This window comes from uncultured Microbacterium sp. (assembly GCF_945952435.1).
Lineage (GTDB): Bacteria > Actinomycetota > Actinomycetes > Actinomycetales > Microbacteriaceae > Microbacterium.
In genome coordinates this window covers 1-55892 of record NZ_CAMFHZ010000001.1, presented here as the reverse complement: position 1 = coordinate 55892, position 55892 = coordinate 1, and the positions used below count along the sequence as shown (strand labels likewise).

Genomic DNA, 55892 nt, shown 5'->3' with positions numbered 1-55892 from the left:
GCGCCGCTCATGATCGCGAGCACGTACAGCGCGAGCGACTGCAGGGGGCTGAAGCTGGACGCGAAAGGCAGCTGCACCTGCCCGGCGAGCAGGCCGCCGGAGATGCCGCCGAGCGCCGCGGAGACGGCGAAGGCCGTCAGCTTCGCGGTCTGCACGCTCTGCCCCGCGGCGGCGGTGCCGCGTTCGGAGAAGGCGACCGACTTCCAGCTCGCCCCCCAGCGGCCGCGCTGCAGGAAGAACACGATCAGGCAGCACACCACGAGCACGACCACCGAGAGGAGGAAGAACTGCTTGTCGCTCGTGAACCCGGCGGGGCGATCCACCGAGATGCCCGTAGCGGATCCCGGGAACTGGATCTGCACGAGCGTGACGTCCGCGGCGGCGGCGAAGCCGAGCGTGACGACGGCGAGGTTGACCCCGCGCAGACGCAGCGCGGGCAGGCCGACGAGGATGCCGACGAGGCCGGCGGCGATGCCTCCGGCGACGAGCCACACGAGGAACCCGCCCGGGACGTGCCAGACGTTGAAGAGCGACACGATCCACGCGCCGATCGCGCCGAAGGTGAGCTGGCGCAGCGCGATCATGCCGGCGGATCCGGTCACGATCCCGAGGCCGAGGATCGCGATCGCGGCGGTGATCGCGCTGATGGCGAGGAAGACGAAGTATCCGGAGAGCGCGTTCGAGAGCACGAGGCCCACGAGCACGGCCACCACGCCGACCGCGAACGGCCAGACGGTGCGGAAGACCGGGTTCTGCGTGAGGGGGCGCTGTGCGACAGCGCGGTCAGCGTGCGGCATCCCACACCTCCTTGCGCTGCGTCCAGAGCAGCAGGATGACGATGAACAGGAACGGGAGGAAGTTGCGCACGAGCGCCACCTCGTCGATCTGCGCGACGAGGCCGCCGAGGACCCCGAGCGCCAGGCCGCCGATCACGGCGAGATCGAGGCGCTTGAAGCCGCCGAGCAGCGCGGCCGCCGCGGCGGGGATGATGAGCATCGCCAGGCTGGTCGCATCGTTGGACTGCGAGGGCGCGACGATCACGATCGCGATCGCGCTGATCACCCCCGTCACGAACCAGACCGCGATCGACAGCGGGCGGGAGCGGATCCCCAGCAGCTCGGCCGTCGTGGGCCGTTCCGAGAGCGCCCGCAGCTGCACGCCGACGCGGGTGCGGCTGAGCAGGAGCCTGACGAGAAGGGCCACGACGATCGCCAGCACCACGGTCGCGACCGTCACCTGGCTGATCACGACGCCGCCGACGGAGAACGCGGGGCCCGCGATGATCGGCGCGAACGGCTGGGGCTTGTTGCCGAAGAGGATGAAGGACAGCGAGATGAGCAGAAGGAGCGGTCCGACGGTCATGGCGGAGCGCGTCGTCGTGGAGGCCTCGGACAACCAGGTCGCGGCGATCCAGCCGATCGCGGCGGCGAGCAGGCCCGCGATCAGCACGCCGAGGAGCGATCCCAGCCAGACGGGCAGCCCCGCCTGGCGCACGAGCCAGACGGCGGTGAACGCCCCGAACATGCCCGTCGCGGCCTGGGCGAAGTTGACCACCCGCACGAGCCGTGACATCAGGGTGAGGCACACGCCCAGCACCGCGTAGAGGCCGCCGGCGGCGAGACCGGCGATGGCGCCCTGCAACATGGCGTCGTCCTTTCTTGTCGAGTCGGGCCGTCGGCGGGTGCCAGGAGGGGCCCCGCCGACGGCCGTCGGGAACTACTTCGTCGGGATGCGGAACCAGTCGTCCGCGACCTTCTCCCAGGCGTTCGTGCCGCTCTTCAGGGTGATCGGCCATCCGGCGGTCGGGATCGTCCCGAACTTGTACGGATCGCCGACCATCTTGTTCGACACCGGCTGCATGTCCTTGATCGCCGCCGACACCGACTCCCGGGTGACGTCGCCCTTGACCGACTTCAGCGCCTCGATGAAGTACGTCGCGGCCAGGAACCCGCCCTGGCTGAACGAGGTCAGCGGGATGTTGTTCTTGGTCATGAGGTCGCGCCAGTCCCTGTTGATGTCGTTGTCCTCCGTGAACGGGTAGAACTCGGCCGGCACGTAGATGCCCGCCCCGGCGTTGCTGACCGCCTTCGCGAAGTTCTCGCTGTAGACGCTCGTGAGGTACAGCCAGGTCACGTCGTTCCAGCCCTGGGCGTTGGCCGCCTTGACCTGGCCGATCGCGTCGGGCTCGACCGGGTTGATCGCGAGGGCCTTGCAGCCGGCCTGCTTCGCCTTGACGATGTACGGCGTGTAGTCGCTCGCGCCGTACGGCACGGTGTCGTCGACGTAGAGCGGCTTCTTGCCGGTCAGCTCGGTCCACTTGTCGATCGCGGCCTGGTAGGTCGGGCGGGTGGAGCCGGCGATCTCGAGCAGGACGCAGATGTTGTCGAGCTTGAGCTGCTCGGAGCCGTAGAGCAGCGTCAGCGTCATGTCGTTGTACGGTCCGACGTTCGCGGGGGAGATGTTCTTGCTGTCGAAGCAGCCCGTGTCGACGCCGATCCCGGGAATCGAGAGGATGCCCTCCTGCTCGTAGTACTTCTTGTTCAGGTCGCACTCGATGAGGCTGGCCGACCCCACCATCGCGACGGCGTTGTCGGATCCGACGATCTCGCGGGCGTTGGCGGTCGCGGTGGCGGGGTCGCCCTTGTCGTCGGTGACCTTGTACTCGATCTTGCGGCCGTTCAGCCCGCCGTCGGCGTTGAACTTGTCGAAGACGGCCTTCGCGGCCTGCGACGCCTCGGGGAAGGTCGCCGCCCCCGAGATCGTGTTGACGGATCCGACGACGATCGGGTCGGACGATCCCGATCCGCCGGATCCGGAGCAGCCGGCCAGGGCCAGCACGCCCGCGGCGAGCAGCGCTGCTGCGGCGGTGATGCGCTTGTTCATGTGATTTCCTGTCTCTCGGGGTGCGGGCGGGCCCGCAGGATGGTGCCGGTGGTGCAGGTCGGGAGGGGGTGCGGTCGGGGCGTCGCGGGTCAGTCCCGGATCGCTCTGCTGACCATCTCGGTGTCGGTGAACTGCTCGAAGGCGACGACCTCGCCGCCCTCGAGCCGCCAGACGTGGGCGACGCGGGCGGCGAAGAAGCGGCCCGTGCCCTTGTGCGTGCCGGAGTACGTGCCGATCCCGACCACGGTGTCGCCGCCGTCGACGACCTCGTCGACGGCGAGGGTGTAGTCGTCCCAATCGGCGGCGATCCGTGCGAACACGTTCTCGGCGACGGCCGCGGGGCCGACATAGGTGCCCGCGTAGGGGAAGCCGGCGGCCTCGGTCCAGCGCACGTCCGCGGCGAGCGGCGCGAGCATCCCCTCGATGTCGCCGCGGTCGCTCGCGGCGTAGTGCGCCCGGATGATGTCGGCGTTCGTCATGGCGGTGTCCTCCGGATCAGACGGGCTGGGCGTCGGGGTACGACACCGAGCCGAGGGGGTAGATGTGCCCGCCCGCGCGGGAGTGCTCCGAGGCGCCCTCGCCGTTGAGGCCGAGGAAGATGCCGGTGGTCCTGAGCTGGTAGCCGAGGTCGTGCAGCCAGACGCTCGCGACCGCGATGCGGAACTCCCGGAAGCAGAACAGGTAGAGGCCGTCGGCGAACTTCCAGACGGTCGAGAGGTCCATGTCGCCGTGGCCGCGCTGCACGCCCTCGAGGCACTGCCAGGCGTAGCGCTGGCTCGACACGTACACGTGCTCGTAGAGGTGGTGCGGGCTGTAGCGGTACACGTTGCGCTTGCCGATGAGATCCCTGCTCGGCCCGGGGACCTCTCCGGTCGCATCCCCGCCGTCGGTCGTCGCGGCCCAGAACTCCTGACCGACCTGCGGGGTGCCCTCCACCGCCTCCGCGGCGATGCGGGAGCGGATCACGGTCGCGCGGTGGGAGGAGGTCGAGAAGACGATCGTGAGCGCCTCGCGCTCGCGGCTCTCCAGCGGCAGGTTGACGAAGACGACGTCCTCGCGCACGGCGACCGCGTCGTACGGGTCCGTCCCCGAGGCGCCGAGGCCCGACCACTCGACCGACGAGGGTCCGAACCGGAGCGAGAGCGTCTCGCCGCCGTCCAGCGACAGGGTCAGATCCGTGCCGTCGAGCTCGACGTTCGGGAGCCGGTAGGTGTCGATCCCGGCCGCGAACTCGTCGTAGGTGCGCCATTCGTCGAGCGCGGGATCGGCGGCGGGGGTGGTCACAGCGTCGGGCACAGCGGGACTCCTTCGACCCAGGCCCCGCCGGGGTGCGGGGGTGTGAGCCAATGCTGTGCCGCGCCTGCCGCGACCCTCAACCGTCCTGGTTCGATCGCGCACCGAGAGTCAACCGGCGTGCCCGGACGGGCAAGTCCCCTGCGCGCCCGCCGCGGCGCACGATCGGCGCCCGGCGGAAGCGGTCAGTGCCCCGCGCGGTACTCGCTGGGCGAGACGCCGTAGGCGGTCTTGAAGGCGCGGCTGAAGTGCGCGGCGTCGACGAAGCCCCAGCGGGCGGCGATCGCGGCGACGGGACGGTCGGCGAGGATCGGATCCAGCAGGTCGCGCCGGCACTGCTCGAGGCGACGGGTGCGGATCCAGGTCGACACGGTCGTCCCCTGCTCCTGGAACAATCCGTGCAGGTGGCGCGTCGAGATGAAGTGCGCCGCGGCGATCGAGGCCGGCCCCAGATCGGTCGAAGCGAGGTGGCGGTCGATGTGACCGCGGATCCGCTGCACGAGCGCGCGATGCGGATCCGTCGACGCCTCGTCGAGCCCCAGCTCGCGGGTGAAGACCGTGGACACGAGGTCGAGGGCGCTGTGCGCGAGCCGCGCGCCCGTCGCTCCCGCGAGCTGGTCGAGGTTGGTCGCGAGCTGGCGCAGGTACGGCACGACCATGGAGCCGAGCCCCTCCTGGCCCGAGATCCGCACCGCTGTGAGCTGCCCGACCATCTCGGGCGGAAGGCTCAGCAGATGCTTCGGGAACATGACCACCATCGTGCGGAAGTCCTCGTCGAAGACGAGCGAGTACGGCCGGTCGGTGTCGTAGACGGCGAGGTCGCCGGGGGCGAGCACGGCCTCACGGTCGTCCTGGATGAGCAGCCCGGTGCCGGCCAGCATGAGGCTCACCTTGAAGTAGGAGCGATCGCCGCGGGCGATGAGCTCGGGCGTGCGCTCGACGACGTGCCGGCTTGCGCGCAGGTCGGTCACGTGGACCTCGTCGACCGCGGCCGCACGGATCAGACCGCGGAACGGTTCCGCCCCCTCTCCGCTGACCTGCAACGGGACGAAGGAGTCGGAGACCGCCGAACGGAACTCGCTGATGTTGCGCGTGACGACGGTCGACACGGACTCTGCGGGGGCGATGGGAGCACCGGGCACGGCTGATCACCTCGGGAAGGTCGGGGATCGACGACTTTGTATACGATCCGTTTCCGAATGTTATCACCGGCCCTGCGGAGCGGGCCGATCCGTCGCCGAACCGTTGTCCGCCTCCGTCGGGCGCCGCTCGCGGACGTCGCTCGAGGCCCACGTCCTCCCGGCGGCCCGGCGCGGCGGACGGGCCGCCGGCCCGCGACGACCGGACCCGGCGCGGTCATGATCGCCCTCCTGCATGATCCGGGCGAAGTGAATGCGCCTACGCTATGCGCATGAACCTCGAGCAGCTCCGCGGATTCGTCGAGATCGCCCGCCTCGGCAACTTCACGCGCGCCGCCGAGGAGCTGCATCTCGCGCAGCCGTCGCTGAGCCGGCAGATCTCGACCCTCGAGCGCGAGCTCGGATCGGACCTGTTCCATCGCGCCCGCGGGCACATCTCGCTCACCGCGGCGGGGGAGGTCCTGCTGCCCTACGCCCGGCGCATGCTCGCCGACGCCTCCTCCGTGCGCCGGGAGATGGCGGAGATCGCGGGACTGCGCCGAGGACGGGTCCGCCTGGGCGCCCCGCCCTCGCTGTGCGCGAGCATCGTGCCGGACGTGGTCGGCACGTTCCGCGCGGCGCACCCCGGCGTGGAGCTGGCGATCACCGAGCGCGGCTCGCGGCGGCTCGTCGCGGCGCTCGCCGAAGGGGCGCTCGACCTCGCTCTGCTGGCCTCCTCCGACGTCGGGGCGGAAGCAGCGGTGAGTCTGACCCGCACGCCGCTGCTCGCGGAGGACCTCGTGGTGGTCTCCGCGGCGGACGGCCCCGAGATCTGCGCGGGCGCTGCGATCTCGCTGCACGCGGTCGCGGAGCTGCCGCTCATCGCCTTTCCCCGCAGTTACGTGCTGCGCGGCGCGACGGATGCCGCGTTCGCCGCGGCCGGCCTCGTGCCGGAGGTCGTCGTGGAGGGCCCCGAGATGGACACCGTGCTGCGCTTCGTGGAGCGCGGGGTCGGGGTGGCGATCGTCCCGGCGATGGTCGCCCTCGGCCGGCCGGGGCTGCGTGCCGTGCCGCTCGCGGAGCGGCTCAGTCGGACGATCTCGCTCGCGCACCGGGCCGACATGGCGCCGACCCGTGCGGCGGCCGCCCTGCGCGGCACGATCCTCGCGGTCGCCGATGCCTTCGCCGCCGAGGCGGACTTCGTCGCCCGCGTGGCCTGAACGCGCCCTCCGGAGGGAGGGCGCGTTCAGGCCGGGCGCGGGTCTGCGCTCAGTGGCCGCAGGTGCAGCCCTCCCCGCCCCCGCAGCAGGAGGATCCGGTCGCGCCGTCGCCGACGGCGTGGGCCTGCGAGGACTCCGGCACGTCCATGCCCGGGTTCTGATCCAGGAACCCGTACGGGCGGAACGCGAACCCCGCCATGTCGACGGGCATGATCGGCCAGTCCTCCGGGCGCGGGAAGTGCGTGAGACCGAACGTGTGCCACAGCACGAGGTCGGCGCCGTCCGGACCGTCCAGCGGTGCATCCGTCGCGGCGTACTCGGGCAGCCCTGATCCGCCCTGGTGCGCGTTGGGGTAGCGGCCGGCGGGCCACAGCTCGCCCTCGCGGAACGCGGTGCCCCAGAGGTGCTTGGTCGCGAACGCCGCGCGGGCGGCGACCGAGGAGGCCGGATCCGCGAGGAGGAGGGCGGTCGGCCGGGGGACGAGCTGGTACGCGGTGGCGCGCCCGACCGCGTTCGTCCGCGAGGCGCTCTGCACCTCCCATACCCGCGCCACCGACGTGTCGGCCTCGCGCTGCGCCTCCGCCTCGCTCCCGAGGACCGTCTCGGACCAGGTGAACGCGTTGCCGAAGGGGTTCTCCGGGCCCATCGGCACGCGTTCGGCGTCCACCTCGACGAGCCGGTTGTCCGATCCGTCCACGGCGACGTCGAGCCGGGCGCAGAAGAGGTGCTGGTGGACGGGGGCGAAGACGCCGGGGGCGAGCTCGGTCGCGTGACGCTGGGGGATCCCCGGCTCGCCCGCGCCGACGAACACGATCCCCGTCGCCTTCGCGACGACCTCGATCGTGCCGTCCAGGCCGAAGTTCCAATAGAACCCGTAGTCGTAGTTGCCGATCGTCGAGAAGTACGAGACGACGAAGCGGCGGGCGCGGCGCACGTCGGACCGGCCCTCGAGGTTCGTGTGCTTCCAGAGGATCCCGGTGTCCTCCTCGTGCATGCAGATCACGTTCGGGATGCGCACGGGGTTGCCCCGGTCGTCGGCGACGTAGCCGTCGAGGTAGCGGATCACGCCCAGGCAGTCGCAGCCGAGCGCGAGGTGGTTGGCGTTCTTGCCGAGCAGGTACTCTCCCGCGTCGAAGTAGCTGATCCAGAAGCGGCCCGGGGCGGTGTCGCCGTAGGGCACGACCATCTCTGGCACGCTCGCGCGGTTCAGCACGGGACGCCCGTCGAAGCGCACGTTGTGCAGGACGAGCCCCTCGCGGGCGTTGAAGGACACCCGCATCGACCAGTTCTCCCACTCGACGAGCGAGCCGGTGACGTGGAAGCTCGGTCCCTCTGGCTGGACGATCTCGATCGGCTTGAGCGTCGTGCGTGCCTCGCCCTGCACCTCGGGGTAGTAGTTGCCGTGTCCGGCGGGCACCGGCACGTCGCCGACGTCCTCGACGCGGATCACGCTGTTCGTGGTGAGGTCGATGTGCACGACGAGGCCCTCGACGGGATGCGCCCATGGGGAGTCGAGCTCGTCGTAGCGCAGGAACGTGAGCGAGCGGATCACGCGGCGCCCGACCTCGTCGGCGCGGCCGGTGTAGCCCGGGGCGAGGGGCGAGCAGAACGCCCGGTCGATGTGCGCGGCAAGGCCTCGGCGCTCCATCGCGGTACGCCACTGCGGCGAGGCCTTGGCGATCGTCTCGGCGCGCTCGTACTCCTCGAAGAGGTACTGCGGCTGGCCGTACGGCGGCGCGTCGTTGGGCACCCGCTCGGAGCGGACGACCTCGCCGCGGGTGATCGAGACCACGACGTCGGTGGCGACGCCCGTCGCCGTGTCGAGGAGGGTCGCATCGACGCGGCGGTCGATCGGTGCGCCGGGACGCCAGGCGGCGAGCTCCTGCCGGGTGGGCTCGTCGGGCAGCAGCGACGGCACGCGCACCGTCTCGCCGAGCAGCCCCGCGCACTCCAGGATGGCGCGGGCGGCGGCGATCTCTGGTCCGGTGAGCGGATCCAGCGGGTGCGGCGCGGGGGCGGTCTCGATCGTGATCGGCTGCGGGGCGTGGGGGGACATCGTCGACCTCTACGGTTTAGTTGAGCATATGCTCAAGAAACGGGTTGCGTCGATGGTATGCCTCGGGACCGGCTCGCGCAACGGGTGAACGGTCGGGACGATCCGCCCGGGGCGCGACGATGTGCACAGGGCGCACGAACGGCACACGGATTCGGGCGATTCCGGTGCGGATCGTCCGAGCGCGTGCGGATCGTCCGGGCGGGCGATGCCGCTACGGGCGCCAGGGGTCCAGGATCGCGGCGAGCACGCGGAGGTGCGACGCGGCTCCGGCCGGCTCGGCGACCTCGACCACCTGCTGGCCGTAGGTGATCGCGCGCAGCAGGGCCAGGACGTCCTCGCGCGGCGTGTCCGGGCGCAGCTCGCCGCCGGCGACCGCTTCGTCGAGCGCTTCCGAGGTCTCGCTCCGCCAGAGCGGCAGGGTGGGGATCGCGGAGTCCTCGGCGGGGGCGAGGGAGGCGAGGCGGCCCCAGAAGCCGACCACCACATGGGCCTCGGTCCGGGTGGTCGCGTCGATCGGGAGGACCTCGCGCATGATCGCCTCGATCCGGGCGAGGCCGTGCAGTCCTCGGGTCGCCCGACGGATCCGCTCCTCGGTGCGCCGGGTGACCTCGGTCGCCGCGGCGCGGATCACGTCGTCGAACCCGTCGAAGTAGTGCCAGAGCGAGCCGACCGCGACGCCGAGCTCTCGGGCGACGGCGCGCGAGCTCACGCCGTCGTGGCCGTCCCTGGCGGCGACGACGAGCAGCGCGTCGGCGATGTCGCGACGGCGCTCATCGTGATCGACGACCCGGGGCATGCGTCCATCCTGGCGCATCTCGCGGGTCGGGACGGGCGCCGCTCTTGTTTTTGAGCGAGTGATCAATAAAACTGGGCTCGTGGCGATGCTGCACGCGACGGCGATGGTGCTGATGATCGGATCCGCGATCACGGCGCTGCTGTGCTGCCTCGGCGCAGCGCTGCGCACGCATGGCCGCGCGGTGCCGTGGCAAGGGTGCCAGAGCGCGTGCGTCATGGCGCTCGGCATGATCGCCCTCTGCGCGGGTGAGGGCGACGCGCGGGTCACGCTGCTGGTCGCGGCCTCGGGGCTCGGATCCGCGATGCTCGGCGTGGCCGGCACGCGGGGGAGTGTGCACGCGAGGGCGTGCTTCCACCGCGCCCTCGGCTGCGTCGCGATGGCGGCATGCGCCCTGGCCGCGCTCTCCGGCGGATCCGCGCTCGCCCGGGCCGACGCGTCCGGGGTCAGCGCGTCCGTGGTCGACGCGTCCGTGGTCGGCGCGGCGGGGGTCGGCGGGGGATCCGCGCACGTCGGACACGGCGCGCTCGTGCCGTTCGCCGCGCTCGCCCTCGGCATGGTCGGCGTCGCGCTCGTCGCGATGGCCGTCGATCGCGCACGGCACCGTGCATCCGCCGCGCAGGGGCGGAGCCTTCGTCGTGCGGAGGGTGCCTCGATGGCGGTGTCGCTCGCCGCGATGGGGGCGATGATGCTGCTCGGCGCGGGGGTGGGTTAAAAGTTCCCATCGAGCGCCGGAAAACGTGTAAATTGCTTTCATGACTTCATCGGGGACGGTCTCCGTCGATCTCGGCAAGTCCCTGTGCCGCGTGCGAGCGTCCGTCCCGGGTCGAAACGTCCGCCGCGAGGGCCCGGGAGCGCCGGGACTGGCCGGACGCGACGGAGTGTCCCTCGCGCTCGCGGCGATCCGACCGCTCCTCGCCGACCTGGACGCCACGGCACCCGCGCGGATCGGCGTCGGCGCGGCGGGCGCGATGTTCGCCCCCGTGGAATCCGCTGTTCTCGCCGAGGAGCTGGCGCGGATCGTCGGCGCGCCCGCGGCCGTCGCCTCGGACGTCGTGACGGCCCACGCGGGCGCGCTCCAGGGCGAGGCCGGGGTGCTCCTGATCGCCGGAACCGGGGCCGTCGCCCTCGGCGTCGACGCCGAGGGTTACCGCCTCGTCGACGGCTGGGGTCCGGAACTGGGCGACCTCGGCAGCGGATCCTGGATCGGCCGCGAGGGTCTGCGGGCCGTGCTCCGCGCCCGCGACGGCCTCGCGGGCAGGACGACGCTCACCGACGCCTTCGGGCACCTCACGGCGGCCGAGGCGCAGGGCGATGCCGCGCGCGTCGCGGATCCGACCCCGATCACCTGGGTCGGCGGGTCCGACGCCCCGGCCCGTCAGATCGCGCGTTTCGCGCCCGCGGTGCTGGACGCCGCGGACGCCGGGGATCCGGCCGCCGTCGCGATCCGCGACGAGGCGGCTCGGCTCCTCGCGGAGACCGCCCGCGCCGCGTCCGCGCGTGAGGGAGCGGGCGTGGTGCTGCACGGCGGGCTCACCGCCCATGCCGGATTCCGCGCCCGGATCGTCGCGGCGCTCGCCGCTCGGGGGCAGCACGTCCGCGACGCACGGGGCGACGCTCTCGACGGCGCGGCCATGATCGCCGAGCAACGCGCCCCCCTCCACGAAAGGTTCGTGCACCGTGCCCTTTGATCCCTCCTCCGATGAGGCCTCCCGACTCGCGGCGCTGATCGCCGAGCTCGGCACGCTCTCCACCGAGCAGCTCGACGCCGACCGCGGCGACCTCGATCTCCTCCCCACCCGCGCGCTCGTCGAGGCCATGAACGCGGAGGACCGACGCGTACCCGCCGCCGTCGCCGCGCAGGCGGTCGCGATCGCCGAGGCCGTCGACGGGATCACCGAACGCTTCCGACGCGGGGGACGCCTCGTGTACCTCGGTGCGGGGACCGCCGGCCGCGTCGGCGTGCTCGACGCCTCGGAGTGCCCGCCGACGTTCGGCACCGACCCGCGCATGGTGGTGGGGCTGATCGCGGGCGGCGAGGGCGCGATCCGCTCCGCCGTCGAGGACGCGGAGGACGACGCAGACGCGGCGGCGCGCGCGCTCGACGACCTCGGCATCGGGCCCGACGACACCGTGGTCGGCATCTCGGCCTCCGGCCGCACGCCCTACGTGATCGGCGGGCTCACGGCGGCGAAGCGAGCAGGGGCGCTCACCGTCGCCCTCGCGAACAACGCCGGCTCGGCGATCGGGGCGGCGGCGGACATCGCGATCGAGGTCGTCGTCGGGCCCGAGTTCGTGACCGGATCCACGCGGCTGAAGGCCGGCACCGCGCAGAAGCTCGTCGTGAACATGCTCTCGACACTGTCGATGATCCGCCTCGGCAAGACCTACCGCGGCGTCATGGTCGACCTGCGGGCGACGAACGAGAAGCTGCGTGCGCGGTCCGTGCGCACGCTCGTCCAGCTCACCGGGGCGTCGCTCGCCGACGCGGTCCGTGCGCTCGCCGAGGCGGGCGGATCCGTGAAGCTCGCCCTGCTGATCCTGTTCACCGGGGCCTCGGCCGAGGTCGCGGCGACCGCCCTGGCGGCGTCCGACGGCGTGCTGCGGGACGCGATCGTCGCCCTGCGCTGACGCGTCGTCGGATCGAGCCTCCTCCGTTCCGGTCGCGAATTCTGCCGCTCTGGGACGGGGAAAGCGGCTTCTTTCGCGACGGGAGCGGGGAGGAGCGGCGGGTTTCGCGACGGGAGCGGGGAGGAGCGGCGGGACGGGTCGTGGGGGCGGGGGCAGGGCGCGAGCGCGGGGCGCGGGGGCTCAGCGAGCGGCCGGGCGGACGGCGAACCAGGCCATGAGCGCCGCCACGAGCGCGGCGCCGGCCATCGTCACGCCCATCGTGATCGCGTTGGCGCCGCCGATCCCCACGGCGAGCGGTGACAGCAGCGGTCCGACGAGGAACGTCGACATTCCCAGCAGCGCCGACGCGGTGCCCGCCCTCGCGCCGTGATGGGCGAGCGCGAGCGTCGAGGAGTTCGGTCCGCCGATCCCCGCGCAGAGCATGAACCCCACGAGCGCCGCGACCACGCCCCACACGCCGACGCCGCGCAGCGCCAGCAGCGCGAGCGCGCCGGTCGCGAGCGCCGTCGCCGTCACCCCGAGCAGGTAGACCCGCAGCGGTCCCGCTCGGCGCACGACGAGACGGCTCGCCTGGCCGCCGACGATGTTCGCGAGTGCGCCGAGCGCGAAGGCGAGACTGAAGCCCTGCGGATCGAGTCCGAACTCGTCCTGCAGCACGAACGAGGTGAGCGACAGGTAGGTGAAGAACGCCACTCCGCCGCCGGCCCCGGCGCAGAGCACGGCGACGAAGAGCCGATCGCGCAGCACCGCGCCGGTGTGGGCGCGCAGCGTCCGCAGTCCGCCGGCGTGACGGTCCTCGCGGTCCAGAGTCTCGGGCAGCGCGAAGAGGACCACCAGCAGCAGGGCCGCGCCGATGCCCGCGAGCACCCCGAACGTCCCCCGCCAGTCCATGACGCGGGCGAGCTGGCCGCCCACGACCGGCGCGATGACGGGGGCGGATCCGGACACGAGGAACAGCAGCGAGAGCATGCGGCTCAGCTCCGCGCCCTCGAACTGGTCCCGCGCCACGGCGAGACAGATCACGATGCCCGCGGATCCGGCGAGGCCCTGGAGAAAGCGCGCGAGGAGCAGCACCTCGATCCCCGGCGCGAGCGCACAGGCGAGCGAGAGCGCCGCGAACGCGGAGACGCCGACGACGAGCGGGCGGCGGCGGCCGAAGCGGTCGCTGAGCGGACCCGCGACGAGCTGACCGAGCCCCAGGCCGATCATGCACGCCGACATCGTCGCGGAGGCCAGCGCGTCGCTCGTGCCGAGGGAGGCGGCGAGCTGCGGCAGCTGGGGGAGGGAGAGGTCCATCGAGAGCGGTCCGAACGCCTCGAGCATCCCGAGCACGAGCATCGCGCGCAGCGTCGTCATCCGCGCGACCGGAGGCGCGACGGCCGCGCTCATCCGTCGAGTCGCAGCACGCGTCGCAGCCAGCTGTCCTTGGCGGCCTCCGCGGCGACGGACACCACGGCCTCCGGCGAGAAGCCGGCGAACCCGTGGTAGCCGCCGGCCCACACGTGCAGCTCGGCCTGACCTCCCGTCGCCTGGATCCGCCGCGCGTAGTCGACGGCCTCGTCCCGGAACGTCTCGGCGGCGCCGACCTCGATGAAGGCCGGCGCGAGACCGGAGAGATCGTCCGCCCTCGCCGGAGCGGTGTACGGCGACACCCGATCCGTGAAACGGTCGTGCCCGGCGATCGCGGTCCAGGCCGTGTCGTTGTTGTGGCGGTCCCAGGCGCCGATGCCGTCGTACTGGCGCGACGACACGGTCTCGTTGCGGTCGTCCAGCATCGGGCAGCCGAGGAGCTGCCCTGCCAGACGCGGCCCGCCGCGATCCCGCGTCATCAGCGCGACGGCGGCCGACAGCCCTCCGCCCGCGCTCTGACCGGAGGCGACGATCCGATCCGGATCGATTCCCAGTTCCTCCGCGTGGCCGGCCATCCAGACGAGGGCGGCGTAGCAGTCCTCCGCCTGCGCCGGCCCGGGGTGCTCGGGCGCCAGCCGGTACTCCACGGCGATGCCGACGATGCCGTGGCGTTCGGCGAGGTCGATCAGCTCGCCGGTTCCGAAGAAGCGGGTGCCCAGCACCATCCCGCCGCCGTGGATCGACAGCACGGCCGGGGCCGGCTCGGCACGCGGCGCGGCGGGGCGCACGATCGTGATGTCCACGGCGGGCGCACCGTCGGGTCCGGGGATGGTCCGGTCCTCGAAGGTCACGGCCCGTCCCTCGGCCTGCGCCGCGATCGGCGGGATGATCGTCGCGAAGTGGGCACGGTTGCGCAGGATCGTGTCGGCGCGCAGCGGGACGATCTCCACGAGGTCGAGGAACGCGGCGAGGCCGTCCACCAGCTCGGGGTCGTAGGGCACGGGCCGCACGGCAGGCGCCGCCGGGGCGGTCATCGCCGGCTCCAGATCCGCCGCAGCCATGACGCGCGGGCGGCGAGCGCGGCGCGGGTGATCTCCGCTTCGGGCATGTACATGTCGAAGCCGTGGGCGCCGCCCGCCCAGACGTGCAGCTCGGCCTGGCCTCCTGTGGCCCAGATCCGCAGGGCGTACTGCGTGTCCTCGTCGCGGAACATCTCCGCCTCGCCCACCTCGATGTACGCCGGCGGCAGGCCGGACAGATCGGCGGCGTGGGCGGGAGCGGCGTACCCGGACGCGGCGCTGCTGAAGGCGAGCTCCTCCCCGAGCAGGCAGGACCACGCGAGCAGATTGGCCTCCCGCTGCCAGGTGCCGATGCCGTCGAACTGGCGGCTCGACACCGTCGTGTTCGTGTTGTCGATCATCGGGCACAGCAGAAGCTGCCCGGCGATCGGCGGCCCCTTCCGGTCCCGCGCGAGCAGTGCGACGCCGGCGCTCAGGCCGCCTCCCGCGCTTCCTCCGCCGACGACGATGCGCTCCGGATCCACCCCGAGCGCCGCCGCGTGCGCGTGCAGCCAGACGAGCGCCGCGTAGCAGTCCTCGAGACCGGCGGGGGAGGGGTACTCGGGCGCCAGACGGTACTCGACGTTGACGGCGACCACTCCGTGCTCGGCCACGATGTCGACGACGCGGCCGGTCTCCCAGCTGCGATGCCCGACGATCTGCCCGCCGCCGTGGATGTTCAGGAAGGCGGGGAGCACTGTGCTCTCGGCGCCGCGCGGCCGGAAGACCGTGACCTCGATCTCCGGAGCTCCCTCGGGACCGGGGATGAGGCGATCCTCGGCGTCGATCGGGCGCCCGGCGATCACCGCGTCGGCCGACGGGAAGAGCGTGTCGACGCCCTCGCGCGGCAGCGTGTCTCGGGTGAGCGGCGGCTGAGGATCCGCGGCGAGCGCGTCGAGCACCCGCTGGACCTCCGGGTCGAACGGGTTGGGGGCGACGGTCGGGTGTCCGGCGGCGGTGATGGTCATGCGGTGCTGCCTTTCGTGGGAGATCTTCTCGAGGGGATCGTTGAGCGAGCACCGGCGGAGTCGGCGCGAGACGAAACGCAGTGATCCTGCGAGGGGGCCGCGTTTCGTCTCGGTCGCCTGCGGCGTCCTCGCTCAACGACCCCGAGGGGTGAAGCGGTCAGGGGCCTTCCGGATCGACCGCGTCGCGATCGGCCCAGAACGGGGCGACGAGCGCGCGCAGCCGTGCCGCGCCCAGTCGGTCGACGAGCGCGGCGGCGTCGAGATTCGCGCGCAGCTGGGCGAGGCTCGACGCGCCGAACAGCGTGGTCGTCAGGGCCGGGTGCGTGAGCGTGAAGGCGAGGCCGAGCTGTGCGGGGGTGACGCCCTCCGAGGCGGCGAGCGCCGCGAACGCCGGAACGTCGTCGACGATCCGCTGCCGGATGTCACCGGGATCGCGTCCGATCTGCCGGTCGCCGTTCCCCTTGCCCGCCAGTACCCCGCCCTCGAGGCAGTCCGAGGCCTGTAGCGTGAGCCCCTGCTCCCACAGGCGGGCGAACGGCTCGCCGTCCGGGATGGATCGCCGGGACACGCTGTACTTGAGCTGCGCGATCTGCGGACCGGGCACGCCCTCGTCCGCGGCGAGGTCGATGAGCGACTGGATGGATCCTGCCGACCAGTTGTTCACCCCCCACGCGCGGATCAGGCCGGCATCCCTCAGGGCGGCGAGATCGAGCACGAGATCCCGCAGGTCGAGATCGTCGCGGCGGAGATCCCCGAGGATCACCAGGTCCGCGTGCTCGGCGCCGACGCGGAACAGCGCGTTCTCGAGCTGCGGGCGGAAGCCGTCCGCGCCGAAAGCCTCGAGCCACAGCTTCGACGACAGCAGCCATTCGTCGCGGCGCAGACCGGCCGCGCGCACCATGGCGCTGAAGATGACGTCGGTGAACGCGGGCGGCATACCAGGCCCGGTGTAGACGCCGACGTCGAAGAGGTTCACGCCGCGGTCGACGGCCTCGCGGAGCATGGCCGTGGCGTCGCCGAAGTCCATGCGGTCGTATGTGTGCCAGGAACCGAGCGAGAAGAGGGAGGCGCGGATCCCGCTCGTGCCGATCTCGCGCTGCGGCAGCACGGCGGTGGGGGTGTCGGTCATGGTCGCGGTCTCCTTCACAGGCGGGGGTCGATGACGGCCTTGACCTCGTCGAGGCGGTGCATGTGCGCGATCTTCTCGGAGGCCTGCGCGAGCCCGACGGGTGTGCTGAAGAGCTCGTCCCAGGGGAACCGGTCGGCGAAGGCCTGGAAGAACTCGATCGAGCGGGCGTAGTCGGCGATGTCGCCGTTGAGCGAGCCGACGATCGTGAGCTCCTTGCCCATGACCGTGCTGAGCGGGAAGACGTCTCCGGCGGGGCCCGTGGATCCGACGATCACGACGGTGCCGCGCGGGGCGGCCATGCCGACGGCGTCCGGCCCCACGCTCGGCGCGCCGGCGAAGTCGAACACGTGGTCGGCGCCGCGGCCGTCCGTGAGCTCCTTCACCTGGGCGACGACGGGGCCCTCGCGGAAGTCGACGACCGCGTCCGCGCCGAACCGTGTCGCGAGCTCGAGCCGGGCCGCCGGGGCGCCGACCGTGATCACGCGCCCGGCACCGGCGATCTTCGCCACGGCGGTCGCGAAGATGCCGAGGGCGCCGGCGCCCTGCACGACGACCGTGGATCCGGGGCGGATCCGCCCGCCGCGCTCGAATGCGCGCAGCACGGTCTTCGCCGCGCACCCGGCCATCGAGGCCCAGGTGTCCTTGACCTCGTCGGGGAGAAGAAGCTTCGCCGCGCCCGGGGTGACGTAGGCGTACTCGGACAGGCCCGCGGTGGCGAACGGCGGCACGTCGGAGCGCTGCAGGAAGCCGTAACCGCGGCGGGAGCAGTGCACCGGCTCGCGCAGCACGACGCAGCCGTCGCACTCACCGCAGGTCGACTCGGACCACCCGATACGGTCGCCGACGTGAAGCGGCCGGCCGAGCGCGTCGACGGTGCCCGCGCCGAGGGCGACGATCTCGCCGACCATCTCATGGCCGAGCACCATCGGCAGCATGCCGGGGAAGGTCATCCTGCCCTCCCAGATCTCGATGTCCGTGCCGCACAGGGTCGCGCAGGCGATGCGGACGAGCGCGGCTCCCGGAGCGATCTCCGAGGGCAGGAGCAGCTGCTGCAGGGTGAGGGGCTGTCCGTGCTCGGTGAGCACGGCCGCGCGGGTGGTGGTGGGGAGGGTCATGCGGATCCTTTCCGGATCGGGGAGATCGACGCGGAGCGTCAGACGAGGAGCTGGCCGCCGTCGACGGGGACGGAGACGCCGGTGATGTGGCTCGCGGCGGGCGAGGCCAGGAAGACGACGAGCGGGGCGACCTGCGCGACCTCGGCGATCGTGCCGAGGGGGATCCGCGCCTCCCAGGCGGCGCGCGCCTGCGGATCGGTCGCGAAGCCGGCGGTGAGCGGGGTGAGGATCGGGCCGGGCGCCACGGCGTTGACGCGGATCCGGCGTCCGGCCAGCTCGATCGCGGCGGTGCGGGTCATCGCGTCGACGGCGGCCTTGGTCATCTCGTAGTGGCCCATGCCCGGCGTGGGCTGGCGTGCCCCGATCGACGAGGTGTTCACGATCGCGCCGCCGTCGGGCAGGCGCCCCGCGAATTCGCGGAGCATGAGGAACGTGCCGCGGATGTTCACGGCGACGGCGGCGTCGAAGACCTCGAGGGGCACCTCCTGCTGAGTGCCGCCGCCGAGCACGACGCCGGCGTTGTTGACGAGCACGTCGATGCCGCCGAGCGCGGCGCCTGCGGCGGCGACGGACGCCGGATCCGAGATGTCGAGGGCGATGGCGGTGGCGCCGAGCTCTGCGGCCACGGCGGCTGCGGCCTCGGCGTTCACGTCGCCGATGATCACCTCGTCTCCGGCCTCGCGGAAGGCGGCGGCGATGCCGCGACCGAGGCCGGAGGCTCCTCCGGTGACGAGGATGCGGCGGGGGGAGACGGTCATCGGACGTCCTCTCTGACGGGGCTCCTCCGTTATATTCTACAAGCATAGAAAAACGCAACCCGGGGTTCCTCCCCGGTCGTCGAGCGAGGACGGCGAAGCCGCCCGAGACGACGCGCCCTCAGAGCAAGGAGTACTCATGTCAGCGTCGACGCTTCCGCACCGCGCCCTCGGTGGGCTCGCCGTCCCGCCGCTCGCGCTGGGATCGTGGAACACCTGGGATCGGATGGACCCCGACGACGCCGTGGCGATGATCCGCCGCGCCGTGGAGCTCGACGCCGGGTTCTTCGACGTCGCCTACTACAACATGGGTCCGCATGCGGAGAACTCCCGCACCGACATCCTGTTCGGCGAGGCCCTGCGGGCGAGTGGGGTCGAGCGCAGCCGGATCGTGCTGTGCGGCAAGCTCTGGCTCTGGGACTGGCCGAACCAGTCCTTCCGTGGCCAGCTCGTCGAGAGCCTGGAGCGCGCGGGGCTCGACCGCTTCGACACGCTCGTCGTCGGCGACTACTTGGACGAGCCCGACGCCGCGCGGATCGTGACCGACGTGAACGCGCTCATCGCCGAGGGTCTCGTCGGAGGCTGGGGGATCAACAACTGGCGGATCGAGCACACGCGCGCGGCGCTGGACGCCGCCGCCGACGCCGGACTCGTCGGGCCGTCGTTCGCGCAACTGAAGTACGGCATCGCGCGGCGCGCGATGGCCGAGGGCGTCGCCTACGGCTCGCTTTTCGCGGAGGGGACGCTCGCGCTGCAGGCCTCCGACGTGTTCGAGGGCGGGATCCTCGCGACCGGGCGGATGCCGCAGCGCAAGATCGGCGCGGACGTCGGCGGGATCCGCGAGCACATCCTCGCGCTGTATCCGGAGGTCGCCCGCATCGCCGAGGGGTTCGGCGTCACGCCCGCAACCCTCGGCGTGGCCTTCTGCCTCGCGCATCCGGCGACCGCGAACGTGCTCGTCGGGGTGTCCCGGATCGCCCAGCTCGAGGAGAACCATGCCGCGCTCGCGCTCGTCGCCGACCGTGGCGCCGAGGTGCGGGAGGCGCTGCGGGGGCTCAGGGTCGACCACGGGGTGCGCGATGACGGAGCCTGGTGAGTCGGCGCGGGGCGTCGGGCGGATCCGTGCGCGTGGCGGCAACCCTGGCGCGCTCTGCGACAAGCCTCCGCGCCTGAGCGGCGGATCCGGCGAGCGAAAGGTCTTGCACTCGTTTTCTACGCATGTAGACTAAACGCCACGACACATCGAAGTGACGTCGAAGCGACTCCTCCCCGAGCGCGGCCGCGGCCTCTTCGAACCTTCTTCCCCTCAACCCGCACCGAGAGAAGGAACCATGAAACGACTGCCTCTCGCGATCGCCACGGCCCTGGCCGCGACGCTCGCCCTCACCGCGTGCTCCGGCGGCGGATCGACCGGAACCCAGGCGAGCGACGGCGCCGCCGCGAACGCCCCGGACGACCTGAACATCGGGAACTTCCTCGATGTGACCAGCTGGGATCCGTCCCTCGCCGACATCGGCTTCGACGGACCCTACCTGTCCGCCGTCTACGACCCGCTCGTCGCCCTCGACAAGGACGGCAAGCCCGTCCCCGCGCTCGCGACGAAGTGGACCGTCTCCGACGACGACAAGACCATCGACTTCGACCTCCGCACCGGCACGACGTTCTCCGACGGGACGCCCGTCGACGCGGACGCGGTCGTGAAGAGCCTCGAGTACCTCAAGGCCGGCGCCCGCTCCGGCGAGGCCTATACGAACGTCGCCTCGATCACGAAGAAGGACGACCACACCGTCGAGCTCACCCTCACCCAGCGCGACGACACGATCCTGTACCTCATGGGACTCGGCCGCAGCTACGTGATGTCGCCGAAGGCGATCGCCGCCGGCACGCTCGGCAAGGACCCGATCGGATCCGGCCCGTACGTGCTCGACGCGGCCAAGAGCGTGGCGGGCAGCGAGTACCACTTCACGAAGGTGAAGGACTACTGGGACGCCAAGGCGTACGCCTTCTCGAACCTCGCCATCTTCCCGATTCAGGACGCCACGGCGCGGCACAACGCGATGCTCAGCGGGCAGATCAACGTCGAGTACGGCGATGTCGCCAACCAGGCCCAGGCCGACCAGCAGGGCTGGAACACCGCCGACCGGGTCTCGGGCTGGGCGGGTCTGGTCATCACGGACCACACGGGCGCGAAGAGCAAGCCCCTCGGCAGCGTGCAGGTCCGGCAGGCGCTGAACGTCGCCTTCGACGGCGCGGCGATCCTCAAGGCGGTCGGCAACGGCGCGGGCGTCGCGACGAACCAGGTGTTCCCGGACGGCGGCGACATCAACGACAAGGGCCTGAACAAGACATACGCCTACGACGTCGTGAAGGCGAAGGAGCTGCTCTCGCAGGCGGGCTATCCCGACGGCTTCAGCATCTCCATGCCGATGTCCCCGGTCTTCGAGATGTGGAAGCCCTCCGCCGAGCAGGCGCTGAACGCGATCGGCGTGAAGGTCACGTGGGACAACATGCAGATGCCCGATTACCAGACCAACGCCCCGAACTACCCGATGTTCATCTCGTTCCTGGCCATGGACGCTAACGACGTCGCCACGGTGCAGCGCCAGGTCACGAGCAAGCAGTGGTTCAACCCGGCGCCCGACTACGCGAGCAACGCCGTGATCGCGCCGCTCGTGGCGAAGGTGCAGGAAGCCAAGGGCGCCGACCAGACGGCGGCGATCAAGGAGCTGAACAAGGCGCTCGTCGACCAGGCGTGGTGGTCGGTCTGGTACCAGGCGAAGAACACCTTCTACAGCGTTCCCGGCATCACCGTGCAGCCGATCGTCGGGATGATGTTCCCGACCCTGCGCTACATCACCAAGGGCTGACGCCCGCCCCCTGACCGGTCGTCGAGCGAGGACTCCGACGGCGTCCGGGACGGCACACGGCTCCCCCCAGGATCGCCGCGTGTCGTCCCGGACCGCTCGCTCCACGACCGCCACCCCGAGAGGCTCCCATGCTCCTGTTCACCGCGAAACGACTGCTCTCCGGCGTCGTGCTGCTCGTGGTGGTGTCGGTTGCGACGTTCTTCCTCGCCCATCTGGCGATCAAGGATCCGACCGCCGCCCTGCTCGGCACCACCGCGAGCCCTGCCCAGCAGGCGGCGCTGGCCACGAAGATCGGCATCGACCGCCCGCTGCTCGTCCAGTTCTGGGACTGGTTCTCGCACCTGCTCACGGGCGATTTCGGATCCTCCTGGCGCAACTTCCAGCCCGTGGGCGCGCAGCTCGCGATCAAGGTCCCCGTGACGCTCTCCGTCGTCACGTTCGCCACGCTCCTCACGGCCGTGCTGGGCATCGCCTTCGGCATGATCACGGGACTGCGCCCGGGAACGTGGTTCGACCGGATCCTCAAGGGGGTGTCGGTCGTGCTGTTCGCCCTGCCCGGCTTCTGGGTCAGCCTGGTGCTCGTGCTGTGGTTCGCGGTGCAGCTGAAGTGGTTCCCCGCCGTCGGCTACGTGCAGCCCGCGCAGTCGGTCGAGGGGTGGATCCGATCGCTCACCCTGCCCGCCGTCTCCCTCGCCCTCGGCGGCGTGGTGGCCGTCTCGGAGCAGCTGCGCAACGCCGTGATCGCCCAGACCAGGCAGGACTGGGTCCGCACGCTCCGCAGCAGAGGGCTCTCGGCGACGAGGGTCAACCTGCACATCCTGCGCAACGCCTCTCCCGCCGCGCTCACGGTCATCGCGCTGATGTTCGTGGGACTTCTGAGCGGCGCGATCGTGGTCGAGCAGATCTTCAGCCTCCCCGGCATCGGCCAGCTCACGAACCAGTCCTCGCAGAACGGCGATATCCCGATGCTGCTGGGTATCACGGTCGTGTCGATCGTGTTCGTCGTGATCATCAACCTCCTGCTCGATCTCGTGCTCGGCTGGATCAACCCGAAGGTGCGTGTCGCATGACTACCACCGACATCCGCGTCGCCTACGAGCGCGCCCGGCGCCGCCGCCGTTCCGGACTCCTCCTGCGGTTCCTGCGCCACCCCGGCGGCATCGTGCCGCTGGCCGTCTTCGTGCTCATCGTGCTCGTCGGCGTGTTCGCGCCGCTGCTCGCGCCGATGGATCCGAACTTCGTCGACCTCGCCGCGGCGAAGGCCCCTCCGTCGGCCGCGCACCTGCTCGGCGCCGACTCGACCGGGAGAGACATCCTGAGCCGCCTGCTCTACGGCACGAGGATCACGCTCTGGGGCGCGCTCATCACGATCGTCACGGCCGTCGTGATCGGCGTCCCGACCGGCGTCGCCGCCGGGTACTTCCGCGGCGCCTTCGACCGCGCGGCGACCTGGGTCAGCGACGCGCTCCAGTCCATCCCCGGAATGATCATCCTCCTCGTGGTCGCGGCGGGAAGCCGCAACAACTTCGAACTGCTCATGGTCACGGTCGGCGTGTTCATGGTCCCGGGCTACTTCCGCATCGCGCGGTCGCAGACCCTCGCGGTCCGCGAGGAGCCGTACATCGACGCGGCGCGCGTCTCCGGCCTCTCGGACCTGCGGATCATCTCGCGGCACGTCGTCACCGCCGTCTACGCACCCGTCATCATCCAGACCGCCCTCACGGCGGGTATCGCGATGGGCATGCAGGCCGGTCTGCAGTTCCTCGGCATCGGCGACTCGAACGTGCCGAGCTGGGGCGCGATGATGCTCGAGGGCTTCCGTCTGATGCTCACCTACCCGCTGATGCTGCTCTGGCCCTCGGCCGCCCTCGGCGTGACGATCGCGGTGCTGGCGATCATGGGATCGACGCTCGCCGAGCTCGTCCAGGTCCGCACGCCCCGGGTGCGCCGGCGTCGCGCGGCCGCGGCGGCCGTCACCGCGTCCGCCCCCGCCACCGGTGTCGTGCGGTACGGCCCCGAGGCCTCGGTGCTGCGCGTGGAGAACCTCCGGGTCCGCCACGCGACGCCGAACGGCGAGGTCGAGGTCGTGCACGGCGTCACCCTGGACGTCGCGGCCGGGGAGGTGGTCGGCATCGTCGGCGAGTCGGGATCGGGTAAGTCCCAGACCGTCTTCTCCGTGCTCGACCTGCTCCCCGCGAGCGGCACGAGCACAGCCGATGCGCTGCGGATCGCCGGACGCGACGTGACGGCGGCGAGTGCCGCGGAGCGCCGCGCGCTGCTGGGGCGTGAGCTCGGCTACATCCCGCAGGAGCCGATGAGCAACCTCGACCCCTCGTACACGATCGGTCAGCAGCTCGTCGAGCCGCTGCGCCGCGTGCACGGCCTGAGCGCCGCCGAGGCGAAGGCCAGGGCGCGCGAGGTGCTGCGCCGTGTGGGCCTCACGGATCCGGATCGCGTGATGCGCAGCTACCCGCACCAGGTCTCCGGGGGGATGGCGCAGCGGGTGCTCATCGCCGGGGCGATCTCCGGGAGGCCCTCGATCCTCATCGCGGACGAACCCACGACGGCCCTGGACGTGACCGTGCAGGCCGAGGTGCTCGAACTGCTCCGCGAACTGCAGCAGGAGTACGGCATGGCGCTGCTGATCGTGACGCACGACTTCGGCGTCGTCGCGGACGTCTGCGACCGCGTGATCGTCATGCGCGACGGCGAGATCGTCGAGCAGGGTGACGTGGACCCGCTGTTCGCCGATCCGCAGCAGCCCTATACGCGGGAGCTGATCGCCGCATCGCTCGACGACGCGCCGGGCAGGGCGGCGCTCGATGCCGGCGGACGCGACGAGGGTCCTGGCGCGCACGGCGCGGAGACCGGACACGATGCGAAGACGGAGGTGCGCGCATGACCGCGCTGTTGGAGGTCGACGCTCTCGTCGTCGAGTACGGCCGAGGGCGGTCGGCGTTCCGTGCGCTGCGCGGCGTCTCGCTGGACATCGCACCGGGGGAGTGCCTGGGGCTCGTCGGGGAGTCGGGGTCGGGCAAGTCGACGCTCGGCAAGGCGATCCTGGGCCTCGCGCCCGCGACGAGCGGTCGGATCCGCTTCGACAGACGCGACATCACGGCGCTGCGCGGCGCGGAGCGGCGTGCGCTCGCGAAGGACGTGCAGGTGGTGTTCCAGGATCCGTACGGCTCCCTCAACCCTGCCATGACGATCGGCGACGTCCTGGCGGAGCCCCTGCACGCGAGCGGCGTCGGAGCGAGGGAGGCGACGCGCCGGGTGCGGGAGATGCTCGACCGCGTGCGTCTGCCGGAGTCGGCGATGGACCGTTACCCCAGCGAGTTCTCCGGCGGGCAGCGCCAGCGGGTGGCGATCGCGCGGGCGCTCGTGCGCCGCCCGCGGCTCGTCGTCTGCGACGAGCCCGTGAGCGCGCTCGACCTCACGACCCAGGCCGCGGTCCTCGATCTGTTCATCGAACTGCAGCGCGAGACGGGCGTGGCCTATCTGTTCGTCTCGCACGATCTCGGGGTCGTGCATCGGGTCTGCCACCGCGTCGCGGTGCTGTACCACGGCGAGATCGTGGAGGTCGGCGAGGGCGAGCAGGTCACGCGTCACCCGGTGCACCCGTACTCCGAGCGGCTGCGGCTGGCCACGCCGGTCGCCGACCCGGCCCGTCAGCGCGCGCGCCGATCCCAGTGGCTCGCTCTGCGTGAGGTCGCGGATGCCCCGGTACGGTAGCAGGCAGCGATCCTGCGCCTCCGTGGCCGGCCGCCGGAGACCCGTCGAGCCGCAGGCCGCCCTGCCGGAAGGAATCCATGCCCAAGATCATCGATCACGACCAGCGTCGCCGCGAGATCGTCGAAGTCGCCAAGGGGATCATCCTCAAGGGCGGGTTCGAGGCAGCGACCATGCGCAGCATCGCGGCCGAGGCCGGCTTCGCGAACGGCGCGCTCAAGCACTACTTCCCGGGCAAGGAGAGCATCGTCGCGGCCACGTTCGAGACGATCCTGGCGCAGATCTCGGACGGCGTTCTCGACGCGGGCGCGCCCCAGAGCAGTGCGGAGGCGACGCTGCGCGCCTTCCTGGAGGCGACGATCCCGCAGGATCCGGAGCAGATCGCCGCGGGCAGGGTGCTGCTGGCGCTCTGGGAGTACGCGATGTCGAACGAGCAGCTCGCCGACCTCTACCGCGGCCACCTGCGCGCGTGGCGCACGGCGCTGGTGGCACGGATGGAGGCCGCCCGCGCCGAGGGCGCCATCCGCGACCAGGACTTCGGTCTGCTCGCGAACGAGTACATCTCGACGGCTGTGGGCGCGACCGTCATCAACCTCATGTACCCGGACGGCGATCGCATCGCCGACTACCGGGCCTATATCGACCGGTTCCTGGCGCGGCTGCGCTGACCCCGCCCGGGGCGGCCTCCGCGCGATGCAGAGAGGAGGGCGCCCGATGAACGGTGTACCCGCGACCGCCCTGTCCGTCACCCGCACGACCGGCTCCGGTCGCCCCGTCGTGTTCCTGCACGGCCTCGCGTCGTCCGCCCTCGTCGACTGGCCCGATGCGGAGTGGTCGGAGACGTTCCCCGGGCGTCCCAGGGTGCTCGTCGACCTTCCGGCGCACGGGGCCAGCCCCGACGCGGGCGTCCTCTCGACCTCCGGCGTCGTGGAGCTGATCGTGCAGGCCGTGCGCGACGCGGTCGGGGCGGGGCCGGTCGACGTCGTCGGCTATTCGCTGGGCGCGCGGCTCGGATGGGCGCTCGCAACTCGCCCGGAGCTGGCGGTGCGGCGCATCGTGCTCGGCGGGCTCAGCCCGAGCGAGCCGTTCGTCCTCGTCGACCTGCCCGCCGCGCGCGCCGCCGTCGCCGGGGGTGAGGCGCCCGCGGATCCGCTGACGGGCATGATCCTCGCGATGGCGTCGTCCCCGGGCAATCGTCCCGGTGCGCTCCTGGATCTGATCGAAGGGCTGTCGTCCGACCCGTTCGACCCGGCCGTCGGGGCGCCCGAACAGCCCGTGCTGCTGCTCGGAGGCGACGGGGATCCGATGGCGCAGGGCATCGACGCGCTCGCGGCGGCGCTCCCCGACGCGCGCGTCGAGCGCGTGCCGGGGGACCACCTCGCCGCGCTGCATTCTCCGGAGCTCCGCGCCGCGGTGCACCGCTTCCTCGGCGACTGAGCCTGCTCCACCCCCGCAGGGCGCGCTCCGCGCTTTATTTACAACAAACGTAGACAAATGAAAGGCATCCCATGACGACCACCCCCGACGCCACCCGCGTCCTCGACATCGCGACCGGCTACATGGCCTCGCAGCAGCTGTTCCAGGCGAGCCGCATCGGCCTCTTCGCCGCGATCGCCGACGGTGCCGATACCGTGCCGGCGCTCGCCGCGACGACCGGCGTGAGCGAGCGGATCGCCCGGATCCTCGCCGACGCCATGACCGGACAGGGCCTGCTCACCCGCGCGGACGGGGTGTACGCGCTAACCCCCGACGCCGCCGCGTACCTCACCGGCTCGTCGGCGCAGCTCGACCTCGCGCCGTTCCTCGCCTTCCTCGGCGAGATCAGCTACCCGCACTGGCTGCAGTTCCCGCGCACGGTCGACACGACCGAACCCGGTGAGCTCGCGATGGACGACGCCCGCTGGGGCACGTTCATGGCCGGGGTCATGACGTACAACGCCCTGCACGCCCAGGAGTTCGGCCGCCTCGTCGATCTGTCCGGGGCCGAGAACGCCCTCGACTTCGGCGGTCTCTCCGCGGGCTTCGCGCTCGAGGTGATGGCACGCAACCCCGCGCTGCACACGACGTTCCTCTATGCCCCCGGGTTCGAGGCCGGGGTGGCCGAGGCCGTGGCGGAGGCCGGAGTCGCGGATCGTGCCACGGTCGCCACGGGCGAGACGGCGACGACCCGGCCGGAGGGCGCGTACGACCTCGTCCTCGCCAACCACGTGATCCACCGCTTCTCCGCCGAGGAGAACGCGCAGATCTTCCGCAACCTGCGGGCCGCTGCCTCCGCGGGCGCCACGCTCACCGTGCTCGACTTCTTCCTCGACGAGGACGCGGAGCAGCGCGGGATCGACGCACTCCACGCGGGGGAGTACCTCGTCATCGACGGGACGATCGTCTACCCCGAGTCCGAGGTGCGCGGGTGGCTGGAGGACGCGGGCTGGGAGGTGCGCGAGAAGATCGCACTGCCGGCGAGTCCGCGCGTCCTCATCGCCACCGCGGTCTGAGCCCGGCGGGCGGCGCAGCGGACGCGCCGCCCGCCGTCAGTCGACGCGGGCCGTATCCCGCTCGAACACCGTGCGGCCGTCGACGATCGTCCGCACCACGCCGATGCCGGAGACGTCGTGGCCCGGCTCGACGGGATCGGCGTCCAGGATCGCGAGGTCCGCGACCTTGCCGATCTCCAGCGATCCCTTCCACGTCTGCGCACCGTCCTGCCGGGCGGGATCGAGCGTCATCCTCCGCAGCACCGCCGCACGTGCGCCGGCATCGTCCCGGCCGAGCAGCGCGAGGGACGCGTCGAACGACACCCGCCAGTCCGGCGTGGCGATCGGGGCGTCGCTCGTGATCGTCGTGAGTGCGCCGGCGTCGATCATGGCGGCGAGAGGCCATGCGGCCGCGGTGCGCTCCGCGCCGAGCTGGAGCTCGGCCCACTGCCTGGTGTGCCGCGCGATCAGGGGCTGCACGGCGAATCCCACGTTGAGCGCCCTGGCGCGCGCGATCTGATCCGGTCGGGCGAGGTCTCCGTGCACGACGTACGACGGCGGGGCGTCGGGATGCGGCGCACGCTCCTCGAACACCCGCAGGAACTCCTCGATCGACCGGTCGCCCGTCGCGTGCACGGCGACCTGCTCGCCGCGGGAGATCGCAGTCGCGATCATGCGCCGGTACGCGTCGAGCGCGCTCCCCGCCCCGGTGGTCAGCAGCGCCCCCGCGGTGCCGTCCGGGTAGGGCTCGCTCACCCAGGCGGTCGACATCGGAGGGATCCCGTCGGCGAAGATCTTCACCCCGGTGATCGCCAGCCAACGGGGATCGGTGCGGGGTGGCGGCGCGGCGATCCCGCGCTCGAACGCGGCGAGGTCGGCTGCCCCGTCCAGCGTGCCGAACAGTCGCAGCAGCGTCACCCGCGCCGTCCGGGCGCCGCCGCGGTGCAGCTCGAGGTAGGCGTCCATCATCGCGCTGCCGAAGCAGCCGGTCTCGCCGTCGTCCTCCCCGGGGCCGATCCCCGGCTCCGTGTAACTCGTGATGCCGAGCTCCGCGAGCAGCGCCCAGGCGGTGCGCAGGGCGTGCGAGCGCTCCTGCGCGGTGCGCACGAGCGCTCCCTGCGGCTGATGGCCGTGCGGATCCTCGGAGAAGAAGAGGTGCGGCCAGCGGGCACCGAGCCACGCCGCGTGCAGATGCGCGTCGTTGATCCCGGGGATCGCGGTGCGCCCGTCCAGATCGAGGTGTTCGGCCGCCCGGAGCCGACGCGCATCGGCGCCGAGGGCGACGATGCGTCCGTCGCGGATCGCGAGGGCGTCGGTGACGCTGTCGCGGGCGTCGACGGTGCGGATCCGTCCACCGTGGAGGAGCAGGTCGGCCTCGTCGCTACGCAGCATGTCCTTCATTATTCCACCAATGTAGACGAAAGAATGCGCCACGCCGACCTCCCGTCCGACGACGGGAGGGGCGCCTCCGGATCGGTGCCTTACCCAGCGCATAAGAACGGCGGATCTTGCCCCGCCGCGTGGCGCCCGGTCGCGTCTCCCGGCACCTAGCGTGGAACGTGGGCAGATCCGCCCTCCCGATCCGCGCCGGGACTCCCCGGCCGCACCCTCTGCAAGGACCCCGATGAACGACTTCGCCGCGCGCCGCGACGACTGGAAGGCCAGAGAAGAACTCGCCGAGCGGATGATCCCGCTCATCGGCGGACTGAACCGGGATCGCGACGTCGTCACGTCGCTGCACGGGCATCGCCTCCTCGGACTCTCCACGACCGAGATCCTCGAGGTGCATGAGCGGGTGGAGGGACTCGGACACGGCGAGCTTGCCCTCGAGGAGACGCTCGCGGTGCTGGAGGCGCTGCGCGAGCTGCGCCCGTCGGCCGCCTCGCTCGACGTCGCGCGCCTCGTCGAGAGCGCGCGCGATAGCGGCGACCTCCGGGAGCACCTCCGTGCCGAGCTCGCGCCCGCGCTCGGCGACGGCGAGACCGGCCCGACCGAGCCGACCGATGTCGTGCTCTACGGCTTCGGGCGGATCGGGCGTCTGCTCGCCCGCATCCTCATCGCGCACACGGGCGGCGGCAGCGGTCTCCGCCTGCGCGCGATCGTCGTGCGCAAGGGATCGGACAACGACCTCGTCAAGCGCGCCTCGCTGCTGCTGCGCGACTCCGTGCACGGCCGCTTCGAGGGCACGGTCGAGGTCGACGAGGAGAACGCGCAGCTCATCGCGAACGGCACCCGGATCCAGGTGATCTACTCGAACGACCCCGCGACGATCGACTACACGGCCTACGGGATCCACGACGCGATCGTCGTCGACAACACCGGACGCTGGCGCGACGAGGCAGGGCTGAGCCGACACCTCCTCTCGACAGGTGTCGCCCGGGTTCTGCTGACCGCGCCCGGCAAGGGCGACCTGAAGAACATCGTGCACGGGATCAACCACGACACGATCGCGCCGTCCGACCGGATCCTCTCCGCGGCCTCCTGCACCACCAACGCGATCACCCCGGTGCTGAAGGCCGTCGACGAGGCCTACGGCATCGTGCGCGGCCACGTCGAGACGGTGCACTCGTTCACGAACGACCAGAACCTCATCGACAACTTCCACTCCGGCGACCGCCGCGGGCGCTCCGCGGTGCTGAACATGGTGATCACCGAGACGGGCGCGGCCAAGGCCGTCGCCCGTGCCTTGCCCGAGCTGGCGGGCAAGCTCACCGGATCCGCGATCCGCGTGCCCACCCCCGACGTGTCCCTCGCCGTGCTGCACCTGACGCTCGAACGTCCGGCGGAGAAGGCGGAGATCAACGACTACCTGCGTCGCGTCTCGCTGCACTCGAAGCTGCGCCAGCAGATCGACTACGTGGAGTCGCCCGAGGTGGTCTCCACCGACTTCGTCGGCTCGCACCGCGCCGGGATCGTCGACGGCCTCGCCACCATCGCGAACGGCACCGACGTGATCCTCTACGTCTGGTACGACAACGAGTTCGGCTACTCCAGCCAGGTCATCCGGGTGCTCGAGGTCATGGCGGGATCGCACCCCGTCGTGCTGCCCGTGCGCCGCGAGGTCACGCTGCACGGCTGACCGGCCGGGAGCGACCCCTTCCTTCCGTCTATTTCTGCTGAACTGCGGTTTCTCGGCCTCGGAAGCCGCAGTTCGGCGCAAACAGACGGCTCAGGGGCTAGACGGATCCGGGCCGCGCCCGCACCCGCGGACGGCGCGTTTCTGGGTGTGATCTTGGAGCATCCGTGGTGGGATCGGGGATGAGGAGGCCCCATGTCCGATGCCCGCCCGCGGCTGCTCTACGTCGAGGACGATGCCTCGATCGCCGAGATGACGATCGAGGTGCTCTCGGAGACGTACGCGGTCGATCACGTGGCGGACGGCGCCGTGGCGCTGCGCCGTGCCCTCGCCGAGCGCTACGACGTGATGGTCGTCGATCGACGCCTCCCCGGCCTCGAGGGGACGGCGTTCGTCGCAGCGATCCGCACCGCGCGGATCACGACACCCGTGCTTCTGCTCACCGCGCTCGGCGCGGTCGCCGACCGCGTCGACGGTCTCGACGCGGGCGCGAACGACTACCTCGCCAAACCGTTCGACTTCGAGGAGCTGCTGGCCCGCCTGCGAGCACTCCGCCGCGGCTTCCAGGCCGAGGGACGTCGGAGGGAGATCGGCGACTGGACGTTCGTGCCCGACTCCTGGACGCTGCACTCGCCGGAGGGGCTGCGCGTCGCACTGACCGCGACCGAGGCGGCGTTCCTGGAGTTCCTGTCCGCGAGTCCGGAGCGGGTCTTCAGCCGCGCGGAGATCCTGCGCGCGGTGTTCACCACGGCCGACGGGGTGGGCACCGTCGACACCTACGTGCACTACATCCGGCGCAAGACGACGATCGAGATGATCGAGACCGTGCGAGGCCGGGGCTATCGCGTCGGGGTGCCGTCATGAGCGCGTCGGCGGATCGGGAGAGCGTGCGCCGGTCCGCGCGGCAGATCGGCTGGTGGATCGGGATCGCCTCGGCGGTCGTGATCGCCGCCGGGGTCGGCATCCTCGTCGCGGTCATCCTCTCGACCTCGCGGCCGGACGGGGACGGCCGCGGCGGTCGGAGCGGCCAGGGCCGGGGCGGCGATCTCGACCACGTCGTGGTCGACGTGGATCGCGTGCTGCCGTGGGTGCTCGTCCTCGGCGTGCTCGGTGTCGTCCTCCTCGGGCTCGTCGCCTGGTTTGCCGCGCGCCGGGCGGTGGCGCCGCTCGCCCGCGCGCTGCAGGCGCAACGCGATTTCGTCGCCGACGCCAGTCACGAACTGCGCACGCCGTTGACGGCGCTCTCGAGCCGCGTGCAGATCGCACAGCGCCGGCTGGCGCGGGGGGAGCCGGTCGACGACGCCCTCGAACGCCTGCGCCGGGACACCCTCGCGATGGACGCGGTGCTGACCGAACTGCTCGTCGCCGCACAGGCGGACCGCGGGGTGGCCGGTCCGACCGAGGCTGCGGAAGCGGCGCCCGCGATCGACGCGGCGGTCGAGCTCATCCGTCCCCTTGCCGAGGAGGCGGGCGTCGTCATGCGCGGCCGAGCCGTGCCAGGGCTCGTCGTCGGTGTTCCGGCGGTCACCCTGACCCGACTGTGCACCGCGCTGCTCGACAACGCGGTGCAGCACGCCCCGGCGGGAAGTGCCGTCGAGCTCTCCGCGCAGAACGGGGCGGGCGGGATGGTCGACATCCGCGTGGCCGACCGCGGGCCCGGCGTCCGCGCCGAGGATCGGGAGCGCATCTTCACGCGGTTCGGTCGCGGACCCGAGTCGGGTCGTCGCCGCGGATTCGGACTCGGTCTCGCGCTGGTCCGCGACGTGGCCCTCCGCTACGGAGGCGGCGTGGACATCGAGACCACCTCCTCCGACGGCACGGTCTTCCTGCTCCGCCTGCCCGCACACGCACGTCCGTGAAGCCGAGGGCTCGCCCGCGCCAGGGCGGATCCGTCCTCGCGCGGGCGGATCAGAGCGCCGGCGCGATCTCGACGCCGTGCGTCCACCGGCGCACGCGGCCATCCTCCGCGATGAGCATCCCGGAGCAGTCGGGCGCGTCGCGGAGCCAGGTCAGGTCGTCGAAGCCGGCGACCACCGCGACCGTCGCCCAGGCGTCCGCATCGCTCAATCGGTCGGCGATCACCGTCGCGCTGGGCGGGGACAGGAGGGGCGAGCGGCCGTCCGCGCCGACCCGTCGGGGATCGACGATGTGCGCGCCGCGCTCCGCGGGCCCGGACGTCGCGACCGCGCCGTCGCGGATCGGCACGGTCGCCCGGACCGCGCCGGGGTGGCGCGGGTCGGCGATCCCGACCCGCCAGATCCAGTCCTCGCCGGGTGCCGTCAGCAGCTGCATGTCGCCGCCGGCGGACAGCCCCGCCGCGACGATGCCCTCCTCGGAGAGCAGGGGGCGGAGGCGGCGGGTCGTCGCACGCTCGACCGCCCATCCCTTGACGTAGCCCGTCGGATCGAACCAGCCGTCGCGGTACGCGTCGAAGCGCCCTCGGCTCGCGGCGCACAGCTGCGCGCACGCCTCCGACACGTCCGCGAGCAGCGGGTCCGCCAGCGCGGCGTCCATGCCGCCGTCGCGCAGCAACGAGATCTCCGAGTCCGCGCGGAACGGCGAGAACAGCGCATCCATCGCGTGCAGGTCGTCGAGTGCGCCGGACATGGCACGGCGCACGACCGCGCTCGCGGAGGGGGAGGTCGTGAGCACATGCACGCTCGCGACCGTCCCCATGAGTTCGGCGGTGCGGACGTGACGGTGCGGAGCGGTCATGCCTTCGCCTGGTCGAGCGCGCTCTGCAGCGATTGCGCGTAGCCGTTCGAAGTGAACGTGGCGCCGGAGACCATGTCGATCTGCGCCGACTGCGCGGCCTTCGTCTCGGCGACGAGCTGGGGGATCGCCTGCGCGTTGATCTCCTGATCCCGCCGTTCGGAGTCGGGGTACTCGGGCACGGACACGTCGGCGATCCGTCCGCCCGAGACCGTGATCTGCACCTGGACAGGTCCGTAGCGGGTGTCGACGGCCTGCCCGGTGAAGGTGCCGTCCGCGAGTCCGGTGCCCGAGGCGGAGGACGAGGATCCCCCGGCCGAGGTCGATCCGTCGGTCGAGGAGCCCGAGGACGACGTTCCGGAGGCGGCCGAGCCGGTGCCCGAGGAGCCGGATCCGGACGACGAGGCCGTTCCGCTAGACCCGGTCGTGGACGGGCTCTTCGCGGCGGCGACCGGCGCCGTCGCGTCCAACGACGTCCGGTAGCTGAACAGCAGCACGAGTCCGGTCATCGTGGCGAGCACGGCGTAGACGATCCTCTTCATGTTCTCTTCTCCTCGGTCTCAGATGCTGAAGGCTTCGCTGTGGATGCGCGCGGCCGGGACGCCTGCGGCGCGGAGGTCCCGCTGCAGGGAGCGCATCCAGGGGATCGGCCCGCACAGGTACACGTCGTACGCGGAGAGGTCGCCGGCGATGCGCCGCAGGAGGTCGGGGCCGTCCCAGCGCGCGTGCGTCGCAGGGACCCATTCCGGCCCGCCCGTCGCCGCGCGGTGGCCGGGAAGGGCGTAGTGCACGAGTCCGCGTTCGAGGGCCAGCCGGTCGATCTCCGCGCGCCGCAAACCGTGCGCGACGGTGTGGTCGCGGGTGACGAGGATGGCCTCTCCCGGCGCATACGGCTCCGCCTGGAGCAGCGCCACGAGGGGGGCGACGCCGGCGCCGGCGCCGAGCATGAGCAGGCGGGTGCCGCGGCGGCGCTCGCCGGTCATGCGGCCGTAGGGCCCCTCGACGAGCACCCGCGTCCCCGGCCGCAGATCGGCGAGCCGGTCGGTGCCGTCGCCGACCCGACGCGCGGAGAGGACGAGCTCGTTGCCGACGGGCGCGGCCGCCAGCGAGAACGGGTGCCCGCGGGTCCAGCCGGGGCCGTCGAGGAAACGCCACACGAAGAACTGCCCCGCGCGCGCGCCCGACCGACGGACCCCGCGACCGGCGACGCGCACGCTCACCCCGTCGACGCCGTCGGGAGCGACCGCCACGACCCGCAGTCCGTGACGGGCGCTGCGGATCAGCGGCACCGCGATCCGGAACCACAGCACGCACGCGGCGGCGACGGCCCACAGCGACCACCAGTAGACGGTCGCCGCGGGCGAGGCGGTGAAGTCGGCTCCGGTCCACAGCATGTGCGGGATCGCGAGCCCGACGCCCAGATAGCCGTAGAGGTGCAGCAGGTGCCAGGACTCGTACCGCAGACGCCGCCGCGCCCGCCGGATCGAGGTCACGACGACCAGGATCAGCAGCGCGGTGCCTGCCGTGGCCAGCAGCATGCCCGGATAGTCCCAGACGAACTCCCACGCCTGCACGAGCAGGTTCGTGTGCGAGGTCGCCGCGTAGCCGACCGTGATCAGGACGAGGTGGGCCAGTAACAGCCAGAACGACCAGAATCCGACCACACGGTGGAGTCTCGTGATCCCGTCCCGGCCGAAGCCATGCTCGAAGAGCGGCACGCGGGCCATCAGCAGCACCTGGTAGAGGAGGAGGTTCGCGGAGACGAGGCCGGTCAGACGGCCGAGGGTCGTCGCGCTGTCGCCGTCGAACGCGAGGAGGGACTGGATCCCCGCGCCGCTCACCCAGAGAGCGAGCACGAACAGGCTCGTCGCCCAGATCGCCCCGACGGCGGCCAGGTTCCACGCCGTCGTGCGCCGTGAGGACGATCCTCGCGCGCCGAGGGCGGAGACGGGAGCGAGTGCGGTGAGGGCGGCCATGAGTCCAGGGTTCCCGGGCGTTTGACAGAGTGGTCCAAGAATCCGCCCTCTTGAGCGCAGTCATAGCGGACTCATCGGATTCGGGCATCAGCGCGGACCTGCCGCTCCTGGTGCGCGATGTCGGAGGCGCACGGCATCATGTCCTCATGACCGCCCTGCTCGCCGAACGGCTGCGCTCGCACCGGCTCACCGCGCCGGCGCGAGGTCCGGTCGAGGCGGCGCGCCACATGCTGGCGGTGCAGGGCCAGGAGTTCCTCGCCGCGCGGTGGGCCCTGGGGATCCGATCCTCGGGCGCGCCGACCCTCTCCGCCGTCGACCGCGCCTTCGATCGCGGAGAGCTCGTGCGCACCCACACCATGCGCGGAACGCTGCACGTGCTCCCCGCGGAAGACGTGCGCTGGGTGCTGTCGGTCACGGGCGATCGGCAGCTCCGCCAGGACGCGACCCGGCAGCGCCAACTCGGCATCGACGCCGCGCTCGTCGCCCGTGTCGAGGCCGCGTTCCGCGAGCGGCTCGCCGACGGAGGGCGCACCAGGGCCCAGCTCTTCGACGACCTCGCCGAGATCGGCGTCGATCCGGCGGGGCAGCGCGGCATGCACCTCATCTACGCGCTCAACGTGCGGGGGATCCTCGTGCAGGGACCGGTCGTGCACCGCGAGGACGCGGTCTCCCGCGAGCAGCTGTTCGTGCTCGCCGACGAATGGATCCCCGAGACGACGGCACCGGCGGATCCGCTCGCCGAGCTGTTCGTCCGCTACGTCGACGGGCACGGACCTGCGACCGTCGAGGACTTCGCGTGGTGGTCGGGTCTGCCGATCACCGTGGCGCGCGAGGCGGCCGAACGCGCGCGGACGCGGGTGACCGAGAAGACGGAGGGCCTGTTCCTCGGCGCACCGCGCCCGCGCCGTGCGAGCGGCGCCGACGATGCGGCGACACTCGCCCTGCCGATGTTCGACGAGTACTACATCTCCTACGCCGACCGGTCGGCGTACGCGTCGGCGCAGAGCATGGCGCTGATCGGCCCCGGGAAGAACGGGATGGTGCGCGCGAGTCTGCTCTCCGCGGGGCGCATCGCCGGCGTCTGGACGCACTCCGCCGCGGTGGGACGGCACCGGGATGATCCGATCCCGGAGCTGTTCGACGGAGAGCCGACGCCCGATCCCGCGGCCGTCGCCGCGGCGCTGCGCCGTTACGCCGCCTTCGTTTCGGCGCACTGACGGGAAGCCCCCGCGCGACCGCGGGGAGGAGGCTCCGCTTCAGAACTCGGCGGAGAACGCGCCGTCGGACTTGACCAGCTGGCCGGAGACCCAGCGCCCCTCAGAGGAGAGCAGGAAGTCCACAAGGGCGGCGACATCGGCCGGGCGGCCGAGGCGACCCTGCGGGGTGAGGCCCGCCAGATGCGCGCGGATCCCGTCGTCCATCCATCCCGTGTCGATCGGCCCCGGGTCCAGAACGTTCGCGGAGATCCCGCGGGGTCCGAGCTCGCGCGCCGCCGAGATGACGATGCGGTCGAGCGCTCCCTTGGAGGCTCCGTAGGGGAGATTCCCGGTCACGTGGTCGCTGGTGAGGGCGAAGATCGCGCCGCCGTCGGCGCCGGCCTGGCGCGCGAACGCGGCGATCAACAGCAGGGCGGCACGGGCGTTGACGGCGACGTGCCGGTCGAAGCTCTCCGCTGTCGTGTCGAGGATCCCCGACTCCACGTCGTGGGCGTGACTCAGCACGAGTGCCGAGATCGTTCCGTGTTCGCGCACGACCTCGGCGATGAGGGACTCGGGGCCGTCCGCGGTCGACAGATCCGCCGGGACGTCGGCGTCGCGCAGATCGCTGGTGACGACGGTCCAGCCGCTCCGACGCAGGCGCGGCACGATCTCCGCCGCGATGCTGTCGGCGCGCGCGGCGCCGGTGACGAGGGCGGGGGCGTGCCCCGACCTTAGCCGAGGCACCGGGCGCTACTCCCCGGCGTGCCGGTCGAGGAAGCTGTACACCTCGTTGTCGTCGACGCCGGGGAACGCGCCACGGGGGAGCGGCGAGAACATGTGCGTGTGCACGCGGGCGCTCGGCCACGCCTTGCTCTTCCAGCGCTCGGTCATGCCGACCGGCGGACGGCGGCAGCACGCCTCGTCCGGGCAGGTCGACTGGGCGCGGACCGTCGTCTCGCGCCCGCGCCACCACCGCGCGTCGTCGAAGGGAACCCCGGCGGTGACGGAGAAGCCGCCGCCGTCCGTCGTCGATCCGGTCTGGGTCGAGCACCAGAACGTGCCGGAGGGGGTGTCGGTGTACTGGTAGTGCTCCGTCGTGCGGTTGCGCTGGTCGAAGGCCGCCCGCGCAGAGAACTTCCGGCACACGGTGAGACCTTCCACCGATCCCGTGACGTCCATCGGGAGCGGCAGGTCGTCGTTCTCGTAGACGCGGGTCAGGGCCCCAGACTCGTCGACGCGGAGGAAGTGCAGACGCATGTCCAGATGCGTCGTCATGAGGTTCGTCATGCGCATCGCCGCGGCCTCGTGGGTGACACCGAAGGCGTCGCGGAAGTCCTCCACGGCGAGGTTGCGGTCCTTCTTCGCCTGCTGCAGGAACGCGACGCCGGCCGTCTCCGGGATGAGGCAGCACGCCGCGTAGTAGTTGATCTCCAGGCGCTGCTGGAGGAAGTCGGCGTAGTCCGTGGGAGGGGTGTGGCCGAGCAGACGGTGCGCCATCGCCTGCAGCGCCATCGACCGGAGCCCGTGGCCGCCGGGGATGGAGGCGGGAGGCAGGTAGATCCGGCCGTGTTCGAGGTCGGTGACCGACCGGGTGGAGTGCGGAAGGTCGTCCACGTAGATGAGCTCGAAGCCCAGCTGCTCGGCCATGATGCTCACCGTGCGGTGCGTGAGGGCGCCCGAGGTGTGCCCTGCGCTCTTGAGCTGCCGCTCGGCGAGCGCTTCGATCTCGGGGAGGTGGTTGTCGAGCGCGCGCATCTTGAGACGCAGCTCGGTGTTGGCACGGCGGGCCTCCTCCGGCGTCGCGATCGCCTCGCGCTCCCGCCGGTGCAGTTCGCGGTGCAGGCCGAGGATCGACTCGATCGTCTCGTCCGGCATCCCCTTGCTGACACGCACCGGGGCGATGCCGAGCTGGCGGAACACCGAGCTCGACTGCGCCCTGTCGAGCTCGATCTCGAGCGCGGCCCGGCGGTTCGGCGGCTCGCCGGAGATGAGGTCGCTGACCTCGGTCCCGGTGGCGTCGGCGATGGCCTGCAGGAGGGAGAGCTTCGGCTCCCGCTTGCCGTTCTCGATGAGGCTGAGCTGGGACCCCGCGACACCGACGGCGGCACCCAGCTCGTCGAGCGTGAGCCCGCTGCGGGTGCGATGGTGACGGATGCGATGTCCGAGGGTCGTGAGCTCGAGTCCTGAAGCCATTCCTTGATCATATCGAAAGAAATAAGGTTCTTGAACTCGAACACGACGCGAAGAGTGCCCGATCTCGCCTCAGACTGGGTGTAACGCCCCACCATCAAAGGAGCAGACATGGCCATCGCCGAGACGTCCACCCCGCGGATCCCCTCTCTCGCCCCCGTGCGCGAGTTCGGGGCGGCCCCCGAGTACGACACCCCGGCCTTCGCCGAGCTGCGCGCGTGGGTCGACGAGATCGCCGCGCTCACCCAGCCGGCGCGGGTGCACTGGATCGATGGATCCGCTGCGGAGAACGACGCGCTGCTGCGCGAGCTCGTCGACGAGGGCAAGCTCATCAAGCTCAACCCCGAGTGGCGCCCTGGCTCGTACCTGGCGCGATCGCACCCGAGCGACGTCGCCCGGACCGAGGGGCGCACCTTCATCGCCTCGGAGCACGAGGCGGACGCCGGTCCGACGAACAACTGGGCGGATCCGGCAGAGATGCACGCGAAGATGGACGAGATCTTCGCAGGCTCCATGCGCGGCCGCACGATGTACGTCGTGCCGTTCTCGATGGGCGCCGTCGGCGGCCCGCTCTCGCACATCGGCGTTCAGGTCACGGACAGCGCCTACGCGGTCGCGTCGATCGGGATCATGACCCGCGTCGGTGCCGCCGTCACGCGGCAGATCGCACAGGGGGTGGACTGGGTGCGCACCGTGCACTCGGTTGGCGCCCCGCTCGCCGAGGGTGAGGCGGACACGACCTGGCCCTGCAACGACGAGAAGTGGATCGTGCACTTCCCCGACACGCTCGAGGTGTACTCGTTCGGCTCGGGCTACGGCGGCAACGCGATCCTCGCGAAGAAGTGCTTCGCACTGCGCATCGCATCGGTGATCGCCCGGGACGAGGGATGGCTCGCCGAGCACATGCTCCTCATCCGCGTGGTGTCGCCCGAGGGCAAGGCGTACCACGTCGCCGCGGCGTTCCCGTCGGCGTGCGGCAAGACGAACCTCGCGATGCTGCGCCCGACCATCCCCGGCTGGCGCGTGGAGACGCTCGGCGACGACATCACGTGGATCCGCCCCGGCGAGGACGGCCGCATGCACGCGATCAACCCCGAGGCGGGATTCTTCGGCGTCGCTCCCGGCACCGGGGAGTCGACCAACGTCACCGCGGTCGAGACGCTGTGGGGCAACACGATCTTCACGAACGTTGCGCTCCGCCCCGACGGCGACGTGTGGTGGGAGGGCCTGACCGACGAGGCTCCGGCGAACCTCGTCGACTGGGAGGGCAACGCGTGGACGCCGGATTCCGGCCGTCCGGCAGCGCACCCGAATTCGCGCTTCACGGTCTCCGCCGCCCAGTGCCCGCAGATCGCGGAGGACTGGGAGGACGCAGAGGGGGTGCCGCTCGACGTGATCCTGTTCGGCGGCCGACGTGCGACCAACGTCCCCCTCGTCGTCGAGGCGACCGACTGGAGCCACGGGGTCTTCCTCGGCGCCAACATCTCCTCCGAGCGCACCGCGGCCGCGGAGGGCACGGTGGGCGAGCTGCGTCGCGACCCCTTCGCCATGCTGCCGTTCTGCGGCTACAACATGGGCGACTACTTCGCGCACTGGCTGAAGATGGGTCGCGCCGTCCGCTTCGACAAGGCGCCCCGGATCTTCCAGGTCAACTGGTTCCGGCGCGGCGCCGACGGCCGCTTCCTGTGGCCCGGTTTCGGAGACAACGCGCGCGTGATCGACTGGATCATCCGTCGCATCGAAGGCGAGGTCGGCGCGGTCGACAGCCCGATCGGCCGCCTGCCGCGGATCGAGGATCTGAACCTCGACGGCGCGGACGTCTCGGATGAGGATCTCGCAGAGCTCTTCTCCATCGACACCGTCTCGTGGACCCGAGAGGCAGATTCGACCGAGGAGTTCTTCGCGACGTTCGGCGATCGCCTGCCGGCAGCGCTGACGAGCGAGCTCGCGTCGCTCCGGTACCGGCTCGCGAACGCGTAGACCGCCTCCGATCCCGCCCCGGTCGCCGAGCCGGGGCGGGATCGTCCTCGACGGGGAGCGACGGAGGATCCTGGCCGAGGACTCCTGCTGCCGTGTCCTCCTGCTTGCCCGCCTACGCTGGAACGATGTTGCATCCTCCGAAGGCGCGCCCCGGGGACCGCGTCGCGGTGTTGTCGCCCGCGTTCGCCGCGCCCGCGGCCTCGGCAGCGATCCATGAGCAGGCGATGCGCCGGCTGACGGAGCTCACGGGGCTCGTCCCCGTGGAGTACCCGACCACGCGTCGCCGAGATGCGCGGCCCGAGGACCGTGCGGCGGACGTGAACGCGGCGTTCGCGGACCACACGGTCCGCGCCATCATCGCGACCATCGGTGGCAGCGATCAGATCACCGTGACCCCGCATCTGGATCCGCAGCTCGCGCAGGCGGACCCGAAGCCGTTCCTGGGTTACAGCGACAACACGAACATCCTGAACTGGTTGTGGGTGCACGGGGTCGCCGCGTTCCACGGGGGATCGACGCAGGTGCATCTCGGGCCAGGGCCCGGGATCGACGACGTGCATGCACGCTCGCTGCGGGCCGCGCTCCTCGACGGCGCGCAGCTGGAGATCGTCGAGCCGGGCCTGTCGGAGGACGTCGGCCGGCGCTGGCATGACCCACTCGCCCTCACTCGGTTCGGCGAGCGTGAGGCGACGGAAGGCTGGACGTGGGCGGGCCCCCGTCGTCGCGTCGCCGGCCCGACGTGGGGCGGTTGTCTGGAAGTGCTCGTGCAGCTGGGGCTCGCCGGCCGCTTCCCTCCGGCGGAACGGCTCGACGGCTCGATCCTCCTCCTCGAGGCGAGCGAGCGCCTCACGTCTGCCGATTCGATCGCCGAACAACTGCGGGCGTACGGCGAGCGCGGTCTGCTCGGGCGAGTCTCGGGAGTGGTCGTCGCGCGTCCCCCCGTGAGTACGCACGAGTTCGAGCCCCCGCCTGCGCAGAGGCGCGCGCTGCGGGCGGCGCAGCGGGACGCGATCGTGGCCTCGCTGGCCCGATACAACTCCGAGGCGGTTGTCTGCGTGGGTGTGTCGTTCGGACACACGCGGCCGCAGTGGATCCTGCCGTACGGCGGGCGGATCGTCCTCGACGGAGAGCGACGGAGGATCCTGGCCGACTACTCCTGAGCGTCGGTGCCCTGTTCTAGGGTCGGGGCATGGACCTCGTCGACGAGCTGATGGACTCCGATCCTGCGATCCGCTGGCAGGTCCTCCGGGACCTCACGGACGCGAGCGAGGGGGAGGTCGCGGCCGAGCGCGCACGGGTGCCCGCAGAGGGCTGGGGTGCGCGGCTTCTCGGGGAACAGGCGGAGGATGGCCTGTGGGACGGCGGCGTATACCGGCCCGGCTGGGTCGACGGCTCGCGTCCGATGTTCGACGCCTGGACGGCCACGCACTTCAGCGTGCAGCAGCTCGCGGACTTCGGACCTGATCCGGCCGATCCGCGCGTGCGCGAAGCGGTGCGGCGGCTGCGCGAGCACGTGCGCTGGGACGTCGAGGGCGGCGCGAGCTACTTCGAGGGCGAGACGGAAGCCTGTGTCAACGGCGTCGTCCTGAGCAACGCGGCCTTCTTCGGGGAGCCCGGCGAGACCGTGCTCGGGAAGCTCCTGGCCGGGCAGCTCTCCGACGGCGGATGGAACTGCTGGGACGACCAGGGTGCGACGGTCTCGTCGCTGCACTCCACGATCTGCGTGCTCGAGGGGCTCTGGGCGTGGGAGCAGGCGACGGGCGGATCCGACGAAGTGCGTCGTGCCCGCCGGGCAGGGGAGGAGTACCTGCTGGAACGGAAGCTCTTCCGCCGTCGCAGCACGGGCGAGGTCATCGACCCGCGGTTCACCATGACCTCCTATCCGATGCGCTGGTTCTACGACGTGCTCCGTGCGCTCGACTACTTCCGTCAGGCGCGTCCCGAGGGCGACGACCGCTGCGCCGAAGCACTCGGGATGCTCCGTGCGAAGCGACGACCCGACGGGTGGTGGGCGCTGGAGAACACCCACGAGGGTCCGACGCTGTTCCGGATGGAGGGGGAGTTCGAAGGGTTCCGCAGCCGGTGGGTCACGCTGCGCGCGTTGCGCGTGCTGCGGGCCGCGGACCGCGCCGGACGCTGAGCCCGGCGCGGTCCGCGATCGGATCGTATCCGCGTCGGCGCACCGGCGTCGGATGGAGAGAGGGCGGCGCTCAGCGTCGCCCGAATCGGCGGTGCGCCGCCTGCCTCGTTGTGCCGAGCGCGCTCGCGATCGCCTGCCACGAATAGCCCGCGGCGCGCGCCCGGCGCACCTGCACCTCCTCGGCGCGGATGATGGCCGTGCGCGCCTCGACGAGGCGGTGGAGCTCGGCGAGGGGCTCGCCCTGCGGGTCGGTGGCCTGCGTGGTCTCGATGCTCATGAAGATCCCTCCTGATGTCAAAGTATGTTGACGCAAGGAGGGATCTGTCAAGCAATGTTGACGCTTCTCAGAGGACGGCGGAGACGCCCAGGTCGTCCTCGTAGTCGTGGTCCTTCGTCTCCGGGATGAGGAAGAGCGCGATCAGGGTCAGGACCGCCATCGCGGACAGGTAGATGCCGACCAATACGGGGGAGCCGTCCGCCAACTGCCACAGCCACACGGCGATGAGCGGGGCGACCGCCGCGCCGAGGATCGAGGAGACGTTGTAGGAAACGGCGGAGCCCGTGTAGCGCACGTTCGTCGGGAACAGCTCCGGCAGCAGAGCGCCCATCGGCCCGAACGTCGTGCCCATGAGCAGGAAGCCCAAGATGAGGAACGACTGGGTCAGGATCACGGCGAACGGCTCGCCGGCGTGCTGGCCGAGGAAGAACGGGAACGTGAAACCGAACAGGATGATCGCGATGGTCGTCCAGATCAGGAGCTTGCGGCGACCGATCCGGTCCGCCCAGGGGCCCGACAGGAGCGTGAAGATGCCGAAGAACACGACGCCGATGATCTGCATGACGACGAAGTCGGTGTACCCGAAGCCCTGCCCAGGGTAGAACTGCGCGGCGAAGGCCGCGGGGTCGAACGGCTTGCCGCCGGCCTCGGCTGCCTTCTGCGCGGCGGCGCTCGCGAGCTCGAGCGAGAATGGCTTAGTTCCGAAGGACAGGGTGAAGTTCGTCATCAGGTAGAACAGCACGTACGTCGCGAGCATGACGAAAGTGCCCAGGATCAGGTGCTTCCAGTGATGACGGAACACTGTCGCGAGGGGCAGCTTGCGGATGGTCCCGCTCGTCTCCGCGCGCTTGAACGTGTCGGACTCGACCAGCCGCAGACGAACCCAGAGGCCGATGATCACCATGACGGCCGAGAACAGGAACGGAACGCGCCAGCCCCAGCTGAGGAACGCCTCCGACTTGAGTGCGGGGTTCGTCGCGTGCGGAAGCAGCGCGTTGATGATGAGGAACAGCCCGTTCGCGATGATGAAGCCGAGCGGAGCGCCCAGCTGCGGGAACGATCCGTACCAGGCGCGCTTGCCGGCCGGCGCGTTCTCCGTGGCAACCAGCGCAGCCCCCGACCACTCCCCGCCGAGGGCGAAGCCCTGCGCCAGGCGCAGGATAAGCAGCAGGAGCGCGGCCCACCAGTTTATCTGCGCGAACGTGGGCAGCAGGCCGATGAGGAACGTGGCGATGCCCATCGTCAGCAGCGACGCGACGAGCGTGGCCTTGCGGCCGTAGCGATCGCCGAAGTGGCCGAAGACCATCGCGCCGATGGGGCGCGCGACCATCGCGGCGCCGAACACGCCGAACGAGGCGAGCAGGGCCGTCGTGTCGTTCCCGGTGGGGAAGAACAGGATGGGGAACACCAGCACCGCGGCGGTCGCGTAGACGTAGAAGTCGTAGAACTCGATCGTGGTCCCGATGAGACTGGCGAGGATCACCCGCGATCGTGGATTGGCGGGTGCGGTGGCGGTGCTCATGCGGTTCTCCGTCGTATCGAGGTGCGGTTCCCTGTGTGATCCCGGTATCTCGGGCAGGGGGAGTCTACGCCCGGCGTTCAGCGGACACACAGGTTGACACGCGTCGGCGTCCGAGTGCGACCGCGGAAGTCTCCGTCACGACGAACGCGGGATCCGTGAGGTCGGATCCCGCGTTCGTCGAGGCAGTCGCGGTGACGCGGCCGCGTCACCGGATCGAGGTCACCAGATGGCGGCGATGCCCGCGTTGACCGCGGTGAGCACACCGATGCCCCAGAAGAGGACGGGCGCGACCGCCTGACCGCGCTTCTGACGTGCGGAGCCGATGCCGAGGAGGGCGCCGATGATCAAGAGGATCACAAGCTTGGTGCCCAGCTTGGCGTAGTTCAGATGGACCCCCTCCGGCAGACCCCAGGGTGCGGCGAGCGCGAGACCCGCGATCGCCGCGATGGTCATGCCCACGCTCATGAGTCCGGTCACCTGCTTCTTGCCGCCGAATGCCTGCACGGCCCACGCGCCGAAGAGGATCGCGAAGCCGATGAGGTGGACGAACAGCACGATGTGGCGCAGGATTTCCATGCCATCAGGCTAGGGCCGTGCGCGCCGGAGCGCCAGCAAGGCGTGCCTCAGCCGGTGGGCCCGGGAGCTGAGGCACGCCTTCGGGTGCAGTTCAGCCGCGCAGCGACCGGATCACCTGGGCCGTGCGCAGAGCGGCGTCGGCGGCCTCGGCGCCCTTGTCCTCCTTGGAGCCAGGAAGGCCCGCGCGATCGAGCCCCTGCTGCTCGTCGTCCAGCGTGAGTACACCGAATCCGACCGGCTTGCCCGCGTCCAGCGCCACGCGGGTGAGACCGTCGGTCGTCGCCGCCGACACGTACTCGAAGTGCGGGGTGCCACCGCGGATGATCACGCCGAGCGCGACGACGGCATCGGCACCGCCCGCGAAGGCGGCCTGGGCGGCGACCGCGAGTTCGAAGGATCCGGGCACCCGCACGAGACGGTGGTTCGCCCCGGTCTCCTCGAGCACGCGCTGCGCGCCCGCGATGAGACCGTTCGTGATCGTGTCGTGCCAGGTGCCGGCGACGATGACGACGTTCAGTCCGCTCGCGTCGAATCCTCCGGTGGTGGGTGCTCCTGCACCGCTCATGCGTGGTCCTTTCCGTGCTCCGCGGTCTGCGCCAACGCCGCGGCGAGTTCCGCCTCGCCGATGATGTGTCCCATGCGGTCGCGCTTGGTTTCGAGGTACTGGTGGTTGTTCGGGCCGACGCCGACGATCAGCGGGACCTGCTCGACGACGTCGAGTCCGAGTTCGCGCAGCTGCACGACCTTGTCGGTGTTGTTCGTGAGCAGGCGCACCTTCGAGACGCCGAGATCGCTGAGGATGCCGGCCGCGGCGGCGTAGTCGCGCGCGTCCGCCGGGAGGCCCAGCGCGAGGTTCGCGTCCACGGTGTCGAGCCCCTCCTCCTGCAGGCTGTACGCACGCAGCTTGTTGATGAGACCGATCCCGCGTCCCTCGTGACCGCGCATGTAGATGACGATGCCGCCCTCCTGCTCGATCGCGTCGAGCGCCGCGTCGAGCTGCGGTCCGCACTCGCACTTCAGGGAGCCGAACGCCTCGCCCGTCAAGCACTCGGAGTGCACCCGCACGAGCGCGGTCTCGGTCGGCTCTCCGGACACCACCGCGACATGATCGGTACCGGTCACCCGGTCCTTGTAGGCGAGGAAGCGGAAGACGCCGTGCGTGGTCGGGACGGTCGCATCGGCGCGCAGGCTCACCCGACGGCGCGGAGGGACGGCGGCGTCCGCCGGCTCGTGCTCGTTGAGGTACGCGATGAGCTGTTCGATCGTGATGACAGGGATCCCGTCCCGCGCACCGAGCTCCTGCAGACCCGGGAGGCGCATCATGCTGCCGTCTTCCGCGACCACCTCGGCGATCGCGCCCACCGGGGGCAGACCCGCGAGCCGCATCAGCTCGACCGCGGCTTCCGTGTGACCGCTGCGTTCGCGGACGCCGCCGTCGACCGCGCGCAGCGGCAGGACGTGGCCCGGACGGATGAGGTCGGACGGAGTCGACTCCGCACTCGCCAGGACGTTGAGCGTGTGCGCCCGGTCGGCGGCGCTGATCCCCGTCGTGACGCCGCGGGCGGCGTCCACGCTGATCGTGTAGGCCGTGCCGCGCGCATCCTCGTTCGCCGCGACCATGGGAGGCAGGTCGAGGGCGTCGGCCACGTCGGCGGGCATCGGTGCGCAGAGATACCCCGACGTCCAGCGCACGGTCCAGGCGATCCACTCCGGGGAGGCGAGCGCGGCGGAGAGGATGACGTCGCCCTCGTTCTCGCGGTTCTCGTCGTCCGCGACGAGGACGGGACGTCCGGCGCGGAGCGACTCCAGCGCCTCTTCGATGGTGGAAAGGCTCATCGCGAGCCTCCTTCCGATGTCGCGGCGCGGTCGGCGCCGGCGTCTGCGGTCCGGAACGCGAGCAGTCGCTCGACGTGCCGGGCGAGGATGTCGGTCTCCAGGTTCACGCGGTCGCCCGGAACGAGCGCACCGAGCGTGGTCGCCCCCAGGGTCTCCGGGATGAGCGAGACCTCGAACCAGTCGGCGGCCGATGCTCCGTCCGTCGCCGACGGCGGGCTCACCGCACTGACCGTCAGGGACGTGCCGTCGACCGCGATCGACCCCTTGTCGACGACGAGGGGCGCCAGCTCATGCGGCAGCGAGATCCGCAGCACGCTCCACTGCGCGCCGGGGCGCACCTCCTGCACCACGCCGATGCCGTCGACATGACCCTGGACGATGTGGCCGCCGAGCCGCGCGCCGACTGGCATCGCCTTCTCGATGTTGACGCGCGAGCCGACCACCGCATCGGCCAGAGCGGCGACGTCGAGCGTCTGCTTCATGACGTCGGCGTCGAAGGTCTCCGTGGTCGAACCGACCACGGTCAAACACACGCCGCCGACGGCGATCGACTCGCCGTGCACGGCACCGGAGGCCGCTCGCGGCGCGCGCACCGTGAGGCGCCAGCCGTCTCCCGACGACGAGATCGCCGTGATCTCGCCGATTTCCTCGATGATTCCGGTGAACATCAGGATCCTCCTTCGTTCCGGGATGTGTTCTCGTCCGACGGCAGGGTTCGGGCGATCGCCAGCAGATCCGGGCCCAGCGGCAGCCACTCGTCGACGACGAGGCGGTGCGCCTCGTCGATCGAGGTCACTCCGATGTCGGTGAGCGCGAGCCGCGGGCCCCCGAGCAGGACCGGGGCGACGTACGCGAGGACCTGGTCGGCGAGGCCCGCGGCGACGAATGCGCTCGCCAGGGTCGGACCCCCCTCGACGAACACGCGCTGGACGCCGCGCTCCCGCAGCTCCGCGAGCACCGCGTCGAGCTCGTGACCGGAGTAGAACAGGGGGGTGTGCGGGTGCCGGCGCACGGCCGCGTCGGCCGGTGTCGTCCGCGTGCCGATCACGACGGGGATCGGCTGGTGGGGGAGCAGCGCGTCGCCGTCGCGCGCGGTGAGCGCGGGGTCGTCGGCGAGCACCGTGCCGGTGCCCACGACGATGGCGTCCGCGGCGGCGCGGCGGCGGTGCACGTCGGCCCGTGCCTCGGGGCCGGTGATCCACTGGCTGGATCCGTCCGCCGCGGCGGCGCGGCCGTCCAGACTCTGCGCCCACTTCACGGTGACGTGCGGGCGCCCCGCGCGCTGCACCGTCAGCCAGTCTCCGATGAGCGCCTCCGCCGCATCGGCCTGCTCCCCGGACTCGACATCGATGCCAGCCGCGCGCATCCGCTCTGCGCCGCCGCCGGAGACGACTCCCGGATCGTCCAGCGCGTACACGACGCGGGCGACGCCGGCATCGATGAGGGCCTGTGCGCACGGTCCGGTGCGGCCGGTGTGGTTGCAGGGCTCGAGCGTGACCACGGCCGTCGCGCCGCGGAGCTGCTCCGGAGCGAGCTTCGAGAGCGCGTCGACCTCGGCGTGGGGCGTGCCGGATCCGCGATGCCACCCGTCGGCGAGCATCTCGCCGCTCGGGGAGAGGATCACGGCACCGACCTGCGGATTCAGGCCACGGGGACCACGGCGCGCGATCTCGAGAGCGCGCGCCATCGCTGCGCGCTCTGCCGCTGTCGCCGTCATGTCGCCTTCTTCGTCCTCGTCCAGGGAGTCGGGGTTGGGCACGACGATCGTGCGTGCTTCCTCTTATCCGGACTCGCAAGCTCTCGCTCGCATCACCGTCGGTCCCGGAATTCCACCGGATCGGCCTCGGATCCGTGTCGGATCCTCGGTTCGCGGACTCTCACCGCCGGTTCGGATTCTCACCGACCCCGGAGCACGTTGTGTTGCTCTCAGTTTAGTCAACGCGACGGTTCCGGTTTCATTCCGGCGGATGCATCTATGACCTCCCGTGTCGCGGTCGGCTACTTCAGCAGCCGGGACAGTCGCCGGTCCGCGAGCACCTTGCCGCCGGTCTGACAGGTGGGACAGTACTCGAGCGAGCGGTCGGCGAAGAACACGCTGCGCACCGTGTCGCCGCAGACGGGACAGGCCTCGCCCCGGCGGGCGTGCACCTGCATGCCGCGCCTCTTCGCGTCCTTGAGGTCGGCCGGCGGCTTCCCGCTCGCGGCGGCGACAGCCTCGCGCAGCGTGGTCTGCATCGCGTCGTACAGGAGCGTCACGTCACCGTCGCCGAGGCCTCCGGCGGGTGCGTACGGCGACATCCGGGCGGCATGCAGGATCTCGTCGGAGTAGGCGTTGCCGATGCCGCCGATCACGCCCTGGTCGCGCAGCAGCCCCTTGATCTGCGTGCGCCGGCCCTCGAGCAGCGCGGCGAATGCGTCACGGGTGAACGCCGGATCCAGCGGATCCGGCCCGAGTCGGGCGATTCCGGGGACCTCGGCCGGATCCCGCACGACGTACACGGCGAGGGACTTCTTCGAGCCGGCCTCGGTGAGGTCGAACCCGCTGCCGTCGTCGAACGCGACGCGCAGCGCGATCGGAGACTTCCCGGGCCGGATCAGGGTGGTCGGCAGGGCGTCGTGCCAGCGCAGCCAGCCGGCCTTGGCGAGGTGGAACACGAGGTGCAGCCCCGGCTCCGCGGCGCTCTCCAACGTCAGATCCAGGAACTTGCCGTGCCGCGTCGCCGCACGGACAGTGGACCCGGACAGCGCCGTCACCGGCGGGTCGTAGGTCTTGAGTGCGGAGATCGCCGACACGGACGCGCGCGTGACCGTCAGCCCGACCGCGCGCTCGGCGAGGAAGTCGACCAGCCCCTGCACCTCTGGCATCTCCGGCATGGGAACATCCTGCCACCGGAGGACGACATCGGGCAGCGCGGCGTGTCCCAGGGCGGCAGCGCGTGCGTCGGGCGCCGGCCGAGGTATCAGCCGAGGTCGAGCGGCCGTCGCCGACCACGGCACGCCAGGTGAGGCGCGCGAGCGCCGACATCGACGCGATCGCCGAGGCGTGTCAGGATCCGGAGATCCCGGTTCCATTGGCTCAGCCCAGGGCCACGCCGGGCGGGTTCCTCGGCGCCCGTGCTGCGGGACTCCGTCGATGCGCCGTTGCCGGCCGGAACGGCGCCGCGCTGCTCCGAGCTCAGTCGGATTCGGAGGACAGAGTCCGGCAACGCCGAACGGGGCCGGATCGACCGAGCTCGGCACCCAGCTGTCGGGCCGATGGGGCTGGCCGGGCTTTCGCAGGTCAGGCGCGGCGGAGCAGACCCACCCGGTCGTACACGTCGGCCAGGGTGCGATCGGCGACCTCGTCGGCCTTGGCGGCGTTCGCGGCGAGGATCCGGTCGAGTTCCGCAGGGTCCGCGAGCAGATCGTTCGCCCGCTGGCGTACCGGGCCGAACTCGTCGACCACGACCTCCGCGAGACCCTTCTTGAAGTCCCCGTACCCGCGGCCGGCGTACTCGTCCTCGATGGCCGAGATCTGGCGCCCGGTCAGGGCGGCGTAGATGGTGAGCAGGTTCGAGACGCCGGGCTTGTTCTCGCGGTCGTAGCGCACGGATCCCTCGTTGTCGGTCACGGCGCGCATGATCTTCTTGGCCGACTTCGCCGGATCGTCCAGCAACCACAGCACCCCGGCGTCCGACTCCGCCGACTTCGACATCTTGGAGGTGGGGTTCTGCAGGTCGTAGATGCGGGCGGTGTCCTTCTGGATCACGGGGTTCGGCACGACGAACGTCTCGCCGAAGCGCGCGTTGAAGCGCTCCGCGAGGTCGCGGGTCAGCTCGACGTGCTGCTTCTGGTCGTCGCCCACGGGCACGACGTCGGTCTGGTACAGCAGGATGTCCGCGGCCATCAGCACGGGGTAGGTGAAGAGACCGACCGAGGTCGCGTCGGCGCCGAACCGGCTCGACTTGTCCTTGAACTGCGTCATCCGCCCGGCCTCGCCGAAGCCCGTGATCGTGGAGAGGATCCACGCCAGCTCCGCGTGCGCCCGCACGTGCGACTGCACGTAGAGCGTCGACTGGGACGGCTCGATGCCGGCCGCGATGTACTGCGCTGCCGTGCGACGGGTCTTCTCCCGGAGTTCAGCCGGATCCTGCGGGACCGTGATCGCGTGCAGGTCGACGACCGAGAAGAACGCGTCGTAGGAGCTCTGCAGATCCCGCCACTGCAGGAGCGCCCCGATGTAGTTGCCGGCCTGGAGGGAGTCGGCGGAGGGCTGCATTCCGGAGTAGAGGCGGGGCTTGGTCACCCGTCAATCCTACGGCGGCACGACGGCGGGTCCGACCGCCCGGGCGCGGTGCCAGGCCGTGGTGCCAGGGCGCGGTACCCGGTGGGGCGCGTCAGTAGGTGTAGTCGACGAGGACCGGGGTGTGGTCACTCCACCTCTCGGCGTAGGTCGCTGCGCGCGCGACACGGTAGTTCGACGCCCGCGCCGCGAGTGGGGCGGTGGCGAGGTGGTAGTCGATGCGCCACCCTGCGTCGTTGTCGAAGGCCTGTCCGCGCATGGTCCACCACGTGTAGGGGCCGTCCACCTCGCCGTGCGCGGCACGACCCACGTCTACCCAGCCGAGACCGGGACCGACGGATCCGTCCACCCCGGTGATCTGCTCGCCCGAGGCTCCCAGGAACCGGTCGAAGTAGGCGCGCTCGCGCGGAAGGAACCCTGCTTTGGTCCGATTGCCCTTCCAGTTGCGGATGTCGAGCTCTCGATGGCCGACGTTCAGGTCTCCCGTGACCAGCGCGAGGGCGCCATCGGCACCGAGCTCGCCCATCCGGGTGGTCATCGCGTCGAGGAACTTCCACTTCTCGAGCTGTTTCGGGGTGTCCGCCTCGCCGCTGTGCACGTAGGCGCTGACGACGGTGAGCGGGACGCCGCCGAGATCGAAATCGGCCTCGAGCCACCGGCCCTTCGAATCGAAATCGTCCGGCCCGAGGGCCGTGCGCGACGTGAGCGCGGGTTCGCGGCTGAGCACGGCGACCCCCGCACGGCCCTTGGCCGTCGCCTCGTCGTGCAGGATCGACCACTCCGGGAACGCCGCCTCGAGATGCTCGTCCTGCGCGCGAACCTCCTGCAAAGTGAGCACATCGACGCCCGCATCGTCGAGCCAGCCGTGTATCCCGTTGCGGACGGCGGCGCGGATGCCGTTGACGTTGACCGTGGCGATACGCAGATGGGGCATGGATCCAGCCTAACGAGGGCCCCCGACATCGCCGGATCCGCGGCGTGCGCGGCGACCCAGGGCCGATCGTGCGGGTGGGGCCACGGGGTCGGGAACCGAGGGTCGCGCGGCGCCGCGGCGCGGGCCCTCCAGGAACAGACCGAGCAGCCCCTCCTCCTGCGTCGGCGGGGTGGCGGCGGCCTCGTCGGCGAGCGCATCGCCCCACTCCTCGCGCGCCGAGCGCAGCTCGCGCGCCGTCGAGCGACGACGCCACCACGGTGCGGTCTCGTAGGCGTGCTCGGCGCGCCGCAGACGCACGTCGGCGGCCAGCACGAGAGCGGCCAGCTCCGCGCGGCGGGCGGCGTCCTCGTCCACCTCCTGCAGCGGCTGGTCGCGATCCTCCGCGGTGAGCGCGATCCATGCGGCGGCCACGAGGATGACGACCGAGACCCACCGGCACCACAACAGCATCGCCACGACGACCGCGAACGTCGCCAGCAGGGGATTGCCGGGAGTGTGCGTGAGCAGCAGACCCGCGCCGAGCTGCAGCACGACGATCGCGCCCCCGCCGAGCATCGCGCCGGGGAGGATCGTGCGCCATGCGAGCCTGGTCCCGGTGAGGAAGCGCACCAGGAGCGCGATCGCGGCGGAGTCGATCGCGAACATGACCACGACAGATGCGGCCCGGGTGAGCAGGTCGAAGAGCGTCGCGCCCGGATGCCAGCCGAGCAGATCGAAGATCTGGCGCAGCGCCCAGACGCCGGCGAAGCCGAGCACGGATCCGATGAGCAGAGCCAGGCCGAACAGGGCCCCCGCGGCGCCGTCGCGCAGCTTCAGCAGCACGAAGCTGCGGTTGTCGTAGGGCAGCCCGAAGATGTCGCGCACGGCGCGTCGGGTGAAGGTCACCGCGGTGACCCCCGTCCAAGCGACGACGAGAGCGGCGACGATCCCCGTGATGCTCAGCACGCTGCTCGCATCGGAGGCGAGCGACTGCACGTCGTCGGGATGGACGAGACCCTTGTCGCTCACGATCCCGGGGATGTAGCTGTTCGCGATGGCCGTGAGCACCGCGATCGCCCGCGTGCTGCCGCCGAGCCAGAGCCCCGCCGACGCGAACGCGATGTAGAGCAGACCGAACACCGCGAAGAGGCCCTGGTAGCTCATGCCCGCGGAGAGGAGGAAGCCGTTGCGCTGCAGGAAGCGGCGCCAGACACGGATCGGGAACGCGCGCATGGTGCGCCGGGTGAGCGCCGCCGCACGCTCGATCGGTGCCTCCAGCCGCGCCCTCAGCTCCGATTCGGATTCCGCCACGCCCTCACCCTAGCGATCCCGTCGCCGCTCCCGGACATGCGAAGAGGCGCCCCCCGGCAGGGAAGGGCGCCTCTTCGCATGTCCGGTCAGGGGCGGCCGCGCAGGACCGCCTGCTTGACCTCGGCGATGGCCTTGGTGACCTCGATGCCACGAGGGCACGCCTCGGTGCAGTTGAAGGTCGTACGGCAGCGCCACACACCCTCCTTGTCGTTGAGGATGTCCAGCCTCACGTCCGCGGCGTCGTCGCGGGAATCGAAGATGAAGCGGTGCGCGTTCACGATCGCGGCGGGACCGAAGTACTGCCCGTCGGTCCAGAACACGGGGCACGAGGAGGTGCACGCGGCGCAGAGGATGCACTTGGTCGTGTCGTCGAAGCGCTCGCGCTGCACGATCGACTGGGTGCGCTCCTTGCCCTTCTCGGGCTCGGACGCCGCGAGCAGGAACGGCTTCACCTCGCGGTACGCGGCGAAGAACGGGTCCATGTCGACGACGAGGTCCTTCTCGAGCGGCAGGCCCTTGATGGCCTCGACGTAGATCGGCTTGGAGATGTCCAGGTCCTTGATCAGCGTCTTGCAGGCGAGACGGTTGCGCCCGTTGATCCGCATCGCGTCGGATCCGCAGACGCCGTGGGCGCAGGAGCGGCGGAACGTGAGCGAGCCGTCCACCTCCCACTTGATCTTGTGCAGGGCGTCGAGCACGCGGTCGGTGGCGTACAGCTCGACGTCGTAGTCGACCCAGTGCGGCTCGCTGTCGACCTCGGGATCGAAGCGGCGGATGTTGAACGTGACGAGGAACGACTGCACCCCGGAGTCCTGCTCGGTGACCTCGGGCTCGATCAGGTCTTCCCGGACCTCTTCCACGACGTCGGCGGACATCAGTACTTCCTCTCCATCGGCGGGTAGTTGTACTCGCCCTTGTCGTTCTTCGTGAACACGACGGGCTTCCAGTCCAGGCGGATGTGGTCGCTCGGCGTCGACGAGTGCGGGTCGCCGGTCAGGTACGCCATCGTGTGCTTCATGTAGTTCTCGTCGTCGCGCTTCGGGAAGTCGTCGCGCATGTGGCCGCCGCGGCTCTCCTCGCGGTTCTGCGCCGCGTAGACGACGACCTCCGCGATGTCGAGGAGGAAACCGAGCTCCACGGCCTCGAGCAGATCGGTGTTGAACCGCTGACCCTTGTCGTCGACGTGCACGTTCTTGTACCGCTCGCGCAGCTCGGCGATGACACCGAGGACGTGTTCGAGGGACTCGTGCGTCCGGAACACCTGGGCGCCCTTGTCCATCTCGTCCTGCAGCTTCTTGCGCAGCACCGCGATCCGCTCGGTGCCCGCGTTGTTGCGCAGGCCCTCCAGCATCTCCTTGACCGCGGTCTCCGGCGCCTCGGGGAGGGGCAGGAACTCGACGGTCTTGACGTACTCGACCGCGTTGCGGCCTGAGCGCTTGCCGAACACGTTGATGTCGAGCAGCGAGTTGGTGCCGAGGCGGTTCGCGCCGTGCACCGAGACGCAGGCGCACTCGCCGGCGGCGTAGAGGCCCGGCACGACCGTGTCGTTGTCCGCGAGCACCTCTCCGCTGTTGTTGGTGGGGATCCCGCCCATCGCGTAGTGCGCGGTCGGCATCACGGGCACCGGCTCGACGACCGGGTCCACGCCCAGGTAGGTCCGGGCGAACTCGGTGATGTCGGGGAGCTTGGTCTCCAGCACCTCGGCGCCCAGGTGCGTGCAGTCGAGCAGCACGTAGTCCTTGTGCGGCCCGGCGCCCCGGCCCTCCGCGACCTCCTGCACCATGCAGCGCGCGACGATGTCGCGGGGGGCGAGGTCCTTGATCGTGGGGGCGTAGCGCTCCATGAAGCGCTCTCCGGACGCGTTGCGCAGGATCGCTCCCTCACCGCGCGCACCCTCGGTGAGGAGGATGCCCAGACCCGCGAGCCCGGTCGGGTGGAACTGGAAGAACTCGAGGTCCTCCAGCGGCAAGCCCTTGCGCCACACGATGCCGACGCCGTCGCCCGTGAGCGTGTGCGCGTTGGAGGTGGTCTTGAAGATCTTGCCGAAGCCGCCCGTGGCGAAGATGACGGCCTTGGCGTGGAACACGTGCAGTTCGCCCGTGGCCAGGTCGTACGCGACGACGCCGGCGATGCCGGTCTTGCCCTCGTCGTCCTTCACCGTGATGAGGTCGAGCACGTAGAACTCGTTGAAGAAGTTGATGCCGAGCTTCACGCAGTTCTGGAACAGCGTCTGCAGGATCATGTGGCCGGTGCGGTCGGCGGCGTAGCACGCGCGGCGGACCGGGGTCTTGCCGTGCTCCGCGGTGTGACCGCCGAAACGACGCTGGTCGATCTTGCCCTCGGGCGTGCGGTTGAACGGCAGGCCCATGTTCTCGAGGTCGATGACGGCGTCGATCGCCTCCTTGGCGAGAATCTCCGCCGCGTCCTGGTCGACGAGGTAGTCGCCGCCCTTGACGGTGTCGAAGG

The 55892-nt window shown here is 71.3% G+C and carries 52 protein-coding genes (1 of these 52 running past the window's edge); 19 read left to right on the top strand and 33 right to left on the bottom strand.

Annotated elements, in window-relative coordinates; all coding sequences use genetic code 11:
- The 6 genes from Q0P88_RS00260 to Q0P88_RS00235 all read right to left on the bottom strand — a co-directional run.
- On the bottom strand, positions 1 to 797 hold the start of the coding sequence (locus tag Q0P88_RS00260; protein WP_295010277.1) for an ATP-binding cassette domain-containing protein. Its footprint begins 1006 nt before the window's first position; 797 of the gene's 1803 nt are visible here — the first part of the coding sequence; its start codon is at positions 795 to 797; its stop codon lies off the left edge, out of view.
- A complete protein-coding gene (locus Q0P88_RS00255; protein WP_295010276.1) occupies positions 784 to 1644 on the bottom strand; it encodes a branched-chain amino acid ABC transporter permease in 861 nt (286 codons plus the stop codon). Before Q0P88_RS00255 ends, Q0P88_RS00260 begins: the two co-directional genes overlap by 14 nt.
- Before the next feature lie 72 nt (positions 1645 to 1716).
- Positions 1717 to 2883: an ABC transporter substrate-binding protein gene (locus tag Q0P88_RS00250; RefSeq protein WP_295010275.1), complete on the bottom strand. Its 1167-nt coding sequence runs from the start codon at positions 2881 to 2883 to the stop codon at positions 1717 to 1719.
- Positions 2884 to 2972: 89 nt separating this feature from the next.
- Complete coding sequence (locus Q0P88_RS00245; protein ID WP_295010274.1) at positions 2973 to 3362, bottom strand: nuclear transport factor 2 family protein; 390 nt, start codon at positions 3360 to 3362, stop codon at positions 2973 to 2975.
- A 16-nt stretch (positions 3363 to 3378) separates the two neighbouring features.
- Positions 3379 to 4179 carry a MoaF C-terminal domain-containing protein gene (locus Q0P88_RS00240; protein WP_295010273.1) on the bottom strand — a complete coding sequence of 267 codons (801 nt, stop codon included), beginning with the start codon at positions 4177 to 4179 and terminating at the stop codon, positions 3379 to 3381.
- Between the two features lie 182 nt (positions 4180 to 4361).
- A complete protein-coding gene (locus tag Q0P88_RS00235) occupies positions 4362 to 5318 on the bottom strand; it encodes a helix-turn-helix domain-containing protein (protein WP_295010272.1) in 957 nt (318 codons plus the stop codon).
- A 269-nt stretch (positions 5319 to 5587) separates the two neighbouring features.
- Here Q0P88_RS00235 and Q0P88_RS00230 point away from each other — a divergent pair, with 269 nt between their 5' ends.
- Positions 5588 to 6514, top strand: a complete 927-nt coding sequence (locus tag Q0P88_RS00230) for a LysR family transcriptional regulator (RefSeq protein ID WP_295010271.1) — start codon at positions 5588 to 5590, stop codon at positions 6512 to 6514.
- Between the two features lie 49 nt (positions 6515 to 6563).
- Here the strand turns inward: Q0P88_RS00230 and Q0P88_RS00225 are convergent, their stop codons facing one another.
- The gene (locus tag Q0P88_RS00225; protein ID WP_295010270.1) at positions 6564 to 8570 is read right to left on the bottom strand and encodes a primary-amine oxidase; all 2007 of its coding nucleotides are present in this window, start codon (positions 8568 to 8570) and stop codon (positions 6564 to 6566) included.
- 211 nt (positions 8571 to 8781) lie between these two features.
- On the bottom strand, positions 8782 to 9366 hold the full coding sequence (locus Q0P88_RS00220) for a TetR/AcrR family transcriptional regulator (RefSeq protein WP_295010269.1): 585 nt from the start codon (positions 9364 to 9366) through the stop codon (positions 8782 to 8784).
- Between the two features lie 79 nt (positions 9367 to 9445).
- Between Q0P88_RS00220 and Q0P88_RS00215 the strand changes: the two genes are divergently transcribed.
- From Q0P88_RS00215 to murQ, 3 genes are read left to right on the top strand one after another with little or no spacing between them, the layout of a single operon-like run.
- The gene (locus Q0P88_RS00215; protein WP_295010268.1) at positions 9446 to 10078 is read left to right on the top strand and encodes a hypothetical protein; all 633 of its coding nucleotides are present in this window, start codon (positions 9446 to 9448) and stop codon (positions 10076 to 10078) included.
- A 40-nt stretch (positions 10079 to 10118) separates the two neighbouring features.
- Complete coding sequence (locus tag Q0P88_RS00210) at positions 10119 to 11054, top strand: N-acetylglucosamine kinase (protein WP_295010267.1); 936 nt, start codon at positions 10119 to 10121, stop codon at positions 11052 to 11054.
- Positions 11044 to 11994 (top strand): N-acetylmuramic acid 6-phosphate etherase, encoded by a 951-nt coding sequence (gene murQ / locus Q0P88_RS00205; RefSeq protein ID WP_295010266.1) that lies wholly within the window; start codon positions 11044 to 11046, stop codon positions 11992 to 11994. Before Q0P88_RS00210 ends, murQ begins: the two co-directional genes overlap by 11 nt.
- A gap of 180 nt (positions 11995 to 12174) precedes the next feature.
- On the opposite strand, the gene Q0P88_RS00200 is transcribed toward murQ, so the two are convergent.
- From Q0P88_RS00200 to Q0P88_RS00175, 6 genes are all read right to left on the bottom strand, one after another.
- Positions 12175 to 13383 carry a multidrug effflux MFS transporter gene (locus Q0P88_RS00200; RefSeq protein WP_295010263.1) on the bottom strand — a complete coding sequence of 403 codons (1209 nt, stop codon included), beginning with the start codon at positions 13381 to 13383 and terminating at the stop codon, positions 12175 to 12177.
- Positions 13380 to 14378 (bottom strand): alpha/beta hydrolase, encoded by a 999-nt coding sequence (locus tag Q0P88_RS00195; RefSeq protein ID WP_295010261.1) that lies wholly within the window; start codon positions 14376 to 14378, stop codon positions 13380 to 13382. The genes Q0P88_RS00200 and Q0P88_RS00195 overlap by 4 nt, the downstream gene beginning before the upstream one ends.
- Positions 14375 to 15370: an alpha/beta hydrolase gene (locus Q0P88_RS00190; RefSeq protein WP_295010259.1), complete on the bottom strand. Its 996-nt coding sequence runs from the start codon at positions 15368 to 15370 to the stop codon at positions 14375 to 14377. The genes Q0P88_RS00195 and Q0P88_RS00190 overlap by 4 nt, the downstream gene beginning before the upstream one ends.
- Before the next feature lie 157 nt (positions 15371 to 15527).
- Positions 15528 to 16499 carry an aldo/keto reductase gene (locus Q0P88_RS00185; protein WP_295010257.1) on the bottom strand — a complete coding sequence of 324 codons (972 nt, stop codon included), beginning with the start codon at positions 16497 to 16499 and terminating at the stop codon, positions 15528 to 15530.
- Between the two features lie 14 nt (positions 16500 to 16513).
- Complete coding sequence (locus Q0P88_RS00180) at positions 16514 to 17614, bottom strand: zinc-binding dehydrogenase (protein ID WP_295010255.1); 1101 nt, start codon at positions 17612 to 17614, stop codon at positions 16514 to 16516.
- A gap of 38 nt (positions 17615 to 17652) precedes the next feature.
- Positions 17653 to 18372, bottom strand: a complete 720-nt coding sequence (locus tag Q0P88_RS00175) for an SDR family NAD(P)-dependent oxidoreductase (protein WP_295010253.1) — start codon at positions 18370 to 18372, stop codon at positions 17653 to 17655.
- A 136-nt stretch (positions 18373 to 18508) separates the two neighbouring features.
- On the opposite strand from Q0P88_RS00175, the gene Q0P88_RS00170 reads away from it, so the two are divergent.
- The 8 genes from Q0P88_RS00170 to Q0P88_RS00135 all read left to right on the top strand — a co-directional run bounded on the left by Q0P88_RS00170 (position 18509) and on the right by Q0P88_RS00135 (position 27457).
- Positions 18509 to 19465 carry an aldo/keto reductase gene (locus tag Q0P88_RS00170; RefSeq protein WP_295010251.1) on the top strand — a complete coding sequence of 319 codons (957 nt, stop codon included), beginning with the start codon at positions 18509 to 18511 and terminating at the stop codon, positions 19463 to 19465.
- Between the two features lie 235 nt (positions 19466 to 19700).
- Positions 19701 to 21236: an ABC transporter substrate-binding protein gene (locus Q0P88_RS00165; protein ID WP_295010249.1), complete on the top strand. Its 1536-nt coding sequence runs from the start codon at positions 19701 to 19703 to the stop codon at positions 21234 to 21236.
- A gap of 128 nt (positions 21237 to 21364) precedes the next feature.
- The gene (locus Q0P88_RS00160) at positions 21365 to 22306 is read left to right on the top strand and encodes an ABC transporter permease (protein ID WP_295010247.1); all 942 of its coding nucleotides are present in this window, start codon (positions 21365 to 21367) and stop codon (positions 22304 to 22306) included.
- Positions 22303 to 24138 carry a dipeptide/oligopeptide/nickel ABC transporter permease/ATP-binding protein gene (locus Q0P88_RS00155; RefSeq protein WP_295010245.1) on the top strand — a complete coding sequence of 612 codons (1836 nt, stop codon included), beginning with the start codon at positions 22303 to 22305 and terminating at the stop codon, positions 24136 to 24138. The genes Q0P88_RS00160 and Q0P88_RS00155 overlap by 4 nt, the downstream gene beginning before the upstream one ends.
- Entirely contained in the window at positions 24135 to 24968 is an 834-nt protein-coding gene (locus Q0P88_RS00150) for a dipeptide/oligopeptide/nickel ABC transporter ATP-binding protein (protein WP_295010243.1), read from the top strand. Before Q0P88_RS00155 ends, Q0P88_RS00150 begins: the two co-directional genes overlap by 4 nt.
- A 77-nt stretch (positions 24969 to 25045) precedes the next feature.
- Positions 25046 to 25633 carry a TetR/AcrR family transcriptional regulator gene (locus Q0P88_RS00145; RefSeq protein ID WP_295010241.1) on the top strand — a complete coding sequence of 196 codons (588 nt, stop codon included), beginning with the start codon at positions 25046 to 25048 and terminating at the stop codon, positions 25631 to 25633.
- A 46-nt stretch (positions 25634 to 25679) separates the two neighbouring features.
- Complete coding sequence (locus Q0P88_RS00140) at positions 25680 to 26402, top strand: alpha/beta fold hydrolase (RefSeq protein ID WP_295010239.1); 723 nt, start codon at positions 25680 to 25682, stop codon at positions 26400 to 26402.
- 71 nt (positions 26403 to 26473) lie between these two features.
- Entirely contained in the window at positions 26474 to 27457 is a 984-nt protein-coding gene (locus Q0P88_RS00135; protein WP_295010237.1) for a methyltransferase dimerization domain-containing protein, read from the top strand.
- Positions 27458 to 27493: 36 nt separating this feature from the next.
- On the opposite strand, the gene Q0P88_RS00130 is transcribed toward Q0P88_RS00135, so the two are convergent.
- Complete coding sequence (locus tag Q0P88_RS00130) at positions 27494 to 28828, bottom strand: amidohydrolase (protein ID WP_295010235.1); 1335 nt, start codon at positions 28826 to 28828, stop codon at positions 27494 to 27496.
- A gap of 232 nt (positions 28829 to 29060) precedes the next feature.
- On the opposite strand from Q0P88_RS00130, the gene Q0P88_RS00125 reads away from it, so the two are divergent.
- The 3 genes from Q0P88_RS00125 (at position 29061) to Q0P88_RS00115 (ending at position 32371) form a co-directional block, all read left to right on the top strand.
- Complete coding sequence (locus tag Q0P88_RS00125) at positions 29061 to 30515, top strand: glyceraldehyde-3-phosphate dehydrogenase (RefSeq protein ID WP_295010233.1); 1455 nt, start codon at positions 29061 to 29063, stop codon at positions 30513 to 30515.
- 192 nt (positions 30516 to 30707) lie between these two features.
- The gene (locus tag Q0P88_RS00120; RefSeq protein WP_295010231.1) at positions 30708 to 31376 is read left to right on the top strand and encodes a response regulator transcription factor; all 669 of its coding nucleotides are present in this window, start codon (positions 30708 to 30710) and stop codon (positions 31374 to 31376) included.
- Positions 31373 to 32371, top strand: a complete 999-nt coding sequence (locus tag Q0P88_RS00115; RefSeq protein WP_295010229.1) for a sensor histidine kinase KdpD — start codon at positions 31373 to 31375, stop codon at positions 32369 to 32371. Before Q0P88_RS00120 ends, Q0P88_RS00115 begins: the two co-directional genes overlap by 4 nt.
- A 49-nt stretch (positions 32372 to 32420) precedes the next feature.
- Here Q0P88_RS00115 and Q0P88_RS00110 read toward each other — a convergent pair whose 3' ends face one another.
- The 3 genes from Q0P88_RS00110 to Q0P88_RS00100 are packed head-to-tail and all read right to left on the bottom strand — an operon-like array spanning position 32421 to position 35200.
- Positions 32421 to 33227, bottom strand: a complete 807-nt coding sequence (locus tag Q0P88_RS00110; protein WP_295010227.1) for an FAD:protein FMN transferase — start codon at positions 33225 to 33227, stop codon at positions 32421 to 32423.
- Positions 33224 to 33766, bottom strand: coding sequence for an FMN-binding protein (locus Q0P88_RS00105; RefSeq protein ID WP_295010225.1), 543 nt, complete (start codon positions 33764 to 33766; stop codon positions 33224 to 33226). The genes Q0P88_RS00110 and Q0P88_RS00105 overlap by 4 nt, the downstream gene beginning before the upstream one ends.
- Positions 33767 to 33784: 18 nt before the next feature.
- Positions 33785 to 35200 (bottom strand): ferredoxin reductase family protein, encoded by a 1416-nt coding sequence (locus Q0P88_RS00100; RefSeq protein ID WP_295010223.1) that lies wholly within the window; start codon positions 35198 to 35200, stop codon positions 33785 to 33787.
- A gap of 146 nt (positions 35201 to 35346) precedes the next feature.
- Between Q0P88_RS00100 and Q0P88_RS00095 the strand changes: the two genes are divergently transcribed.
- Positions 35347 to 36417, top strand: coding sequence for a winged helix DNA-binding domain-containing protein (locus tag Q0P88_RS00095; protein ID WP_295010221.1), 1071 nt, complete (start codon positions 35347 to 35349; stop codon positions 36415 to 36417).
- A 39-nt stretch (positions 36418 to 36456) separates the two neighbouring features.
- Here the strand turns inward: Q0P88_RS00095 and Q0P88_RS00090 are convergent, their stop codons facing one another.
- Positions 36457 to 37143 carry an SDR family oxidoreductase gene (locus Q0P88_RS00090; protein ID WP_295010219.1) on the bottom strand — a complete coding sequence of 229 codons (687 nt, stop codon included), beginning with the start codon at positions 37141 to 37143 and terminating at the stop codon, positions 36457 to 36459.
- Between the two features lie 6 nt (positions 37144 to 37149).
- The gene (locus Q0P88_RS00085) at positions 37150 to 38592 is read right to left on the bottom strand and encodes a helix-turn-helix domain-containing protein (RefSeq protein WP_295010217.1); all 1443 of its coding nucleotides are present in this window, start codon (positions 38590 to 38592) and stop codon (positions 37150 to 37152) included.
- A 108-nt stretch (positions 38593 to 38700) separates the two neighbouring features.
- Between Q0P88_RS00085 and Q0P88_RS00080 the strand changes: the two genes are divergently transcribed.
- The 3 genes from Q0P88_RS00080 to Q0P88_RS00070 all read left to right on the top strand — a co-directional run bounded on the left by Q0P88_RS00080 (position 38701) and on the right by Q0P88_RS00070 (position 42709).
- The gene (locus Q0P88_RS00080; protein WP_295010215.1) at positions 38701 to 40569 is read left to right on the top strand and encodes a phosphoenolpyruvate carboxykinase (GTP); all 1869 of its coding nucleotides are present in this window, start codon (positions 38701 to 38703) and stop codon (positions 40567 to 40569) included.
- Positions 40570 to 40694: 125 nt separating this feature from the next.
- Positions 40695 to 41729 carry a S66 peptidase family protein gene (locus tag Q0P88_RS00075; RefSeq protein ID WP_295010213.1) on the top strand — a complete coding sequence of 345 codons (1035 nt, stop codon included), beginning with the start codon at positions 40695 to 40697 and terminating at the stop codon, positions 41727 to 41729.
- 29 nt (positions 41730 to 41758) lie between these two features.
- A complete protein-coding gene (locus tag Q0P88_RS00070) occupies positions 41759 to 42709 on the top strand; it encodes a hypothetical protein (RefSeq protein ID WP_295010211.1) in 951 nt (316 codons plus the stop codon).
- A 70-nt stretch (positions 42710 to 42779) separates the two neighbouring features.
- Here Q0P88_RS00070 and Q0P88_RS00065 read toward each other — a convergent pair whose 3' ends face one another.
- The 13 genes from Q0P88_RS00065 to sdhA form a co-directional block, all read right to left on the bottom strand.
- Positions 42780 to 42986, bottom strand: coding sequence for an AsnC family protein (locus Q0P88_RS00065; RefSeq protein ID WP_295010209.1), 207 nt, complete (start codon positions 42984 to 42986; stop codon positions 42780 to 42782).
- Positions 42987 to 43053: 67 nt separating this feature from the next.
- Positions 43054 to 44508 carry an MFS transporter gene (locus tag Q0P88_RS00060; RefSeq protein ID WP_295010207.1) on the bottom strand — a complete coding sequence of 485 codons (1455 nt, stop codon included), beginning with the start codon at positions 44506 to 44508 and terminating at the stop codon, positions 43054 to 43056.
- Positions 44509 to 44727: 219 nt separating this feature from the next.
- The gene (locus Q0P88_RS00055) at positions 44728 to 45084 is read right to left on the bottom strand and encodes a Fe-S protein (protein WP_295010206.1); all 357 of its coding nucleotides are present in this window, start codon (positions 45082 to 45084) and stop codon (positions 44728 to 44730) included.
- 91 nt (positions 45085 to 45175) lie between these two features.
- Positions 45176 to 45649, bottom strand: coding sequence for a 6,7-dimethyl-8-ribityllumazine synthase (gene ribH / locus Q0P88_RS00050; RefSeq protein ID WP_295010205.1), 474 nt, complete (start codon positions 45647 to 45649; stop codon positions 45176 to 45178).
- Positions 45646 to 46920 carry a GTP cyclohydrolase II gene (ribA, locus tag Q0P88_RS00045; protein ID WP_295010204.1) on the bottom strand — a complete coding sequence of 425 codons (1275 nt, stop codon included), beginning with the start codon at positions 46918 to 46920 and terminating at the stop codon, positions 45646 to 45648. Before ribA ends, ribH begins: the two co-directional genes overlap by 4 nt.
- Complete coding sequence (locus Q0P88_RS00040; protein ID WP_295010203.1) at positions 46917 to 47588, bottom strand: riboflavin synthase; 672 nt, start codon at positions 47586 to 47588, stop codon at positions 46917 to 46919. Before Q0P88_RS00040 ends, ribA begins: the two co-directional genes overlap by 4 nt.
- Entirely contained in the window at positions 47588 to 48637 is a 1050-nt protein-coding gene (gene ribD / locus Q0P88_RS00035; RefSeq protein ID WP_295010396.1) for a bifunctional diaminohydroxyphosphoribosylaminopyrimidine deaminase/5-amino-6-(5-phosphoribosylamino)uracil reductase RibD, read from the bottom strand. Before ribD ends, Q0P88_RS00040 begins: the two co-directional genes overlap by 1 nt.
- A 281-nt stretch (positions 48638 to 48918) precedes the next feature.
- Positions 48919 to 49794 carry an Fpg/Nei family DNA glycosylase gene (locus Q0P88_RS00030; protein ID WP_295010202.1) on the bottom strand — a complete coding sequence of 292 codons (876 nt, stop codon included), beginning with the start codon at positions 49792 to 49794 and terminating at the stop codon, positions 48919 to 48921.
- 406 nt (positions 49795 to 50200) lie between these two features.
- A complete protein-coding gene (trpS, locus tag Q0P88_RS00025) occupies positions 50201 to 51205 on the bottom strand; it encodes a tryptophan--tRNA ligase (protein ID WP_295010201.1) in 1005 nt (334 codons plus the stop codon).
- A gap of 91 nt (positions 51206 to 51296) precedes the next feature.
- Positions 51297 to 52136: an exodeoxyribonuclease III gene (locus Q0P88_RS00020; protein WP_295010200.1), complete on the bottom strand. Its 840-nt coding sequence runs from the start codon at positions 52134 to 52136 to the stop codon at positions 51297 to 51299.
- Between the two features lie 9 nt (positions 52137 to 52145).
- A complete protein-coding gene (locus Q0P88_RS00015; protein ID WP_295010199.1) occupies positions 52146 to 53426 on the bottom strand; it encodes a YihY/virulence factor BrkB family protein in 1281 nt (426 codons plus the stop codon).
- A gap of 86 nt (positions 53427 to 53512) precedes the next feature.
- Entirely contained in the window at positions 53513 to 54301 is a 789-nt protein-coding gene (locus Q0P88_RS00010; RefSeq protein WP_295010198.1) for a succinate dehydrogenase iron-sulfur subunit, read from the bottom strand.
- On the bottom strand, positions 54301 to 55892 hold a 1592-nt coding region (sdhA, locus tag Q0P88_RS00005), incomplete at its 5' end, for a succinate dehydrogenase flavoprotein subunit (protein ID WP_295010197.1). The genes sdhA and Q0P88_RS00010, both read right to left, overlap by 1 nt.

Excerpts from the sequence above, each read along its gene's own strand:
- Q0P88_RS00185 (WP_295010257.1), bottom strand. The coding sequence starts at position 16,499 with ATGACCGACACCCCCACCGCCGTGCTGCCGCAGCGCGAGATCGGCACG.
- Q0P88_RS00225 (WP_295010270.1), bottom strand. The coding sequence starts at position 8,570 with ATGTCCCCCCACGCCCCGCAGCCGATCACGATCGAGACCGCCCCCGCG.
- Q0P88_RS00150 (WP_295010243.1), top strand. The coding sequence starts at position 24,135 with ATGACCGCGCTGTTGGAGGTCGACGCTCTCGTCGTCGAGTACGGCCGA.
- Q0P88_RS00095 (WP_295010221.1), top strand. The coding sequence starts at position 35,347 with ATGACCGCCCTGCTCGCCGAACGGCTGCGCTCGCACCGGCTCACCGCG.
- Q0P88_RS00175 (WP_295010253.1), bottom strand. The coding sequence starts at position 18,372 with ATGACCGTCTCCCCCCGCCGCATCCTCGTCACCGGAGGAGCCTCCGGC.
- Q0P88_RS00070 (WP_295010211.1), top strand. The coding sequence starts at position 41,759 with ATGGACCTCGTCGACGAGCTGATGGACTCCGATCCTGCGATCCGCTGG.
- Q0P88_RS00220 (WP_295010269.1), bottom strand. The coding sequence starts at position 9,366 with ATGCCCCGGGTCGTCGATCACGATGAGCGCCGTCGCGACATCGCCGAC.
- Q0P88_RS00230 (WP_295010271.1), top strand. The coding sequence starts at position 5,588 with ATGAACCTCGAGCAGCTCCGCGGATTCGTCGAGATCGCCCGCCTCGGC.
- Q0P88_RS00065 (WP_295010209.1), bottom strand. The coding sequence starts at position 42,986 with ATGAGCATCGAGACCACGCAGGCCACCGACCCGCAGGGCGAGCCCCTC.
- Q0P88_RS00255 (WP_295010276.1), bottom strand. The coding sequence starts at position 1,644 with ATGTTGCAGGGCGCCATCGCCGGTCTCGCCGCCGGCGGCCTCTACGCG.
- Q0P88_RS00165 (WP_295010249.1), top strand. The coding sequence starts at position 19,701 with ATGAAACGACTGCCTCTCGCGATCGCCACGGCCCTGGCCGCGACGCTC.
- Q0P88_RS00110 (WP_295010227.1), bottom strand. The coding sequence starts at position 33,227 with ATGACCGCTCCGCACCGTCACGTCCGCACCGCCGAACTCATGGGGACG.
- Q0P88_RS00200 (WP_295010263.1), bottom strand. The coding sequence starts at position 13,383 with ATGAGCGCGGCCGTCGCGCCTCCGGTCGCGCGGATGACGACGCTGCGC.
- Q0P88_RS00190 (WP_295010259.1), bottom strand. The coding sequence starts at position 15,370 with ATGACCATCACCGCCGCCGGACACCCGACCGTCGCCCCCAACCCGTTC.
- Q0P88_RS00250 (WP_295010275.1), bottom strand. The coding sequence starts at position 2,883 with ATGAACAAGCGCATCACCGCCGCAGCAGCGCTGCTCGCCGCGGGCGTG.
- Q0P88_RS00135 (WP_295010237.1), top strand. The coding sequence starts at position 26,474 with ATGACGACCACCCCCGACGCCACCCGCGTCCTCGACATCGCGACCGGC.
- Q0P88_RS00130 (WP_295010235.1), bottom strand. The coding sequence starts at position 28,828 with ATGCTGCGTAGCGACGAGGCCGACCTGCTCCTCCACGGTGGACGGATC.
- Q0P88_RS00030 (WP_295010202.1), bottom strand. The coding sequence starts at position 49,794 with ATGCCGGAGATGCCAGAGGTGCAGGGGCTGGTCGACTTCCTCGCCGAG.
- Q0P88_RS00245 (WP_295010274.1), bottom strand. The coding sequence starts at position 3,362 with ATGACGAACGCCGACATCATCCGGGCGCACTACGCCGCGAGCGACCGC.
- ribA (WP_295010204.1), bottom strand. The coding sequence starts at position 46,920 with ATGAGCCTTTCCACCATCGAAGAGGCGCTGGAGTCGCTCCGCGCCGGA.
- Q0P88_RS00170 (WP_295010251.1), top strand. The coding sequence starts at position 18,509 with ATGTCAGCGTCGACGCTTCCGCACCGCGCCCTCGGTGGGCTCGCCGTC.
- Q0P88_RS00145 (WP_295010241.1), top strand. The coding sequence starts at position 25,046 with ATGCCCAAGATCATCGATCACGACCAGCGTCGCCGCGAGATCGTCGAA.
- Q0P88_RS00180 (WP_295010255.1), bottom strand. The coding sequence starts at position 17,614 with ATGACCCTCCCCACCACCACCCGCGCGGCCGTGCTCACCGAGCACGGA.
- Q0P88_RS00080 (WP_295010215.1), top strand. The coding sequence starts at position 38,701 with ATGGCCATCGCCGAGACGTCCACCCCGCGGATCCCCTCTCTCGCCCCC.
- ribH (WP_295010205.1), bottom strand. The coding sequence starts at position 45,649 with ATGAGCGGTGCAGGAGCACCCACCACCGGAGGATTCGACGCGAGCGGA.
- Q0P88_RS00160 (WP_295010247.1), top strand. The coding sequence starts at position 21,365 with ATGCTCCTGTTCACCGCGAAACGACTGCTCTCCGGCGTCGTGCTGCTC.
- Q0P88_RS00020 (WP_295010200.1), bottom strand. The coding sequence starts at position 52,136 with ATGCCCCATCTGCGTATCGCCACGGTCAACGTCAACGGCATCCGCGCC.
- Q0P88_RS00105 (WP_295010225.1), bottom strand. The coding sequence starts at position 33,766 with ATGAAGAGGATCGTCTACGCCGTGCTCGCCACGATGACCGGACTCGTG.
- Q0P88_RS00010 (WP_295010198.1), bottom strand. The coding sequence starts at position 54,301 with ATGTCCGCCGACGTCGTGGAAGAGGTCCGGGAAGACCTGATCGAGCCC.
- Q0P88_RS00140 (WP_295010239.1), top strand. The coding sequence starts at position 25,680 with ATGAACGGTGTACCCGCGACCGCCCTGTCCGTCACCCGCACGACCGGC.
- Q0P88_RS00055 (WP_295010206.1), bottom strand. The coding sequence starts at position 45,084 with ATGGAAATCCTGCGCCACATCGTGCTGTTCGTCCACCTCATCGGCTTC.
- Q0P88_RS00075 (WP_295010213.1), top strand. The coding sequence starts at position 40,695 with ATGTTGCATCCTCCGAAGGCGCGCCCCGGGGACCGCGTCGCGGTGTTG.
- Q0P88_RS00115 (WP_295010229.1), top strand. The coding sequence starts at position 31,373 with ATGAGCGCGTCGGCGGATCGGGAGAGCGTGCGCCGGTCCGCGCGGCAG.
- Q0P88_RS00040 (WP_295010203.1), bottom strand. The coding sequence starts at position 47,588 with ATGTTCACCGGAATCATCGAGGAAATCGGCGAGATCACGGCGATCTCG.
- Q0P88_RS00085 (WP_295010217.1), bottom strand. The coding sequence starts at position 38,592 with ATGGCTTCAGGACTCGAGCTCACGACCCTCGGACATCGCATCCGTCAC.
- Q0P88_RS00195 (WP_295010261.1), bottom strand. The coding sequence starts at position 14,378 with ATGACCGCCCCGGCGGCGCCTGCCGTGCGGCCCGTGCCCTACGACCCC.
- Q0P88_RS00210 (WP_295010267.1), top strand. The coding sequence starts at position 10,119 with ATGACTTCATCGGGGACGGTCTCCGTCGATCTCGGCAAGTCCCTGTGC.
- Q0P88_RS00125 (WP_295010233.1), top strand. The coding sequence starts at position 29,061 with ATGAACGACTTCGCCGCGCGCCGCGACGACTGGAAGGCCAGAGAAGAA.
- Q0P88_RS00120 (WP_295010231.1), top strand. The coding sequence starts at position 30,708 with ATGTCCGATGCCCGCCCGCGGCTGCTCTACGTCGAGGACGATGCCTCG.
- Q0P88_RS00060 (WP_295010207.1), bottom strand. The coding sequence starts at position 44,508 with ATGAGCACCGCCACCGCACCCGCCAATCCACGATCGCGGGTGATCCTC.
- Q0P88_RS00155 (WP_295010245.1), top strand. The coding sequence starts at position 22,303 with ATGACTACCACCGACATCCGCGTCGCCTACGAGCGCGCCCGGCGCCGC.
- Q0P88_RS00100 (WP_295010223.1), bottom strand. The coding sequence starts at position 35,200 with ATGGCCGCCCTCACCGCACTCGCTCCCGTCTCCGCCCTCGGCGCGCGA.
- ribD (WP_295010396.1), bottom strand. The coding sequence starts at position 48,637 with ATGACGGCGACAGCGGCAGAGCGCGCAGCGATGGCGCGCGCTCTCGAG.